This window comes from Lutibacter sp. A64, assembly GCF_022429565.1.
Classification (GTDB): Bacteria; Bacteroidota; Bacteroidia; order Flavobacteriales; family Flavobacteriaceae; genus Lutibacter.
In genome coordinates, this window is the sequence record NZ_CP092487.1 from 3,589,715 (window position 1) to 3,647,385 (window position 57,671).

Consider the following 57,671-nt stretch of genomic DNA (forward strand, 5'->3'; position numbering starts at 1 on the left):
TTGATTAACTTTTTTAGAACTAATCCCAATTTTTCTATTTCACGCAATATTAAGTCATTTCTCTGTTCCATAACAATTTTTCTATTTTGATTCTTTTCAATTTCAACAATTAATCTTACTAAATTAATTAACTTTAGCCAATTAACAATAGAGATCTCTTTTTTTAATGAATTTTAAATTAAAAAAATATTATTTTTTTTATGATTACAGGTAAAAACTATATAGGAAACGTTTTAACTGCTACTGGTAAAATATCTTTTAAAACTATTAATCCGCAAACAAATCAAGAAAATAAAGTTATATTTACAGAAGCTTCTAATGTAGAAATTGAACAGGCTGTAACATTAGCAACTGAAGCATTTGCAACGTATAGAAAAATTTCTGGGGTTGATAAAAGTGCTTTTTTAAATGAAATAACTAATCAGATTGAGCTTCTTGGGGATGAATTATTAGATATTTATTGTTTAGAGTCTGGATTGCCTAAATCTAGAGCAATAAGCGAGCGAGCACGAACTGTTTTTCAATTGCATTCTTTTGCAGATTTGGTAAAAGAAGGTTCTTGGGTTGAAGCTGTTATAGATACTGCCAATATAGAGAGAATTCCAACCCCAAAAGTGGATTTGCGTAAAATGTTAATGCCTTTAGGTCCAGTTGTTGTTTTTGGAGCAAGTAATTTCCCTTTAGCGTATTCAACCGCTGGAGGAGATACTGCAGCTGCACTTGCTGCTGGTTGCCCTGTATTGGTTAAATCGCATCCAATGCATGCTGGAACCGGAGAATTGGTAGCGTATGCAGTTATAAAAGCTGCCGAAATAACAGGAATGCCAAATGGTGTTTTTTCTAATTTAAATAGTAGTGGTGTTGAGGTTGGTAAAACTTTGGTGAAAAATGCGGCGGTTAAGGCGGTTGGTTTTACGGGTAGTGTTAATGGTGGAAGAAGTTTATATAATCTTGCCGCAAATCGCGCAGAACCAATTCCTGTTTTTGCCGAAATGGGAAGTATAAATCCGGTAGTATTATTGCCGAATGCAGTTAATAAGAAAGGTGAGTATTGGGCAAAAAAATATGCAGACTCAATTACATTAGGAGCAGGACAGTTTTGTACCAATCCAGGGTTGATTTTAGCTGTAAAAAGTGAAGATTTAACTAATTTTATTCAAACTTTAGCAGAAGAAATTGTAAAAATTGAACCTGTTTGTATGTTACATCCAAATATAATTGCTGCTTTTGAAAATAATAAAGAAAAAATGAAGCAACAAAATGGATTGAAGACTGTAGCTAGTTATAACAAAACAACTTCAAAAAACTATGGACGCCAAATTATAACAACAGTAGACGGTGCTATTTTTTTAGAAAACACCAATTTACATCAAGAAGTTTTTGGCCCTTTTTCAATGGTTGTTCAATGTGAAAGTATAGCGCAATTAGAGGCTATAATTTTAAGATTAGAAGGACAATTAACTGGTACAATTTTAGCTGAAAATGAACTTGATAATTATTCAGAAATTGTAGATGCACTTCAAAATAGGGTAGGACGTATTATTTTTAATGGCGTTTCAACGGGTGTTGAAGTTTGTAATGCAATGGTGCATGGTGGGCCTTATCCTGCTTCAACCGATAGTAGATTTACGGCAGTTGGAGTAAATTCGATTAAACGTTGGGTACGCCCGGTTTGTTTTCAAAATTGGCCAGATACATTATTACCAAACGAGTTAAAAAATGAAAATCCACTAGCCATTTCTCGTTTAGTTAATGGAAAACAAACTTCCGATAAAGTTTTACGTTAAACTGTGCTTTTTTATAATTTAAACAACGAATCTAAAATTTGTAATTTTACCATATGACAATTATTGATATTTTAATTAGGCTACGCAAAATTGTTCGTTCTGTAAACTTAGAAAGTAAGCGTGTAGAGAAAGAACAAGGTGTTAGTATTCCTCAACTTTTGTGTTTACAGTATTTGGCAGAACAAGAAGATTATAAAACAAATGCAGCCAAACTTAAGGCATTTTTAAATTTAAATGCGAGCACTATTTCGGGGATTTTACGTCGTTTAGAAAAAAAAGGATTGGTAGCAAAACTTCCAAAGGCTTCAGATAAAAGAGTTACATTAATTTCTTTAACAGCTAGTGGAATGGATTTGTTACAATCTGCTCCAATTACATTTCAACAAAAATTGAGCGAAAAGTTACAGGCGCTTCCTCCAGAAAAATTACTTACAATTATAGAAGGGATTGATTTGTTAACAGAAATAATGGAAGTAGATGAATTAGATGCTTCTCCAATAATTACATCAGAAGAATTCTCTGCAGAAAAATAAAGTTATTTTTATCAATTTTTAATGTTTCTGTGGAAACTATTAATTTATTATGTATTTTTTTATTAAAAAGTTACAAATTGCAAATTTTTTATATTAAAATATAGATTTTATTTAAAAAAATATGACTACTTATAATAGTTTCTGTAGAAACTATTTTGTATTTTAGCTGAAATTATAAAAAATAATAAAAATATATGTTGATAATTCCTGTAAAAGAAGGTGAGAATATAGATAGAGCTTTAAAACGTTATAAAAGAAAAACAAGAAATACAAAAGTATTAAATCAGTTAAGAGAGCGTAAGCAGTTTACTAAGAAGTCTGTGAAAAGAAGGATGCAAATAGAAAAAGCTGAATATAAGCAACGTTTACGAGATCAAGAGAATCAATAAAATGAGTAGTTTTAGAATATACAATAATAACTCTAAACCTTCAGAAGAAGAAAAAGAAGCAATTGTAAATTTTCTTTATACACATTTAGAGGAGTTTGGAGATGAAAAAGAGGCTATTTTAAAATGTTTAAATTTTGCAGTGAAAGATTCTGATACAGATTTGGGTGGTTTTGTTTTGGTTTTAAAAGAAGCCACTGAAACCTTAGGAATTACTATAATTAACAAAACTGGAATGGAAGATTATATTCCAGAAAATATTTTAGTTTATATAGCTGTTCATAACAATGCTAGAGGAAATGGTGTTGGTAAATTGCTAATGCAAAAAGCTATTGAAACTGCAGAAGGAGATATTGCTTTGCACGTAGAGCCCAACAATCCAGCAAAATTTTTATATGAAAAATTGGGTTTTGAGAATAAATATTTAGAAATGCGTTTAAAAAAATAGTTGAAATTATTTATAAAAACTATAGATAGCAATTTCATTATAATTTATGTGTTTTCTAAATATTTTCAGAACTTTTAACCATAACCGTAACCTCGGTTTTGGTTTTAGTGTTATATCTTCACAGTTTTTAGCGGAACATTATTTAGTTATTTGTCTATTAAAAATTAAATTATGGCTTTTGTAACACTCAACAAAAAATCATTATCTACTAATTATAAATATTTACAAAATCTTTTTAAAAAATACGATAAGGACTGGGCTCCAGTTGTAAAATTATTGTGTGGACATAAACAATTTTTAGAGTTTTTACTGTCGTTGGGTAAAGAGCAAGTTTGCGACGCGCGACTTACAAATTTAAAAACCATAAAAAGTATAAAACCAGAAGTAGAAACAATTTATATTAAACCACCGGCAAAAAGAAGTATTAAAAGTGTAATTAAATATGCCGATGTTAGTTTTAATACCGAATTTATAACTATAAAATGGCTGTCTGAAGAAGCAAAAGCACAAAATAAAGTGCATCGTATAATTATTATGATAGAACTTGGAGATTTGCGCGAAGGTGTTTTAGGAGAGCATTTGTTAGATTTTTATAAAAAAGTATTTGATTTGCCAAATATAAAAGTTGTAGGTATTGGAGCAAACTTAAATTGTTTAAGCGGTGTTATGCCAAGTAAGGATAAATTAATTCAGCTGAGTTTATACGAGCAATTGATTGAAGCTAAATTTGGTAAACGAATTGAAAACGTAACAGGAGGTTCTTCGGTAATGATTCCATTGTTGCAAAAAAAGCAAATTCCTAAAGGTGTAAATCATTTTAGAATTGGAGAAACCTTGTTTTTTGGTGTTGATTTATTTGCGAATAAAACAATTCTAAAAATGAAAAATGATGTATTTCTATTACATGCAGAAGTGATTGAAATTACAGAAAAACCCATAATTCCTTACGGAGAAATTGAAGAAAATCCTTCTGGAGAAATATTAGAAATTAATCCAGAAGACTACGGTACTACACATAAAAGAGGTATTTTAGATATTGGTTTATTAGATATTGCTACAACAGACTTTTTGGAGCCGGTAGATAAAAAAATTACCTTTATTGGGGCAAGTTCAGATATGTTGGTGGTAGATTTAAATGCTACACAAAAAAAATACAAAGTTGGAGATGTAGTTTCTTTTAAAATGAAATATATGGGAGCTTTAAGAATTATGAATTCTAGATATATTGAAAAACGATTAATCTAAGTTTTAAAATAGTTGGTATTTCTTTTGAAAAGATTAAGTAATTAAATTTAAAACTGTCGTTTTAATAATTTAGCATGCTGTTTTTCGGCATAATATTCAATTGCTATTAGTGAAATATGATAAGTTAAATTAATAAAAATTTATGTAAATTTAATTCTTATTTTTGTTACAATATTTAATTATCAAGTAAAGTTAGTTAAGAAGATTTCTATATAAAAGCTAACTTTTAAATCTTTAAACATATTTCATGAAATTATTTAAATCCGTTTTTTTATTTGTTGCTCTAAGTACTGTTTTAGTTGGATGTAGAGTAAAATTAGAGCCAGTTGTAATTTTAACATTTCAGCAAAAAATAGAAAAGTTATTTCCAAATGCTGAAGTTACAGAAATGGAAGCTAAAGACCATTTTACAAAAGCATATCAAATTGTTTTAGACCAACCATTAGATCATAAAAACATGGAAGCTGGTACATTTAAACATTATTTTTATTTATCACATGTAGATGAGTCTAAGCCTACGGTTTTTATAACTGAAGGCTATAATGCAACACCAAGAACTTATGAGTTAAGTAAAATATTTAAAGGAAATCAAGTTCAAGTTGAATATCGTTTTTACGGAAAATCTCGCCCAGATACCATTCCTTGGCAATATTTAAAAAATGATTTAGCTGTTGAAGATTATCATAAAATACTTACAAAATTAAAAAGATTATACACTGGTAAGTGGATTTCAACAGGAATTAGTAAAGGAGGAGAAACCGTATTAATTCATAAAAGTAAATATCCTTGGGATGTAGATGTTGCTGTGCCTTACGTTGCACCACTAATTAGTGGTCAGGAAGATAGTAGAACTCAAGAGCATATTAATACTATTGGAACAGAAGAGTGTCGTGCTAAAATTACTGCATTTCAACAACAAGTTTTAAAAAATAGAGATGCGGTTTTATTAGAAATTTCAAACTTTGCTACCGAAAAGAATATGAGTTTTACAGAGCTTTCTATTGAAGAAGCATTGGAATATAGTGTGCTAGAATTTCCTTTTTCATTTTGGCAGTGGGGAGGCAGTTGCCAAGAAATTCCTAATGAAACGTCATCAGCCAAAGAAATGTTTAATTATATAAATAAAATTGTTGGTATTGGTTTTTATAACGATAAAACCTATTACGATTTACTACCTTCATATTACCAACATTTAACAGAATTAGGGTATTACGGATTTGATACTACACCGGTTAAAGATTTGCTTAAAGTGGTTAAAGAACCTACAAATTTAAGGTTTGCACCCAAAAATGTTGACTTAACATACAGTCCAATATATATTAATGAAGTACGTGATTTTGTTGAAAATAAAGGGAAAAACATACTTTATATTTATGGAGAGTATGATACTTGGGGAGCTTGTGCTCCAATACCAAAACCACATGTAGATGCCTTAAAAATGGTTCTAAAAAAAGGCTCTCATACAACTAGAATTAAAGATTTTTCTACTAAAGATAAAGAATTAATCTACGAAAAACTTCAAAATTGGTTAGGTTATAGTGTTACAATTTATCCTTTAGAAGAATAAAAAGGATGTTATTTTCGTTATATAGAAATACTATTTTCTAGTAAATTAAAAAAAAGTTGCTTTATATGTTTTATTATAGGGCTGTTTAGCTTCTTTTTTTTCGATAAAACCTCAGTTTTTTAAAATAGCAGAGGTGCAATTTTTTTATTCTCTTTAAGAATAAATACTGTAGTTTTGCGATCTGGAAAAGAATTAAATGAAAATGAAAAATAAAATCTGGCTATCATCTCCACATATGGGAGGTACTGAGCAAAAATATGTTCAAGAAGCATTCGATACAAATTGGGTAGCTCCATTAGGTCCAAATGTTAATGCTTTTGAAAATAGTTTAGAGAATTATTTAGAAGAAGATTCATATGTAGCAGCTTTAAGTTCTGGAACGGCAGCAATACATTTAGCATTAATTTTGTTAGGAGTAGGTAAAGGAGATGAAGTGCTTTGCCAAAGCTTTACATTTTCAGCATCTGCAAATCCGATAGTTTACCAAGGGGCAACACCAATTTTTATAGATAGTGAATTAGAAACTTGGAATATGTGTTCAGAGCAATTAGAAGTTGCTATTTTACATAGAATTAAAAATGGAAAAAAACCAAAAGCAATTATTGCAGTTCATCTGTATGGTATGCCCTACAATGTTGAAAAAATTAGCGAATTGGGGAAAAAATATGAAATTCCAATTATAGAAGATAGTGCAGAAGCTTTAGGTAGTAAAGTAGCTAATAGAAAATGTGGAACTTTTGGAGATCTAGCAATTTTATCCTTCAATGGAAATAAAATAATAACAACTTCTGGCGGAGGTGCTTTAATTAGTAAAAGCAAACAAAATAAAGATGCTGCCATATTTTTAGCTACACAAGCTAGAGATAATGCACCACATTATCAACATACTAAAATTGGTTATAATTATAGAATGTCTAATATTGTAGCTGGTATAGGAAGAGGACAATTAGAAGTTCTAAAAGATCGTGTTGAGGCAAGAAGGTTTAACTATAATTTTTATAAATCTACTGTTAAAAATTCTGATTTTATTTTTTTAGAAGAGCCAGAAACTTATTATTCAAATAGATGGCTAACCTGTGTTTTAACGCCTTCTTTTAAAATAAGAGAAAAAATTAGACTATCTTTCGAGCAGGAAAATATTGAATCTAGACCATTGTGGAAACCAATGCATTTACAGCCAATATTTAAAAATTGTTTAAGTTTTTTAAATGGAAATTCTGAACAGTTATTTAATACAGGTTTATGCCTGCCAAGTGGTTCTAATATTACTGAAAATGAGTTGAATAGAGTTGTTGGGGTTCTAAATAATTTTTAGTATGATAAATAGTGTATTTAAACGATTATTAAAAAGAAACACGCCAAGATGGTTTGTGTTAATTATAGATATCCATATCGTACTTAATACATTTATAGTATCTTATTTAATTCGATTTAATTTTAGTTTTGATTTTGATACTTCAAAGTTTTTTTTACAACTTCCAGGAGTTGCTTTAGTATCGTTAATTAGTTTTTTAATATTTGGATCTTATAAAGGAGTTATAAGGCATACAGGTATTAGAGATTCTATTAATGTATTGTTTTCTAGTTTGTTGATTTTTGCTTTATTAATTACAGCTGTTTTAGTAAATCACGAATTTAATATTATTCCTAATGTTACCATTCCAAAATCAATTATTGCAATTCATTTTTTATTAAATGTATTTGTACTAATAACAATTAGGTTTTTATACAAAGGTATTTATACGTTATTAATTGCCGATACTTCAATAGAAAAAAGAGTTTTAATTTATGGAGCTGGTGAAGCTGGTATGTTGGTACACTCTTTATTGAAAGAAGATAAAACAAGTGGAATTAAAGTTATTGGATTTATTGATGATGATAAACATAAAGTAGGTAATAGGTTAAATGGAATGCGTATTTATGATTCCAGTAAAATTAATAGGTTATTTGTTAATAAAAAGAATATTGATGAAATTATTATTGCTATTCAAAAAATTAAACCATCAAAATTAATTGAAATAGTTGATAATGTCTCTAAATTACCAATAGAAGTTAAGATTGTACCAGCAGTACAAACTTGGATTAATGGGAATTTACAAATAAGACAAATTAAATCTGTAAAAATAGAAGATTTATTAGGTAGGGTACCTATTGAATTAAACAATCCAATATTACACAATGAATATAGTGAAAAGATAATTTTAATTACAGGAGCTGCTGGCTCTATTGGAAGTGAAATAGTGCGACAAGTAGCTACGTTTAATTTTAAAAAATTAATATTAATTGACCAGGCAGAATCTGACCTATACAATCTTCAGCAGTTTTTTATCAATAAAAATATAGCTAATATTACAGCTATTGTTGCTGATATTCAAAATAAAAAAAGAATAGCTTCTATTTTTAATAAATATAAACCTCAAATAGTTTTTCATGCGGCTGCATATAAACATGTGCCCTTTATGGAAGAAAATCCTTATGAGGCCGTAAGAACAAATGTAAATGGAAGTAAAAATATAGCAGATCTTTCGGTTGAAAATAGTGTGGAAAAATTTGTAATGATTTCTACAGATAAAGCGGTAAACCCAACAAATGTTATGGGAGCCACTAAACGTATTGCAGAAATGTATATTAATTGTTTAAATAATTATGGAACAACAAAATTTATTACAACACGTTTTGGAAATGTGTTAGGTTCAAATGGTTCGGTAATTCCATTGTTTCAATCGCAAATTAGAAATGGAGGCCCTGTAACTGTAACGCATAAGGATATTACAAGGTATTTTATGACTATTCCAGAGGCTTGTCAGTTAGTATTAGAAGCTGGATCTATGGGGAAAGGTGGTGAAATCTTTGTTTTTGATATGGGGAACTCTATCAAAATTTATGATTTAGCAATAAACATGATACGCTTATCAGGATTAAAATATCCAGATGATATAGCAATTAAAATAACAGGTTTACGTCCTGGAGAAAAAATTTATGAAGAATTATTAGCTACTTCAGAAAACACTATTGCAACTTATCACGAAAAAATTATGATTGCGCAGGTTATACCTTTAGAAACTGAAATTGTGATTCAACAAATTAAAGACTTATGCGCTATTAATAATGAAGAAAATGATGAATTAACAGTTTTAAAAATGAAAGAAATTGTTCCTGAATTTATTTCAAATAATTCAAAATATCAAGTGCTAGATAAATAACAAATATTTATTAAATATATTTGCATAAAAAGAGAATGAAAAAAAACGGCCTATTTAAATTTGGATTACTTCTTTTAATACTAATTAGTATTACTTCTTGTGTGTCCAAAAAGGATATGATTTATTTTCAGAATGATGAGGTGATTTCGAATGAGTTGCATAAAAATTATGCTCCAAAAATTCAAACAGACGATATTTTAAACATTACGGTTAGTGCACGTGAACCTGAAGCTGCAGTGGTTTATAATTTATACAAAGGAGGTGGGCAATCCTCTTCTACAGATCCAATTACTTATTTAGTAGATAATGAAGGTAATATAACTTTTCCAGAACTTGGTAAAATTAAAGTTAGTGGTCTAACAACAAATCAATTAAAAAACGATTTAATTAAACGTTTAGAGGTATTTATTACAAACCCAATTGTTACTATTAGATTAGAAAATTTTAGAGTTTCAATTTTAGGTGAAGTAAAATCTCCTGGACCGTATAATTTAGAGAACGAAAAAGTATCAATACCCGAAGCCCTTGCTATGGCTGGTGATTTAACCATTCAAGGAAAACGAAAAAATATTTTATTGTTAAGAACCAATGGAGATAAAGTAGAGAGTATTCGCTTAGATTTAACGGATAAAGCTTTGTTTAAATCGCCTTATTTTTATTTAGCTCAAAATGACATTGTTTATGTAGAGCCAAATAGAGCAAAAGTAAATTCGTCTGCAATAGGAACAACTTCTTCATTAATTTCAATAGCATCTGCATTGCTTTCATTAGTGCTAATTTTAACACGTTAATATGCAAGATAATAAAAAAAATAGCCCTATAAATTTTAATGAGGGCACCATAAATATACGTGAAGAAATTGAGAAGTATCTTTACCATTGGAAGTGGTTTGTGTTAAGCACTTTTTTAGCGCTAGGAATTGTTTATGTTTACTTAAGATACACTCCAAATCAATATGAAGCTTCAGCAACTATTTTAATAGAAGATGTTGAAAATAACGAGCTTTCTGCATTTAAAGATTTGGGTTTAGTAGGTAGTTCGCAGGCTTCTTTAGAAAATGAAATAGAACTGTTGAAATCTAGAAGCTTAATTAGAAGGGTAGCTAAAGAGTTAAAGTTAAATGTTACTTACTACACTCAAGGAAGAGTTATTGAAGCAGAATTTATTCATAAAAGAGCTCAATTCAATATTAATTTTTTAATAAGCGATTCAGTTTTTGATAACCTAAGTACAAGTTTTTCAGTTCTTATAAAATCTAAAACGCATCTTGTTTTAAAAACTAGATTGGATGAAAAAGAGTATGCTTTTGGAGAAAAAATTAGTTTGCCTTTTGGCGATATTATTATCACTCCAAAAGATGTAGATAAGTTAAGGGTAGGTGATGAAACAATTATTAAAATTATACCTTTAAAATCTGTTGTAGAAAGTTATAGAAATAGAATTCAAGTTGCTGTTGTAAAAAATTCTAGTGTTATTCGTTTAAGTTTAAGAGATCGAGTTAATGAGAAAGCTCAAGAGGTTTTAGATAATTTAATAGAACAATATAATGATGATGCAGTTACAGATAAGAGTTTAATAGCAAAAAGAACAAATGAATTTATTAATGATAGAATTTCAATTATTGATGAAGATTTATCGCTAATTGAGGCAGGTGTTGAGCAGTTTAAAACAAAAAATAGGTTAACAGATATTTCTTCGGAAGCGGGAATTGCTTTGCAGTCTAAAAATGAATTGTCTAAACAAATTATAGCTTTAAGTACGCAATTAAAATTAGTAGATTTTGTAGATGAATATATTTCAGCAAATGAAGAGCAGTTAATTCCTGCGGATTTAGGTTTAGAAAATAGTTCAATTACAGAAAGTACAAATAAGTACAATGAAGTTTTATTAGAGCGCAATAGAATTTTAAAAAGTACTAGTGAATTGCACCCAACAATTGTGAATTTAAATTTACAATTAAAACAGTTTAGAGAAAATATTTCACAGAGTTTATCTAATTTAAGGTCATCTTTAACAATTTCTTTAAACGATATAAAAAATCAAGAATATAAATTTAATTCTAAAATTGCAGCTGTACCAAAGCAAGAAAGAGAATATAGAGATATTCAAAGGCAGCAGCAAATAATAGAGTCGTTATACTTGTATTTATTACAAAAACGAGAAGAAAATGCTATTTCTTTAGCGGTTACTTTACCTAATGCAAAAATTGTTGATAAAGCGTATGGAGGTGGCTACCCAGTAGCTCCAAATCGTAGAATGTTTTATTTAGCAGCTTTATTAGCAGGCTTAGTTTTACCATTTGCTACATTGTATATACTATTTTTATTAGATAATAAAGTACATACACGTAAGGAAGTAGAAGCCTTAGTTGATATTCCTATTTTAGGAGATATACCACAATCAAAATCAGAACAAAAAGTTATTATTTCTGATAAGGATAGAGATAGCACATCAGAATCGTTTAGGTTGTTAAGAACCAACGTTAATTTTATGCTTTCTAGTGTTAAAAAAGCTTCTAAAACAATTTTTATAACATCAACATTAGCTGGTGAAGGGAAAACATTTATTGCAATAAATTTGGCTTCGGTATTAGCGCTAACAAATAAAAAAGTATTATTAATTGGTGGTGATATTAGAAAACCTAAAATTGTAGAATATTTAAAAATTAAATCTACAAAAAAAGGACTTTCACATTTTTTAATGGATAGTTCACTGCAAGTTCCAGATGTAATTGAGCAATTTAAAGAAACTAATTTTGATATTTTAGAATCTGGTATTGTTGCTCCAAATCCTTCAGAATTATTAATGAATGGTCGTTTTGATGAAATTTTAGCCTATGGTGAATCGCATTACGATTATGTTATTGTAGATACAGCACCTATAAATATTGTAACAGATACCTTGTTATTTAGTAAAAATGCAGATTTATTTATTTATGTTGTTAGAGCAAATTTTTTAGATAAGCGTCTACTAGAAATTCCTAATAAATTATATAAAGATAAACGATTGCCTAATATGGCCGCTTTAATAAACGATACCGATTTAGAAAGAGGCTATGGTTATGGATACGGCTATGGTTATGGTTATACCGAAAGAGGGTTGAAACCAAAAAAATGGTGGCAAAAAATAATGTCTTTTTAAAAAGTTTTTTTTATTTTTTTATCTAAAGTAATTTGGCGTTGTTTTCTAAAATTGGAGTTATTAATTTTAATAGTTTACCATTGTTAATAGTTTCTAAGGTGTTTAAATGACGTATATTATGCGTGTCTGTGCCTGTAAAATCTATTAAATTATCTTTTAATAAGCGTTCTGTAATTTTATTTACTTTAGAGCCATAATGTTGAGATAATGAGAGTAAGTTTAGTTGAAATAAACAGCCTAATTCTTTTAATTCATGATACTTATTGTAATTTGTATGATAAAAAATATACCTTTCAGGATGTGCTAAAATAGGTTTATAACCAGCAATTTGAATATTGAAAAGTATTTCGTTTAAGTTAATTGGTGGATTAAAATACGATAACTCAACAAGTATGTATTGGTCTTTAATAGGAAGTAGATCTTTATTGCTTAATAATTTTTCAAAATTATTATCAATCATATATTCTGCAGCAGCTCTAATATTAATGTCTTCAAGCCCATGAGATTTTAAATAATTAGTTAATTCAAAAAGTTTTTGCTGTATATCTTTAGATGTGTTATTCCAAACCCCATCCATTACGTGTGGAGTTGTAACAAAATTTTTAATACCAAAACTAGAAAGTTTTTGTATCAGTTCGGTAGAATCTTCAAAACTTTTAGAGCCATCATCAATATTTGGTAATAAATGAGAATGGATATCTATATAAGTTTTACTAAATAATGTAGTAATTGGTTGTTTATTTTTTTTAAAAAAAGATAGCATATTTTTAAAAAATTCCGGTTTTAGTTAATTTTAAAAAGCCTCCAAAATTAGTTGGTAAAAAATCTCCAAAATCTCCAGTTGTACCAACTGTTATTTCAAAAGGTATGGATTTATTAGAAATAAAAACTTCTAAATAGGGCGAAAATAATGATTTATTAAGAGGAGTAGTAAACCAGCCAGGATATTTTGTATATGTAATATTTGTTTTATACTGAATAGTTTCACTTAAATAGCCTTTAAAACCAACATTAATTGATGTGAATCTATTTTCAGCAATACCATAAGTAATGCCATTTATAGGTGTTTTTGTGGTGAAAAAAGGAGAACCAATAGTATGTCCAAAATAAGTCCAGCCACTACTATAAATAGAGTTGTTAAAATAATTATCAATTAAACCGTTTTCTGAAGTGTTTTTACCTTGATGTTTGGTGTATTGAAATTCAGTAATAAAATGAGTGATAAAACTTTTTGGATTTTTTAAATCTATAAAAAGCCCATAGAGAGCATCCGGATAGTTAGAGAATTCTCTTCCAGATCTATCTTCAAAAGGATGTGATACATAAAAACTCCAGTTGGTTTTGTCTCCTTTATAATCTAATTGAATTAAATAATTACCAACGTGATTTCCCCAAGCGTTTGATGAATTTATACTTTCATCTGTACTACCATCCCCTTGTCCGCTTATATATTTTAAATAATTTTTAAAACCTGTAGGTTGTTTTCCATACGTTTCAGATGTTCCTCCCCAAACAACATAGTGGTCTAATCCGGTTATTAAATTTAGTTTAGTACTTAGTTTAGATTTTAAATACAAGCTTTTATAATGTAAATGGGCATTGTCTACAGCTCGTTTATCATTTAAAAAATACTCAGCATAATTAGCTTTTACTTTTAACCAGTTTTTGGCAAAAGGTACGGTTAAGTAAGATCTAGTTTTAAAGTTAATTCCTGGAAAGGCTCTTGTATTAATTGAATTTATAATATTACCGTTAGAAACAGATAAGCCTTCAAATAAAATTTCTTCATTTTTACTACCAAGATCTAATTGCCAATTTTTAGTAGCAATGCTAGTATAAAGTTCGTTAATTAAAACTTCATTTTTATCAGCAATAAAACCTGTTATTGATGCTTTATAAGCAACATTAATAGTGTTGTTATTTTTAAAATCAGAAAAAATAGCGGTATTAAGTATAATATTATTGCTGTTTGGTATTGTACCAAATTTATTTGATGTTAAAAAAAAAGGAAGTGTTTCTTTACTGCTAATATTTGAATTTAGTTCTATAGCATAATTTTGAGCATGTACTTCAAAAAATATGCTAAAAAATAGGGTTAAATTCAATATAATTTTAAAGTGTTTCAATAGTTGAAAATTTAAATGAAATATAAAATCAAAGTTAATTAAATTTATATTAATGCAGTGGTAAAAGCTTGTTTTAAGAATAATAATTTGTGTTTTAAGCTTCTTTCTTTTTAAAATTTTCTGAGGTATTTTTAAGTTAGGTGTGTTATAGTTTTGTAATTATTAAAAATAAGGTATCCTATTTTTTAAATGTATAATTTATGCTATTAAATATTAAATTATCAATAAGTATTGAAATTTTTTTATAAAAAAGAATGTTTTTTTAAAATTAATGTATAGCTTTGTCGAGTATAAGAACAATTATGATAACAAATAACACATTTAACAGCTTCTATTTTTACTTTTATTTTAACAATAAAGGGTGAGGCTTTGTATGTGTTGATTAACAAAATATAAATTATAGAGTCTCGAAATTATTTCGGGATTTTTTTTTGAATAAAAATTAAAAAATGAAAGTAGCAATTCAAGGTATAAAAGGGTCTTTTCACCACATTGTGGCACAACAATATTTTGGAGAAAACATAGATTTATTAGAGTGTTTATCTTTTTCTGAGATGCCAAACCTTTTATTAGATAAAAAGGCAGATGTCTTAATTATGGCAATCGAGAATTCTATAGCTGGGGCAATATTGCCTAATTACGCTTTAATTGATGATTTTCAATTAAATATTTGTGGTGAGTTTCATTTACCAATTAATCATAATTTAATGGGATTGAAAGATCAAAATATTGAAGATATTAAAGAAGTATATTCACATCCTATGGCACTATTACAGTGTCATAATTTTTTTAAAGACTACCCGCATATAAAACTTATAGAAGATAAGGATACGGCTTCGGTAGCTAAAAGAATTGCAGAAAATAACTTAAAAGGAGTTGGAGCCATTGCAAGTACACTAGCTGCAGAAATATATAATTTAGATATTATTGCTGAAAACATTCAAACCATTAAAGAAAATGCTACACGTTTTTTTATTTTAAATAATAATAAAGATAAAAGCAGTGTTTCAGCAAACAAAGCTTCAATAAAATTTATAACAAGTAATGATACTGGTAGTTTGGCAGAAGTGCTTTCTATTTTAGCAAAACACAATTTAAATATGTCTAAAATACAATCTATGCCAGTTATAAACACCCCTTGGAAATATGCTTTTTTCGCTGATTTTATTTTTAAAAGTTATGCCGATTATTTTGATGCAATAGATGAAATTAAAGAAAAAGTAGAAATAGTAAAAATTTTAGGAGAATACACAAAAGGTAAAAGATAATGATACAAAAAGCTGATAGATTAAACGATGTAAAAGAATACTACTTCTCAAAAAAATTGAGAGAGGTAGCGGCTTTAAGAAATGAGGGGAAACCAATAATAAATATAGCAATTGGAAGCCCAGATTTAGCGCCGTCAAATAGTGTAATAGCAGCAATTCAAAACGCTGTAACGTTACCAAATGCACATCAATATCAAAGTTATCAAGGAATTCCAGAATTAAGAAGTGGAATTGCCGATTTTTATAAAGAAAACTACAATGTTACCTTAAATTCAGCTACAGAAATTCTTCCTTTAATGGGGTCAAAAGAAGGAATTATGCATATTTCTATGGCTTTTTTAAATAAAGGAGATAAGGTGTTGATACCAAACCCTGGTTATCCAACCTATGCTTCAGTTACAAATTTGGTTGAAGCTGAGCCAATTTTATACAAATTAAATGAAGCTACTAATTGGTTGCCTAATTTTAAAGAATTAGAACAACAAGATTTATCAAATGTTAAAATTATGTGGATTAATTATCCGCATATGCCAACAGGTGCTGTTGCTTCAAAAGAAGATTTTAAAGAATTGATAGCTTTTGCTAAAAAGCATCAAATTTTAATAGTAAACGATAATCCGTATAGCTTTATTTTAAATGAAAATCCGCTTAGTATTTTAGAAATAGAAGGAGCTAAAGAAGTTGCAATTGAGTTAAATTCTTTAAGTAAAACCTTTAATATGGCAGGTTGGAGAGTAGGTATGGTTGTAGGAGATGCCGAAATTATTAAAACAATATTACAAGTAAAAAGTAATATGGATTCTGGAATGTTTTTTGGAATTCAAAAAGGAGCTGTAGAAGCATTTAAATTGTCTTCAGATTGGTTTAAAGCCCAAAACGAAATTTATAAAAGAAGAAGAGCTATTGTTTGGCAAATTTTTGATGCGCTTAATTGTACTTATAATAAAAATATTGGAGGTTTGTTTGTATGGGCAAAATTACCAGAAGGTATAAAATCTGAAGATGTTACAGATGATTTACTGTATAATAAAAATGTATTTATAACCCCTGGAACTGTTTTTGGTTCTAATGGAGCTGGTTATTTAAGAGCATCATTATGTGTTTCAGAAGAGGTGCTTGAAGAAGTGTTAGATAGAATAATTACTGTAAATGTGTAACATGGAAAAATTAGTAGTTATTGGTTTAGGTTTAATAGGTGGTTCCTTAGCATTAGATTTAAAAAAGAGAGGAAATTATAAAGTCTATGGAGTTGATCAAAACCCAGAGCACATAAAAAAAGCACTAGAACTAGGTATAATTGATGAAGAAATTAGTCTTTCTGAAGTTGCAGATGCAGCTGTAGTAATTATATCAGTACCAGTTAATATTATAGCAAATATTACAAAACAAGTATTGGATATTGTATCTGATAAAACCTTGGTTTTTGATGTTGGTTCGGTAAAAAATAATATTTGTAAGGCGGTAGAAAACCATAAAAACCGTAAAAACTTTGTAGCAGCGCATCCGCTTGCAGGTACAGAATTTTCGGGGCCACAAGCAGCAATTTTAAATCTATTCGATCATAAAGTAAATATTATTTGTGAAGCTGATAAAACAGATTGGAAAATTTTAGACAAAGCAATAAGCTTATTTAAACTGTTAGATATGCGTATTAAAATGATGCAGCCAGTAGAACACGATAGGCATATTGCGTATGTTTCTCACTTGTCTCATATCAGTTCTTTTATGTTAGGGAAAACAGTATTGCAAATTGAAAAAAATGAACAGGCAATTTTTGATATGGCAAGTACAGGTTTTGCATCTACAGTGCGTTTAGCAAAAAGTAATGCTGATACTTGGGCTCCAATTTTTTTAGAAAATAAAGAAAATGTTATAAGATCTCTTGATGAGTATATTAAAAATTTGAGTGAATTTAAAACTCTAATTGAAAATGCAGATGATAATGGTTTAAGAGTAATTATGAAAGACACAAATTATATAAAATCAATTTTAAACGGAATTAAAGAAAACGACTAAATAAGAAACAAAAATAAGATGGAAATTACAAAAGAAAACAGAAAGTGGTTAGATAGCATGGGCTTAGATCATCCAATTGTTATTGCAGGACCTTGTAGTGCTGAAACTGAAGAACAAGTTTTAAAAACTGCTCATTTATTAAAAGATACAGATACAAACGTGTTTAGAGCTGGTATTTGGAAACCAAGAACAAGACCAGGTGGTTTTGAAGGTGTAGGAGGAATAGGTTTGCCATGGTTACAACGCGTTCGTGAAGAAACAGGAATGAAAATTACTACTGAAGTTGGTAATGCAAATCACGTAGAATTAGCTTTAAAAGCTGATGTGGATATTTTGTGGATTGGAGCTAGAACTACTGTAAATCCTTTTGCTGTTCAAGAAATTGCAGATGCTTTAAAAGGTGTAGATAAGCCAGTTTTAGTTAAAAACCCGGTAAATCCAGATTTAGCATTATGGTTAGGTGGTGTAGAACGTTTTCAAGCAAATGGAATTTCACAATTAGGTGTAATTCACCGTGGGTTCTCGGCATACAATACTGGTCATTACAGAAATAAACCAAAATGGCATATTGCAATTGAATTGAAAAAAGAATTCCCAGATTTACCTTTAATTTTAGATCCATCTCATATTTGTGGACGTAGAGATACTATTTTAGATGTTTCTCAAACAGCTTTAGATTTAAATTTTGATGGTTTAATGGTTGAAACACATATTGATCCAGATAATGCTTGGAGTGATGCTGCACAACAAATTACACCAGCAAGATTGGATGAAATTACTAAAGAATTAAAAATTCGTCAAAAAAGTAGTTCTAAAGAAAGTTTCCAAAGCAAATTAAATTTATACCGTAAAGAGTTAGATTTAATAGATGGTAATATTATTGATATTTTAAGTGATAGAATGGCAGTTGCTGGAGAAATTGGAAAATTAAAGCATAAAGAAAATGTAGCAATTTTACAAAGTGGAAGATGGTCAGATATTTTATCAGCTATGATAGAAACTGGAAAAAGTAAAGGTTTAAGTACAGAATTTGTAGAAGAAGTATTTAAAGCAATACATGTTGAGTCAATAAATATTCAACGTAACATAAAATAATTAATACTTAAAAAGTTTTTTTAAAGTTTAAATTTTCGTCAGTTTGAATATAATTCAGAATGGAGTTTTTTAATACTTTTTAAAAGCTTTTTTATTATAATTTAAATCCAAAACAATACTTCAATTGTACAATAAGGCGAATTCTTAATCGCTAATTATAATGGTTTTTTAATAAAAGACCTTATTTTAGATACTTTAATTTTAATACTTAAAATGTAGTATCAATTTATATATTATTACATTCTTTTATTTGTAGTTGTATAAAAGGCTTTATTTAATTAGAATTTATTAAAATTAAACCTAAATTAGATACGGCATTGCAGTAAATTACGTGTGTTAAAAAAAAATAAATTATTAATTATAATAAGCTGTCAATTATTTTAGTTTGATACAGAAATTCTGTTATTTTTGTAATTGTTATGAAACCAGTAGAACTAATAAAACAACCCATACTTCAAGAAATGGAGCTCTTTGAAAGTAAATTCAGAGAAGCTATGGTAACTAAGGTTCCGCTATTAAATAGAATTACGCATTATATAGTTAGAAGAAAAGGGAAACAAATGCGTCCTATGTTTGTTTTTTTGGTTGCTAAAATGGTTTCGGGAGGTAAATTTGATGAGAGAACTTATAGAGGTGCTTCAATTATAGAATTAATACATACCGCTACTTTAGTACATGATGATGTTGTTGATGATAGTAATAGAAGGCGTGGTTTTTTCTCTGTAAATGCACTTTGGAAAAATAAAATCGCCGTTTTAGTTGGTGATTTTTTATTATCTAAAGGTTTATTACTTTCAATAGATAATGAAGATTTTGATATTTTAAAATTAATTTCAGTTGCAGTTCGAGAAATGAGTGAAGGTGAATTACTTCAAATTGAAAAAGCTCGAAAATTAGACATTACAGAAGATATTTATTTTGAAATTATCCGTCAGAAAACAGCAACTTTAATAGCAGCTTGTTGTGGTATTGGCGCAGCCTCTGTTGGGTCGTCTAAAGAAGAAGTAGAAAAAATGAGAAGCTTTGGAGAATTTATTGGAACTGCTTTTCAAATTAAAGATGATTTATTTGATTATACCGAAGCGCATATTGGAAAACCAACAGGTATAGATATTAAAGAGCAAAAAATGACTCTACCGCTAATTTATACGCTTAATAATTGTACCGAAAAAGAAAAAAAGTGGTTGATAAATTCGGTTAAAAATCATAATAACAATAAAAAAAGAGTAAAAGAAGTTATTGCTTTTGTTAAAGAAAATGGAGGTATTGAATATACAATTTCTAAAATGAAAGAATACCAAACAAAAGCGTTAGATATTTTAAACACCTATCCAGATTCTCCATACAAAGAATCGTTGCTTATTATGATGAATTATGTTATTGAACGAAAAAAATAAAGTGAAATTCTACTCTAAATAGTTTGTTGCATATTAGATTTTTCCAAGTCTAATAATTCCTCTAAATGTTTTCTAGAATTTGAAAGTCTAGGTATTTTATGTTGACCTCCTAATTTACCTTTAAGTTTTAACCATTCGTAAAATAAACCTTCTTGTGCTATATTAATTTTTGGCATTGCTAATGTTAAATTATTATACCTCTTAGCCTCGTAATCAGAGTTTATAGATTTTAGTGTATTATCTAATATTTCTGTAAAATAGTGAATGTCTTGTGGTTGTTTTTTAAATTCAATAATCCATTCGTGTCCACCACTAGTTTTATCATTCATAAATATAGGTGCGGCAGTGTATTCAGAGATTTCAGTATCTGTTTTTAAACAAGCTTGTTTTAAAGCTTCTTCTGTATTTTCAACAATTAATTCTTCACCAAAAACATTAATAAAGTGTTTGGTGCGTCCGGTTATTCGTATTCTGTATGGGTCTAATGATGTAAATTTTACAGTATCTCCAATTAAATAGCGCCATAAACCACCATTAGTTGTAATAACTATAGCATAATTGGTGTTTAAAACTACTTCTTCAAGTGGAATTGCTTTAGAATCTTCTCCATTAAAGGCATCCATTGGAATAAATTCATAAAAAATTCCATAATCGAGCATTAGTAGCATGTCTAAAGAATTATTTACATCTTGTATTGCAAAAAAACCTTCAGAAGCATTGTAGGTCTCATAGTATTTAAATTCCTTTTTAGGAATTAGTTTTTTAAATTGTTCTCGGTATGGATTAAAATTTACACCACCGTGAAAATAAACTTCTAAGTTAGGCCAAACCTCTAAAATATTGTTTTTCCCAGTTTTTTCTAGAACTCTATTTAGCAATACCAACATCCAAGAAGGTACACCAACTAAACTTGTAATATCTTCGTTAATAGTTTCTTTAACAATGGCATTTAATTTGGTTTCCCATTCATCCATTAAAGCAGTTTCTTGTTTTGGAGCACTTCTAAAATCTGCCCAAAAAGGCATGTTTTCAATAATTATTGCTGATAAATCACCAAAATACGTATCATTATCTTCATAAACAGCGCTACTACCTCCTAAACGCAAGCCTTTACCAGTAAAAAGTTGGGCTTCTTCATTATTGTTAAAATACAGACAAAGCATATCTTTTCCAGCTTTAAAATGGCAACCTTCTAAGGCTTCATCACTTACAGGAATAAATTTGCTTTTAGCATTGGTTGTTCCACTAGATTTTGCAAACCATTTAATTTGGGTTGGCCAAAAAATATTTTGTTCACCTTTTCTAGTACGGTCTATTAAAGGTTCTATAGATTCGTATTGTTGAATAGGTACGTTATTAGTAAAATCTTTATAGGTGTCTATATTTGAGAAGTCATATTTAATTCCTACTTCAGTATTTTTAGCTTTATTTAATAATTTAAACAATAATTCGTGTTGTACATCAATAGGATATTTTAAAAACAATTCCATTTGATGTTTTCTTTTTTTTAAAAACCAAGATATTATTGAATTTACTATTTGAAATGGCATATTTTAATCAGTATATTTGGAATGTTAAATTTAATAAAAAACTTTAAATGCAATATCAAACTGTACTAAAAAAAATGAAAACTGAACTAAATGATCAAGTTCAATATTACTTAGATGTTGAAAATGATTTTTTAGTTTTAAACCAACTATTAGATAAAGAAATTGAAATTAGTTTTGAAGGGTATCAATGTTTGTGTTGCGGTAAAGAAAAGAAAATATTTAGACAAGGTTTTTGTTACGATTGTTTTTATAAAAGTGCTGCTGTTGGAGATTGGATTATGAAACCAGAATTAAGTACAGCGCATAAAGGTATTGAAGATAGAGATTTAGAGTATGAGAAAAGTGTGCAGTTACAACCACATATTGTATATTTAGCGCTATCAAGTAATGTAAAAGTTGGGGTTACTAGAAAAACTCAAATCCCAACACGTTGGATTGATCAAGGTGCATCAAAAGCAATTGAAATTGTAGAAGTACCTAATAGATATTTAGCTGGTATTACAGAAGTTGCTTTAAAAGAATATGTAGCAGATAAAACAAGCTGGCAAAAAATGTTAAAAAATGAAATTTCTGATGCCGATTTGATTGAGGAACGAGAAAAATTAAAAAAATACATTCCTAAAAAAGTAGAACCTTATTTTTTAGCTAATAATAGTAAAATTACAGAAGTTAATTATCCAGTTTTACAATATCCTAAAAAAATTAAAACCTTAAATTTAGAGAAAGCTCATGTGTACTCTGGTAAATTAAAAGGTGTAAAAGGACAGTATTTGTTGTTTGAAGATAATACTGTTTTTAATGTTAGAAATAACGAAGGTTATAAAGTAATAATAACGGTTAATTAATTTTAGAGGAGAAGAAATAATATATGATTGCATTTATACATAATTTAATTGTTAAAACCGTAAAACGTAGATTTAAAAAAAGCTCGTTTAGACAAACTAAAAGATTGTCTGAAGAGGTTAAAAGTATAGAAGTAAGCATCTCTCATAGTGTACGAGAGGTGTTTTTTATTTTAATAGGTGTTGTTTCTGCCGGTTTTGGATTAAAAGGATTTTTATTGCCAAACTCTTTTATTGATGGTGGAGCAATGGGGATATCCTTATTAATTTCAGATGTTACAGGTTATTCCCTATCGGTTTTAATTGTACTTATTAATTTGCCCTTTATAGTTTTAGGGTATTCTAACATTGGTAAACAATTTGCTTTAAAAAGTATTTTAGCAATTATAGCTTTAGCATTATCGGTTCATTTTATTCCATACCCTTTAATTACTTCAGATAAGTTGTTAATCGCTGTTTTTGGTGGTTTTTTCTTAGGTGGTGGTATTGGAATGTCTATTAGAGGTGGTGCTGTTATTGATGGGACAGAAGTTTTAGCAATATTTTTGAGTAAAAAATCTGGACTTACAATAGGTGATATAATTTTAATTTTTAACATTATAATATTTTCCTTTGGAGCCTATATTTTATCAATAGAAGTAGCCTTGTATGCAATGTTAACTTATATGGCTGCAGCAAAAACAATTGATTTTATTATTGAAGGAGTTGAAGAGTATACCGGAATTTCAATAATTTCAACTAAAAGTGAAAAAATTAGGTTAATGATAACTGAAGATCTAGGGCGTGGAGTAACCGTATATGTTGGAAAAGGTGGATTTGGAAAGCAAGAACAAGATTTAACTAATTTTGATATTATTTATACAATTGTTACACGACTTGAAATTGCCAGAATTAAAACAGAAATAGAAAAAATTGACGAGCACGCATTTATAATTATGAATAGCATAAAAGATACTAAAGGTGGAATGATAAAAAAACGACCTTTAAAATAGATATTTAATTTACTATTTGTTTTAGTTAAAAAAGTGCAATTTCCTCTCCTTGTTTTAACTGAAAGCGCTTTTTAAATAGATGCACTATAAAATATAAAAAAGGAGTATCTAAAAGTGCAATTATAATTTTAAATAGAAAACCGCTTAAAACTAAACTGCCAAAAATATTCCAAGGAAGCACATTAAAAATACACAATAAACCAACTACAGTTACTGTGTCAATTAATTGTGAAGAGAAAGTAGAAAAATTATTGCGCAACCATAAATGTTTACCATTGGTTTTTCTTTTCCAAAAGTGAAATAGGCGAATATCAATAAATTGAGCAAATAAATAGGCTAACATAGAGGCTAAAACTGCAATTGGAGACAGTCCAAATACCTTTGTAAAAGTCTGATTATCTATAGGTGAGCTTTCAATTGCAGGTGTATAATTAGCAATAAGAACAATTAACATAGAAAAAAATGAAGCAAAAATACCTGCAATTACTACTTGGTTTGCTTTTTTTCGTCCATAAATTTCTGAAATAATATCAGTAATTAAAAATGTAATAGGGTAAGGTAAAATACCTACAGAAAGTTCAAATTTAAACCAGCCAAAAGGATTCCAATAAAAAAATTTTTGAAAAATTAAGTTTGAAGCTACCAGCGCAGCAATAAACATGGAGGCTAAAATTAAATAAATTGTAAAAGCTTCAGATTTTAGTTTTTTATTCATTAGTAACAAGTTGACACGAATATAGTAATTTATTCTTATTTTTGCTTTTTGAAATGTGAATAGAAAAAATATATAAAATGAAATGAGCATGCTAAAAAGTTTGTTGCCCAACAAAATGATTAGTAGCGAACAGCATGTGATCAATAAAAAAATAAACATAAATACATGAAAGCATACATATTTCCAGGTCAAGGAGCGCAATTTACAGGAATGGGATTAGATTTATATCAAAGTTCACCTTTAGCCCAAGAACTCTTCGAAAAAGCAAACCGTATTTTAGGTTTCTCTATAACAGACATTATGTTTGAAGGTACTGCAGAAGATTTAAAACAAACAAAAGTTACCCAACCTGCAATTTTTTTGCACTCAGTGATTTTAGCTAAAACATTAGGTGATGATTTTAAACCAGAAATGGTTGCGGGTCATTCTTTAGGAGAACTTTCTGCTTTAGTTGCAAATGGGGTGCTAACTTTTGAAGACGGACTTAAATTGGTGTCTAAAAGAGCTTTAGCAATGCAAAAAGCTTGTGAAGCACAAGAATCTACTATGGCGGCTGTTTTAGGATTAGAAGATACCATTGTTGAGGAAGTTTGTGCTAGTGTAGATGGAGTAGTGGTAGCTGCTAATTATAATTGTCCTGGGCAATTGGTTATTTCAGGAGAAATTGCAGCCATAGATAAAGCTTGTGAATTGTTAACAGAAAAAGGAGCAAGACGTGCTTTAAAATTACCAGTAGGAGGTGCATTTCACTCTCCGTTAATGGCTCCGGCAAGAGAAGAGTTAGCTGAAGCAATTAAAAATACTACTTTTAGTGAACCTATTTGTCCTGTTTATCAAAATGTTGTGGCAAAAGCGGTTACAAATCCAGATGAAATTAAAGAAAATTTAATAGCGCAATTAACGGCACCTGTACGCTGGACACAATGCGTGCAAGCTATGATTGCTGATGGAGGAACAGAATTTATTGAAGTTGGACCGGGTAAAGTTTTACAAGGTTTAATGCGTAAAATAGATAGAAGTGTTTCTGCCAGTGGAGCAGGTGCTTAGTTATAAGTATTTAGTGTAGTTGCAGTATGCAGTTACAGTTATCAGTTTTGTGCAGATAAAATAAAAAGGGCTTTCAAATTATATTTGAAAGCCCTTTTTTAATAGTGTATTGTTACTAAAAAATAGTAACTATTTATTTTTCGCTATTTAAAGCTTCTTGCCATTTCCAGGCAGAAAGTAAAGCCTCATCTAGAGTTAATTCAGCTTTCCATCCAAGTTCTTCATTTGCAAAATTTGTATCGGCATAAGCGGCTGTAATGTCGCCTTCTCGTCTATCTACTAATTTATAGTTTACTTTTTTACCAGTAACTTTTTCAAAAGTATTTATAACTTCTAAAACAGAATTTCCTTTACCAGTACCTAAGTTAAAAATTTCATATTGAGCTTTGTTATTATTTTCAATAAGTCTTTTTAAAGCAACAATATGTGCTTTTGCTAAGTCAACTACATGAATGTAATCTCTAACGGCTGTACCGTCAGGTGTATCGTAATCACTTCCAAAAACGGAAAGTTCTTTACGTATTCCAGCTGCAGTTTGTACTACATAAGGAATTAAGTTTTGAGGTATTCCAATAGGTAATTCACCAATTTTTGAAGATTCGTGTGAGCCAATTGGATTAAAATAACGCAATGCAATAGCTTTTAAATCTGAAATTTTGGTAGCATCTTTTATAATTTCTTCACCAATTTGTTTTGTATTTCCGTAAGGAGATTCCGCAGGTTTTATAGGTGCATTTTCTGTAATTGGAAGTTCATCTGCTTGTCCATAAACGGTACAAGATGAACTAAAAATAAAGTTATTTAAGTTGTTAGCTTTCATTTCTTGTAAAATAGAAATTAAACTACCAAGATTGTTTTCATAATATTCTAATGGCATTTGAACACTTTCACCTACTGCTTTAGATGCTGCAAAATGAATAATTCCATCTACTTTATTATTTGCGAAAAAATCTTTAACAGCAGTTTTTTCTCTTAAATCGATATTAAAATATGTAGGTTTTGTTCCTGTAATTGAAGTTATTTTATCTAAAACTTCAATGCTTGAGTTTGATAAATTATCAATAATAAGAACTTCGAAACCTTCATTTTGTAACTCTACAACTGTGTGTGAGCCAATAAATCCTAACCCTCCAGTAACTAAAACTTTTTTCATTATTTATTTATAAAATTTAAAATTGTTGATGTTATAAAATTTAATTGTTCTTCATCTAATTCTGTGTGCATAGGCAAAGAAATAACAGTATCAATTAATTTATTTGTTACTTTAAAATCATCCTCATTATAACGTTTGTCTGTATATGCTTTTTGGCTGTGTAATGGTACAGGGTAATAAATGGCATTTGGAATTCCATTATCCAGTAGATGTTGGTGTAGTTCGTTTCTTTTACCATTTAAAATTTGTAGTGTGTATTGATGAAAAACGTGTGTTGTAAAGTTACTTTTGGCAGGTGTTATAATGTTTTCATTTCCTGCAAAAGCATTAGAGTAGTACGCAGCGGCTTTTTGTCTAGCTTCGCAATAAGCATCTAAAAGAGGTAATTTTACATTTAGAACAGCTGCTTGTACGCTATCTAGTCTAGAATTAACTCCTACAACATCGTGGTAATAACGTTTGTACATTCCGTGGTTTACAATTCCTCTAATTGTATGAGCTAAATCATCATCATTTGTAAAAATAGCACCACCATCTCCATAACATCCTAAGTTTTTAGAAGGAAAGAATGATGTTGTTCCAACGTTTCCAATAGTTCCTGCTTTTTTAGTTGTGCCATCTTTAAAGGTATAGCTAGCTCCAATTGCTTGTGCTGTATCTTCAATAACAAATAAATTATGTTCTTTTGCAACTTCTAAAACTGCATCCATATTTGCACATTGCCCAAATAAATGTACAGGAACAATAGCTTTTGTTTTTGGAGTGATTGCTTTTTTTAGTGCTTCAATATTTATATTGAAAGAGTCCTTTTCAACATCAACCAAAACAGGTGTTAAGTGTAAAAGGGCAATAACTTCAACAGTTGCTGCAAAAGTAAAATCAGCTGTAATAACCTCGTCTCCAGGTGCTAGGCCTAATCCCATCATTGCAATTTGAAGTGCGTCGGTACCATTTGCGCAAGGAATTACATGTTTTACATCTAAATATGTTTCTAAATTTTTTTGAAAAGAGTGGACTTCAGGTCCATTTATATAAGCTGCAGATTTTAAAACTTCTGAAATTTTTGAGTCTACTTGCTCTTGAATTTTAGCGTATTGACTTTGAAGGTCAACCATTTGTATTTTTTTCATGGTGAGTTTTGTATGTATTCTAACAAACAAAAATACAATAAAAGAGGTTGCTATCCAATCTAAAATACGGATACTTGCTATAACGTTTTATTCAAATAAATCTGATGATAAATACCGGTCTCCACGGTCGCAAATAATAGCAACTATAACTCCTTTTTCTATGGTTTTAGCTAATTTTAAAGCAGCTGTTACTGCTCCTCCGCTACTCATTCCTGCAAAAATTCCTTCTTCTTTTGCAAGTCTTTTTGTCATTTCTCTAGCTTCTATTTCGCTAACTTCAATAACGGTATCAACTTTTTTAGGATTAAATATTTTAGGTAAAAATTCTGGAGACCATTTTCGAATACCAGGAATTCGAGAGTTATCGGTTGGTTGTGCTCCAATAATTTGAATGGTATTATTTTTTTCTTTTAAAAAAGTTGAAGTTCCCATAATGGTTCCTGTTGTACCCATTGCCGAAACAAAATGAGTTATTTTTCCATCGGTGTCTCTCCAAATTTCTGGGCCAGTAGTTTTATAATGTGCTTTCCAATTATCTTCATTGGCAAACTGGTTAAGCATTTTATATCCTTTTTCTGTTACCATTTTTTCTGCATAGGCTCTTGAGCCTTCAATGCCAGTTTTACTAGATGTTAAGGTTACTTTTGCGCCATAAGCTTGCATAGTTTGCACTCTTTCTTTGGTTGAGTTTTCTGGCATAACCAACTCAATTTTAATTCCAAATTGTTGTGCAATCATTGCTAATGCAATACCTGTATTTCCACTTGTAGCTTCTATTAAATAATCATTTTTTTTGATGTTTCCTTCTTTTAATGCTGTAGCTATCATATTAAAAGCAGCTCTGTCTTTTACACTTCCTCCAGGGTTGTTTCCTTCTAATTTAAGATAGAGCGAAACATGTTCTTTAGTTAAAATGTTTTTGGTTTTAATTAAAGGTGTATTTCCTATAAAATCGAATAAACTTTTGGCTATCATTTGTTTTTGTTTTGTTTCAATCTAGTCTCAGCTTTGTGATAGACTAAAGAGTTTTCAGGGATTGATTCTGTTATCCAAACGTTACCTCCAATAATGCTATTTTTACCAATAACTGTTTTTCCTCCAAGAATGGTTGCATTGGCATAAATAGTTACATTTTCTTCAACTGTTGGGTGTCTTTTTACATTTTTTAATTCTTTTGAAACTTGTAAGGCACCTAAGGTTACGCCTTGGTATATTTTTACGTGATCTTTTATAAAACAAGTTTCACCAATTACGGTTCCGGTTGCGTGGTCTATAAAAAACGATTTTCCAATAGTTGCTCCTGGGTGAATATCTGTACCTGTTTTGCTATGTGCGTATTCGCTCATTAACCTTGGTATTAATGGAGTTTTAAGCAGGTGTAATTTATGGCTTAATCTATAAATAGCAATTGCGAAAAAACCAGGATATGCTAAATAAACTTCTTCAATATTATTAGATGCAGGATCGCTATTTACCAATTCTTGCGCATCTAAATTTAGATTTTCTAAAATTTCTGGAAGTTCAGATAAAAATGAGGCCCAAATATTACTACAAGCTTCAACATCAACTTTACAAGCTAATTTGTAGATTTCATCAAAATCTAATTCTAATTGTTCAATATTTTTGGCAACACACGCATTTGCATCGAATAATGTGTAAAATAAATTATCGGTAAATTTCTCTGTTTTAGTTTTTAAACTAAAGTCTAAATGAGGTCTGTTTTTACTAGAAATAATTTTACGTATGCTACGTTCTTTGTCAGTCATAGTGCTTCTTTACTTATTTGTCGAAGAATTTTTAATTGCTAACAATTAATGCTAATTAAATAATTGTAGATTGTCCTAGGTCTATATTATTTTTGTTGTAAAAAGTATTTTCATCATCTAAAATAAAATCGCTTAAAAAGTTTCCAACATTTGTTGTAGAGAAGTGATTTGTGCTATTTAAATCGGGAGTTGTTATATTTAATTCAATCGATTTTTCTACAGCAGCTCTAATTGCATCAGCTTCTTCGTGTAATTCAAAATGGTCTAGAAGCATTGCTGCAGATAAAACAGCAGCTAAAGGATTTGCAATATTTTTACCTTTAGCTTCTGGGTATGAGCCATGAACTGGTTCGAACATTGCATTGTTTGCACCTATTGAAGCGGAAGCTAGTAAGCCTATTGAGCCTGAAATTACACTAGCTTCATCAGATAGGATATCTCCAAACATATTTTCAGTTAAAATTACATCAAATTGCTTTGGGTTTAATATTAATTGCATTGCAGCATTATCAACAAGTAAAAAGTCTAAATTTACTGTAGGATAATTTTTAGAGACTTCAATTACGCGTTTTCTCCATAATCTAGATGTTTCTAGTATGTTAGATTTGTCTACTAATGTTAATTTTTTACGTCTTATTAAAGCGCTTTTAAAAGCTAAGTGAGCAATTCTATCTATTTCATCAATAGTGTATTTACAGGTGTCTGTTGCTTCGTTGCCGTTTTCGCTTAATTCTTTATCTCCAAAATATATTCCACTTGTTAATTCTCTATAAATTACAAAATCAACATCTTTTATAACATGTGCTTTTAAGTTAGATTGGTCAATTAGCGCATCATATGTAGTTAAAGGGCGAATATTAGCAAATAAACCTAAACTTTTTCTAAGCTCCAGTAAGCCTTGTTCTGGTCTTACTTGGGCATTTGGGTCGTTATCGTATTTAAGTTCTCCAATAGCACCAAATAAAATAGCATCTGCATCTGCACATGTTTTTAAAGTAGTTTCAGGCAATGGGTTTCCAGTTTCTTCTATTGCAATAGCGCCAATATTTGCATATTTATATACAAATGTGTGTTTGTATTTTTCAGCAATTGCATCTAATGTTTTTGCTGCTTGCTGTATTACTTCTGGACCAACTCCATCGCCTGGAAGCAAAGCGATATTTAATTTCATAACTATATTAATTCAGTGTTTTAAATAAAAAATTTATGTGAAATTAAGTTATTATTTTTAAAAAAACACAAAATTAATAGGATTATATTTAGAGCTATAGTTTAATGCTTGTTTTTTTAATTTTATTTAATTCCATAAGGTGATGAATATCGTTATTATTCACTTCTTTATGAAAGTCTGCAAACTTTAAAAACTGAGGATATAAATCATCTAATTCTATTTTTGTTAAGTCATAACCTATGTTTTTGGCTCTATAGGCTAAGGCAGCTCTACCGCTTCTGGCAGTTAAAACAATTGAAGATTCGGTAACACCTACATCTTCTGGATTCATAATTTCGTAAGTTTCTCTATTTTTAATTACTCCATCTTGATGAATTCCTGAACTATGGGCAAAGGCATTTTCACCTATAACAGCTTTGTTTGGTTGTACCGCCATTCCCATACTGCGTTGTACTAATAAACTAGTGTCATATAATAGTTTAGTATTTACTCCAGTGTCTAAATTTAAGTATGGATGTTGTTTCATAATCATTACAACTTCCTCTAAAGCAGTATTTCCGGCGCGTTCTCCTATTCCATTAATAGTACACTCTATTTGGCGTGCACCATTTTGTATTCCTGCAATAGCATTTGCGGTTGCTAAACCTAAATCGTTATGGCAGTGGCAAGAAATAGTTACATTGTCAATACCTTTAACATTTTCTTTTAAGTATTTTATTTTTGCACCATATTCATCTGGTAAACAGTATCCTGTAGTATCTGGAATGTTTAAAACAGTTGCACCAGCTTTAATAACTTGTTCTAACACTCTTGCTAAATATTCGTTATCTGTTCTTCCTGCATCTTCAGCATAAAATTCAACATCTTCAACAAACTTTTTAGCATATGCTGTAGCTTCAAAAGCACGTTCAATTATTTTATCTTGTGTAGAATTAAATTTGTATTTAATATGAGATTCGGAAGTACCTATTCCTGTGTGTATTCGTGGTTTTTTTGCAAATTTTAATGCTTGTGCAGCAATTTCAATATCTTTTTTGTTTGCTCTAGTTAAACCACAAACTGTAGCATCTTTTACTAATTTTGATATTTCTTCTACTGACGTAAAGTCTCCTGGGCTAGATATAGGAAATCCTGCTTCTATAACATCTACCCCTAATAAATCAAGTCGTTTAGCAATTACTAATTTTTGTTCAGTATTTAACTTGCAGCCTGGGACTTGTTCTCCATCTCTTAACGTCGTATCAAAAATTTGGACTCGATTTTTACTCATTTCTAATTTTTTTTTATCACTTTTGAATACCAAAAATATGGTTATACGTTTTTTATAATTACTATAAATATGATTGTTTACTATATTCAAACAAGTTGTATTTTTTACAAGTAATTAACAATCAATAATTTAAAAATAAATTAGTTACAATGGCTATTGATCAAAAAGATTCGCTTTTTAGTTTGGTGAAGTCGCTTTCTAAATCTGAAAAGCGACAATTTAGGTTATATGTAGGGAGATTAGGTGGAAATGCCGATGCAAATTTTATTTCTTTATTTAATTTATTAGATAAGGTAAATGCTTATGATGATAAACTAATTTTAGAAAAAACAAATATAAAAAAGCAACAAATATCAAATACAAAGGCGCATTTGTACCGACAAATATTGGTGAGTTTAAGGTTTAATCCAGTGCATCAAAATGTGCGAACTCAAATTAGAGAACAATTCGATTTTGCTACAATTTTATATAATAAAGGGCTTTATAAGCAAAGTCTTAAAATTTTAGATAAAGCTAAAGATTCTGCAATTAATAATGGAGAGAACAATTTAGCTTATGAAATTGTTGAGTTTGAAAAAATAATTGAATCACAGTATATTACTAGAAGTATGAGTAATAGAGCTGATGAACTTACAATACAGGCAAAAGAGTTAAGTCTAAAAAATATTAGAATAAGTAAATTGTCTAATTTATCATTGCAGTTGTATAGTTTAATGTTAAAAATTGGTTATGCAAAAGATAATGAGGATTCTAAAATGTTAACCGACTACTTTCAAAAAAGATTGCCAAAGTACGAATTGTCTGAGCTCAGTTTTACAGAAAAACTTTATTTATATAAGGCGTATTTGTGGCATAGTTTAATAAAACAAGATTTTGTTTCTAGTTTTAAATATGCACAAAAATGGGTAGATTTATTTGATGCAAAACCTGAAATGAAAAAACAAAATCCTGTTTTTTATTTAAAAGGGGTTAATTATTTGGCTGAAGCTTTATACCTTATTAAATATAGAAAAAAGTTTAAAAAAGTATTAGAAAAGCTAGATTTTGATATTAAAAATAATATAATTGTTTTAAATGAAAATACTAAAACACTTGCGTTTTTGTATTACAATCAGAACAAGTTAAGCTTGTATTTTTTAGAGGGTAATTTTACAGAAGGTTTAGATTTTGTTCAAAAATTATTGGTTGAAATAAAAGAGTATGAAGGTAATATAGATGCGCATCATATTATGGTGTTCTATTACAGAATTGCATGTATGTATTTTGGAGCAGGAGATAATGAAACTTGTATTTTTTATCTTGAAAAAATTATTCAAAATAAAGATTTAAAAATGCGAGAAGATTTATTGTGCTTTTCAAGGGTTTTAAATTTAGTGGCACATTATGAAGCTGGGATAGATTATAATATTGAAAAATTGATAGTTTCAACGTATAAATTTTTGTTGAAAATGAATGATTTACATAAGGTACAGCTTAAAATGATTGATTTTTTAAAGAATCTAAGTAATATTTATCCACAAGATTTAAAGAAAGAGTTTATTAAACTTCATGCAGAACTGAAAAAATATGAAGATCACCCTTTTGAAAGGCGTGCATTCTTATATTTAGATATTTTATCTTGGTTAGAAAGTAAAATAAAAAATGAGCCTGTTGAGTTAATTATTCAACAAAAAGAAAAAAAACTTTTAAAGTAAAAAAAATTGTTACATATTTGTAGCTCAATTATGGCAAACATCAATATTAATATCATTTCTATTATTGTCTCTGTGATTATTCACAAGTAGATAGGGATGTTATTATAATTAATTAATATAGAATTATTGAAGCCTTCCTAAATTTTTTAGGAAGGCTTTTTTTGTTTTAAGCAATTTGTAAGTGAAATAGGGTTTTATGTTGCTTTAGGTTTTTTTATAAAATAATCATTGTAAAACAAATTGAATTAAAGTGTTGCAATATAGTGTGTTAGGTTGAATTATTAGGTTGTGGCTATTGTAAAAAAAGTAAATGGAATAATGATAAAATAAATGACTAAAGTAAATTTGTATCTCATTATAAAGTAAATAATAAAAACGAGTTATTTTTAAATATAATTCAAAATAGATAAAGAAACTTTAAATTAAATGCAGTTAAATAAATATAGTAAAAGAGTTACTCAAGATGCTACGCAACCAGCAGCTCAAGCAATGTTATATGGAGTGGGGTTATCTGAAGATGACATGAGAAAGCCACAAATTGGTATTGCTAGTACAGGTTACGATGGTAATCCGTGTAATATGCACTTAAATGGTTTAGCTGGTAAAATTAAAGAAGCTGTTAACAACAATAATGAAGTTGGTTTAGTTTTTAATACTATTGGAGTAAGCGATGGTATTTCTATGGGAACTTCTGGAATGAACTATTCTTTGCCTTCTAGAGATGTTATTGCAGATTCTATTGAAATAGTAATGAATGCGCAAAGTTATGATGGTTTAGTTACTGTTGTAGGTTGTGATAAAAATATGCCAGGAGCAATTATGGCTATGTTGCGTTTAAACCGTCCATCTTTAATGGTGTATGGTGGAACTATTGCTTCAGGAAAATACAATGGAAAAAAATTAAATATTGTTTCTGCTTTTGAAGCTTTAGGTCAAAAAATAGCAGGAGAAATAACTGAAGAAGAATACAAAGAAATTATAAAAAATGCAATTCCAGGTGCAGGAGCTTGTGGTGGAATGTATACTGCAAATACAATGGCTTCTTCAATTGAAGCATTAGGATTTGCGCTGCCTTATAATTCTTCTATTCCTGCAGAAAATCCACATAAAGAAAATGAAATCGAGCGTATAGCAGCAGCAATTAAAAATTTATTGGAGTTAGATTTAAAACCTTTAGATATTATAACTAAAAAATCGTTAGAAAATGCGATTGCTTTGGTAAATGCTTTAGGAGGTTCTACAAATGCAGTGTTGCATTATTTAGCAATTGCACATGCTGCTGGAATTGAATTTACATTAGAAGATTTTCAGCGTATAAGTGATAAAACACCTTTAATTGCAGATTTAAAACCCAGTGGAGAATACTTAATGGAAGATATTCATGGAGTAGGTGGTACACCAGCTGTAATGAAATATTTGTTAGATGAAGGTTATCTACACGGAGATTGTATGACTGTTACAGGCAAAACATTGGCTGAAAATTTAGCAACTGTAAAACCATTGAGTTTTGAAGATAAACAACAGGTAATTCATCAAAAAGAAAAAGCATTAAAATCTTCTGGAAATCTTCAAATTTTATATGGAAATCTTGCAACAGAAGGATCTGTAGCAAAAATAAGTGGAAAAGAAGGTAATTTGTTTGAAGGAAAAGCAGTTGTTTTTAATAGCGAACAAGAAGCAAATGATGGTATTGGAGCAGGAAAAGTGTCTAGAGGCGATGTTGTTGTAATTAGATATGTTGGTCCAAAAGGTGGACCAGGAATGCCAGAAATGCTAAAACCAACTTCTATGATTATGGGAGCAGGTTTAGGAAAATCTGTCGCTTTAATTACAGACGGACGTTTTTCTGGTGGAACGCACGGGTTTGTAGTGGGACATATTACGCCAGAAGCTCAAAACGGAGGAGGAATTGGATTGGTAAAAGATGGTGATATAATTGTAATAGATGCAGTTAATAAAACTATAAACATGAAAATTTCTGACGCTGAAATGTTAAAAAGAAAAGAGCAGTGGAGAGCACCAAAATTAAAACATACAAAAGGAATATTATATAAATATGCAAAAACCGTTTCATCTGCTTCAGAGGGATGCGTAACGGATAAATTTTAAACCTATGGAAACATTGAGTAAACAGGTTCAAGAAAAAAAGAAGGCAGCAGCTGTTAAGATTACAGGTGCTGAGGCAGTTCTAAAATGTTTATTAGAAGAAGGTGCTGATTTAGCTTATGGCTATCCAGGCGGTGCCATAATGCCAGTTTATGATGAGATTTATAAATATCGTGAAAAATTTCATCACGTTTTAACACGTCATGAGCAAGGGGCAATACACGCTGCACAAGGTTTTGCACGTGTAACAGGAAAACCAGGAATTGTCTTTGCAACTTCTGGCCCAGGAGCTACAAACTTGGTAACTGGTATTGCAGATGCACAAATAGACTCTACACCATTAGTTTGTGTTACAGGGCAAGTAGCATCACATTTATTAGGGTCTGATGCATTTCAAGAAACAGATATTATTGGTATTTCTACACCAGTAACAAAATGGAATTATCAAATTACTAAGGCTTCAGAAATACCTGAAGTTATGGCTAAAGCATTTTATATAGCTAAATCTGGACGTCCAGGACCGGTATTAATTGATATTACAAAAGATGCACAGTTTGGTGAGTTAGATTTTGAATATAAAAAATGCGAAAAAATAAGAAGTTATAGAGCTATTCCTAAATTCGATATTGAAAAAATAAAAGAAGCAGCTACACTTATTAATGCAGCAAAAAAACCATTAATAGTTTGGGGACAAGGAGTTATTATTGGTGAAGCTGAACAAGAGTTTAAGAATTTTATAGAAAAAACTGATATTCCATCGGCTTCAACAGTTTTAGGACTTTCGGCTTTAGAAACAAACCATCCATTAAATGTTGGTATGGTTGGTATGCACGGAAATTATGCGCCAAATGTTTTAACTAATTCTTGTGATGTTTTAATTGCAATTGGAATGCGTTTTGATGATCGTGTTACAGGGAGTTTAAATACATATGCTAAACAAGCAAAAGTAATTCATTTTGAAATTGATCCTGCAGAAGTAGATAAAAACGTAAAAACAGATGTTGCCGTATTAGGAACTGTAAAAGAAACATTAGCAGAAATTATGCAATATGTTGAAAAATCAGATCATAAAATATGGATGCAAGAGTTTGATAAGTTACTTCAAATTGAAAAAGATGAAGTTATTAATGATCAATTAAATCCAACAAAACCTGGATTGACAATGGGTGAGGTTTTAGGTGGAATTAACAAAGAAACTAATGGCGATGCTGTAATAGTTTCAGATGTAGGTCAACATCAAATGTTTGCCTGTCGTTATGCAGATTTTATTAAAACTAGAAGTAGCGTTACTTCGGGAGGTTTAGGTACTATGGGATTCGCTTTGCCGGCTTCAATTGGTGCAAAAATTGGTGCTCCAGAACGTGAAGTTGTTGCAATTATTGGAGATGGAGGTTATCAAATGACTTGTAATGAGTTAGGTACTATTCTTCAAACAAAAGCAGCAGTTAAAATTGTAGTTTTAAACAATAGTTATTTAGGTATGGTACGCCAATGGCAAGAATTATTCTTTGACAAACGTTATGCTTCTACAGAAATGATAAGCCCAGATTTTGTAAAATTAGCTGGAGCTTACGATATTGAAGCTAAAAGAGTTTCTAAACGAGAAGATTTAGATGGAGCAATTAAAACTATGCTGGCTTCAAAAGAAGCTTATTTTTTAGAAGTTGTTATTGAGCAAGAAGATAATGTTTTTCCAATGATACCAACAGGAGCAAGTGTTTCAGATATAAGATTAAGTTAAGATGGAAGTAATAAAAAAATTAACATTTTCAGTATATACTGAAAATAACGTAGGGATATTAAATCGACTTTCCGCAATATTTTTAAAACGACATATTAATATAGAAAGTATGTCCGTTTCAAAATCGGAAATAGAACATGTACACAGATTTACCTTTGTGGTAAATATTTCTAAAGAATTAGCTAGAAAAGTTGCTGGACAATTAGAAAAACAAATTGAAGTAATTCGTGCTTTTTATCATACAGAAGATGAAATTATTTATAATGAGACTGCTTTGTTTAAAATTTCTACCAAACATTTACATGATGAGAAACTTCAAAAGAAATTTAAATTTAGAAGAGCTCATATACTTACAATAACTGAAAGTTTTTTTGTTATTGAAGCATCTGGCACAAAAGAGAATATTGATAAAATGTACAGGAAATTAAAACCTTATGGCTTGTTGCAGTTTGTTCGTTCAGGACGTATTGCAATTACACGACCAAAAATGGAAATATCGCAATTATTAAAAGAAATTAATTAAGATGAAATGCCTGTAACAGAATAAAAAAAGACCAAAGTAGAAGTAAACCTAAAATTTTGGTTTATAGAGGTGAAATTTTGGATGTTATGGGTTTAGAATTAAATAAAAAAATAAGTTAAAAGTTTAAAAGAGTTTAAGAGAAAAAAATAATCATTCAATTCTTTAATCTTTAAATAATAAATAAAAAAACAAAAAAATGGCAAATTATTTTAACACTCTTTCGTTAAGAGATAAGTTAGATCAATTAGGAAGATGTAGATTTATGGATTCTACAGAATTTAGTGAAGGTGTAGAAGCTTTAAAAGGAAAAAAAATAGTAATTATTGGTTGTGGAGCACAAGGTTTAAACCAAGGTTTAAATATGAGAGATTCTGGTTTAGATGTTTCTTATACATTAAGACCAGCTGCAATTTCAGAAAAAAGACAATCTTTTTTAAATGCATCTGAAAACAACTTTGAAGTTGGAACTTATGAAGAAATGATTCCTACGGCTGATTTGTTAATCAATTTAACGCCAGATAAACAACATACCGCTGTAGTTTCAGCAGTAATGCCTTTAATGAAAAAAGGTGCTGCATTATCTTATTCTCACGGATTTAATATTGTTGAGGAAGGTATGCAAATACGTAAAGATATTACGGTAATAATGGTTGCGCCTAAATCTCCTGGTTCTGAAGTAAGAGAAGAATTTAAAAGAGGTTTTGGAGTGCCAACTTTAATTGCTGTACATCCAGAAAATGATCCTGAAGGAAAAGGTTGGGATTATGCAAAAGCTTATGCTGTTGCTACTGGTGGACATACAGCTGGAGTGTTAGAATCTTCATTTGTTGCTGAGGTAAAATCAGATTTAATGGGTGAGCAAACGATACTTTGTGGATTATTGCAAACAGGTTCTATTTTATGTTTTGATAAAATGGTAGCTGAAGGTGTTGATGCGGGTTACGCTTCAAAACTAATTCAATATGGTTGGGAAACAATCACAGAAGCTTTAAAACATGGAGGTATTACCAATATGATGGATCGTTTATCGAATCCAGCAAAAATTGCCGCATTTAATGCTTCAGAAGAATTAAAAGATATTATGCGTCCATTATTTCAAAAACATATGGATGATATTATGAGTGGTCATTTTTCTAAAACAATGATGGAAGATTGGGCAAATGACGATGTAAACTTATTAACTTGGAGAGCAGAAACCGGAGAAACTGCTTTTGAAAAAACACCAGCTGCTGATGTAGAAATTTCTGAGCAGGAGTATTTCGACAACGGAGTATTAATGGTGGCGATGGTAAAAGCGGGTGTAGAATTAGCTTTTGAATCTATGACAGAATCTGGAATTATTGATGCTTCAGCTTATTACGAATCTTTACACGAAACACCATTAATTGCAAATACAATTGCACGTAAAAAATTATTTGAAATGAACCGTGTAATTTCTGATACTGCAGAATATGGTTGTTATTTATTTGACCATGCTTGTAAGCCTTTAATTGCAGATTATGTAAATAAAACACCAAGTAATTTTGTTGGTAAACCATTTAATGATGGTGAAACAGGAGTAGATAATAAAGAATTAATAGAAGTAAATGCTGAAATTAGAAATCATCCAGTTGAAGAAATTGGAGAGTTTTTAAGAGCATCTATGACTGCAATGATTAAAATAGTTTAAAGCTAAAATTTTGAGTGAAACTATTAAAAATAGTATTTCATTAGAAGAAATATATAAAGCTCAACAGAGCATTAGAGGAGTTGTACAAGCAACTCCTTTAGTGTTTATGAAAAATTTTTCTGAATATTATAACGCCAATATTTATTTTAAAAGAGAAGATTTACAGGTAGTCCGTTCTTATAAAATTAGAGGTGCTTATAATAAAATTCAAGGCTTATCTAAAAACGAATTACAAAATGGAATTGTTTGTGCTAGTGCAGGAAATCATGCGCAAGGTGTTGCTTTTGCTTGTAAAAAGTTGAAAGTTCAAGGAACGGTTTTTATGCCTGTAACAACACCAGCTCAAAAAATTCAACAAGTTAGTATGTTTGGAGGCAGTTTTGTAGATGTTAAATTAATTGGAGATAGTTTTGATGATAGTCAAAAAGCTGCTTCAGAATTTTGTGAGCTTCATAAAAGCACTTTTGTACATCCTTTTGATGATATAGATGTTATAGCTGGACAAGGTACCATTGGTTTAGAGATTTTAAACGATATAGATACGCAAGTTGATTATTTGTATATGCCTGTTGGCGGTGGTGGTTTAGCTTCTGGTGTTGGAAGTGTGTTTAAAACCTTAAGTCCAGCAACAAAGTTAATTGGAGTAGAGCCTAAAGGAGCACCATCTTTAACAACTTCATTAGAAAAAGGTGAGAATACCACTTTAAGTGAAATAGAAAAATTTGTTGATGGAGCTGCCGTAAAACGTATGGGAGATCTTACGTTTGAGTTTTGTAAAAACTTATTAGATGGTACAGATACAATTTGCGAAGGTTTAATTTGCGAAACAATTTTAAAGGTATATAACGAAAATGCTTTGGTTGTAGAGCCAGCAGGAGCATTGGCCATTGCGGCATTAGAAAAACAAAAAGAACAAATTAAAGGTAAAACAGTTGTTTGTATTGTAAGTGGAGGTAATAATGATATTACCCGAATGGAAGAAATGAAGGAGCGTGCCTTATTATACCAAGGTTTAAAACATTATTTTATTATACGTTTTCCGCAAAGAGCTGGTGCTTTAAAAGAATTTGTAGTTGATGTTTTAGGTCCTAATGATGATATTGCATATTTTGAATATACCAAAAAAAATAATAGAGATAAAGGACCAGCTGTGGTTGGTATAGAGCTAAAATCTAAAAACGATTTTAAACCTTTAATAGAAAGGATGGAACAAAAAGGATTTTTAAGTGAGTATTTAAATGAAAATCAACAATTGTTTCAATTTTTAGTTTAGAAGATAAGATCTTTGATAGATAAGATTGTTAATAATTAACAGTATTATAAAAATATTGTTAATTATTAAACAAATTGATGTTTGCTTTGAAATATTTATGTAAATTTGTATCAATGAAAACACAGCGTTTTAACATACTTACTACACGCCGCATTACTCGTCGCCCCTTGAGGGCATAAATTTCTATTGATTACGGTGCGTCCGTTTTCACATTTCAAACAAACATCAAAATACATTTATAAAATTTAAAAAGTAATCAATGAAAGTTGTTATTGCTAATATATCGCATATTAAATATGCGGAATTAATTTGTAAGACTATTGAAGAGTCTGCAAAAGTGAGAGGTACTGGTATAGCGCAAAGATCTCCAGAATATATCATAAAAAAAATTAGTACAGGTGATGCTGTAATTGCTACTGAAAATGATGAATTTGCAGGGTTTTGTTATATAGAAACTTGGGATAATGCTTCTTTTGTGGTGAACTCGGGTTTAATAGTACATCCAAATTTTAGAAACCAAGGTTTGGCAAAAACTATTAAAAAGAAAATACTAGAATATTCTCAAGAAAAATATCCCGGAGCTAAAGTTTTTGGTATAACTACAGGTTTAGCTGTTTTAAAAATTAATTACGAATTGGGTTATCAACCAGTAACGTTTTCTGAATTAACTACAGATGAAGGGTTTTGGAACGGGTGTAGAACTTGTAAGAATTTTGATGTTTTAACTAGAACAGAACGTAAAATGTGTTTGTGTACAGGAATGTTATACGATCCAAAAGCACAACAAAACGTAAAAAAACACAAATTCAATTTAAAAGTATTAAACAGATTAAAAAAAATTAAACAATCATTGTTTTTAAAAAAAAGTAATAAGTAAAAGTCATGGAAAAAGTTGTAGTTGCATATAGCGGAGGTTTAGACACATCATATTGTGTAAAATATTTACAAAACGAGCTTAATCTAGAAGTTCACAGTGTATTAGTAAATACTGGAGGTTTTTCTTCGGAAGAATTAAAAATTGTTGAAGCTAAAGCCTATGATATGGGTGTAAAATCACATACCAATCATAGTATTTTGGATGGTTATTATGAAAAAGCCATTAAATTTATGGTGTATGGTAATGTGTTAAAGAATAATACATACCCTTTATCGGTAAGTGCAGAGCGTGTTTTTCAAGCAATAGAAGTAGTAGAATATGCTAAAAAAATAAATGCAAAATATATTGCTCACGGAAGTACAGGAGCAGGAAACGATCAAGTGCGTTTTGATATGATTTTTCAAACTTTAGCACCAGATATTGAAATTATTAGTCCTATTAGAGATTTAAAATTATCTAGAAAAGAAGAAATTGACTATTTAAAAAAACACGGTGTAGACTACCCTTGGTCTCAAGCAAAATACTCTATAAATAAAGGTATTTGGGGTACAAGTATTGGAGGTGTAGAAACCTTAACATCGCATCAAGCTTTACCTGAAGAAGCCTACCCAAGTCAGTTAGAGAAAACAGGACCAACAGATCTAAAACTTCATTTTGAAAAAGGACAATTGGTTGGAGTAAATGGTGAAATGGACACACCGGTAAACAATATTTTAAAAGTTGAAGCTATTGCATCAAAATACGCTATTGGACGTGATATTCATGTTGGAGATACCATTGTTGGTATTAAAGGTAGAGTTGGTTTTGAAGCTGCTGCCGCAACAGTAATTATTAAGGCGCATCACTTATTAGAAAAACACGTGCTTTCTAAATGGCAACAAAACTTAAAAGAAGGTTTGGGTAGTACTTATGGTATGTTATTGCATGATGGACAATATTTTGAACCTGCTATGCGAGACATTGAAGCATATTTAGAAAACTCTCAAAAAACTGTTACTGGTGAAGTTTTTGTAACTTTAAAACCATATCATTTTAGTTTAAATGGAATTGAATCTAAACATGATTTAATGAAATCTAAATTTGGTGAATATGGAGAAACTAACAAAGCTTGGAGTGCTGAAGATGCCAAAGGATTTATTAAAATATTAGGAACAGCTAATAAAATTTATCACAGCGTAAATTCATAATTATGATTAAAGTTGGAATTGTTGGAGGAGCAGGATACACTGCAGGAGAATTAATTAGATTACTGGTTAATCACCCAAAAGTTGCTTTAGACTTTGTTTACAGTACATCAAATGCAGGAAACTATATTTGCCAAGTGCATCAAGATTTATTAGGTGCAATAGATTTAAAATTTACGGGAGAAATTAATCCAAATGTAGATGTCTTGTTTTTATGTTTAGGTCACGGAAATTCAACTGCATTTTTAGAAAATAATTCTTTTTCAGAAAACACAAAAATTATTGATTTAAGCAACGATTTTAGGTTGAATAATGATGCTGTTTTTCAAGGAAAAGAATTTGTGTATGGACTTCCAGAACTTCAAAAAGAAAAAATTAAAACAGCAAAAAATATTGCTAATCCAGGTTGTTTTGCAACATCAATTGAATTGGCATTATTACCATTAGCTAAAGCAGGTCTGTTAAATAGTTCGGTACATATTAACGCTACAACTGGAGCTACAGGTGCTGGTGTTTCACCAGGAGCAACAACACATTTTGCGTGGAGAGATAATAATTTTTCGATTTATAAAGCATTTACACATCAACATTTAGGTGAAATTGGAGAAAGTATAAAAAGCCTTCAAAATAATTTTAATAAAGACTTGTTTTTTATACCAAATAGAGGGAATTTTAGTCGTGGAATTTTTGCATCTATCTATTTAGAATTTGATGAAAGTATAGAAAAAGCATTTAATTTATTTGAAGATTTTTATAAAGATGCCGTTTTTACACATATATCTAAAACGCCAATAAATTTAAAACAAGTTGTAAATACAAATAATTGCTTTTTACATTTACAAAAACACGAAGGAATGTTGTTGATTACTTCAGAAATAGATAATCTATTAAAAGGAGCATCTGGTCAGGCAATTCAAAATATGAATTTAATGTTTGGTTTTGAAGAAACAGCAGGATTAAAATTAAAAGCAAATTCATTTTAGTTAATTGAAAGATTAAAACGAACAACAAGCAACCAATAACCAACAATAATAATTATGAAGATTGCAATTTTAGGTACAGGAAATTTAGGGTATTCAATAGCGCTTGGAATTTTATCGCAAGATAATTTTAAGTTTAAAAATTTGTATTTAACAAAGCGAAATACAGCATCTTTAGAGTCTTGGAGTAAGTTGCCAAACGTTAAAATTTCAACCGATAATAGAAAAGCAGTTTGTTTTTCAGATGTTATAATTATTGCGGTACAGCCAGCTCATTTACAGGGCGTTTTAGAAGAAATTAAAGAGGTGGTAAACCCTAAAAGACACACTATAATTTCTGTTGTAACGGGTAGGAAAATAGCAGATCTAGAAACTGTTATTGGAAATGAAGTAGCTATTGTGAGATGTATGCCGAATACCGCAATTTCAGTTAAACAATCTATGACTTGTATGAGTGCAAATTCAAAAGGTGTTAAAAATATTGAATTGGCAAAAAGTATCTTTAATTCTTTAGGTCAAACTATGTGTATTGAAGAAAATTTAATGCAAGCAGCAACTGTTATTTGTGCTAGTGGAATTGCTTTTTGGATGCGTTTAATTAGAGCTACAACACAAGGTGCAGTTCAATTAGGTTTTGACGCTAAAGAGGCTCAAGAGTTATCTATGCAAACTGCATTAGGTGCAGCTAGTTTATTAATTAAATCAGGAAATCATCCTGAAGAAGAAATTGATAAAGTAACTACTCCAAGTGGTTGTACTATTGAAGGTTTAAACGAAATGGAACATCAAGGTTTAAGCGCTTCATTAATAAGAGGTTTAGTTACTTCTTTTGAAAAAATTAATCAGATTTAAAATATATAAATTATGGAACTATTCGATGTTTATCCGTTGTATAATGTAACACCTGTAAAAGCTGAAGGCGCTTATGTTTGGGATGATAAAGGAACAAAATATTTAGATTTATATGGTGGCCATGGAGTTATTTCTGTGGGGCATTCGCACCCAAAGTATGTTTCAGCTATAAAAGAACAAATTGAGAAAATAGGATTTTATTCTAACTCAATTCAAAACCCGTTACAACAAGAACTAGCTGAAAAGTTAGGACGCATTTCTGGGTGTGATAAATACAATTTATTTTTATGTAATTCTGGAGCCGAAGCAAATGAAAATGCTTTAAAATTAGCCTCTTTTATCACTGGTAGAAGTAGGGTTGTTTCTTTTAAAAATGCTTTTCACGGACGAACATCAGCTGCTGTTGCAGCTACGGATAATTTAAATATAAATGCTCCTATAAATTTACAGCAAGAAGTAACTTTTCTTCCTTTAAATAATATTGAATTGGTGGTTCACGAGCTGGGTAAAGGAGATGTGGCTGCTGTAATTATTGAGGGAATTCAAGGTGTTGGTGGTTTAGATGAAGGAAAGAAAAAATTCTTTAAAAAAGTTAGAAAAGAGTGTAAAAAAACTAAAACCATATTAATTCTAGATGAAATTCAATCTGGTTACGGTAGAAGTGGTCAATTTTTTGCATTTCAACATCATAAAATTAAGCCAGATATTATTACTACTGCAAAAGGAATGGCAAACGGATTTCCAATTGGAGGTGTTTTAATTTCAAAAAAAATTAAAGCAAAATATGGTATGTTGGGTACTACTTTTGGAGGAAATCATTTGGCTTGTGCAGCAGCAATTTCAGTTTTAAATATTCTTGAAGAAGAACATTTAATGGATAATGTAAATGATGTTTACAACTATTTCTTAGAAGAAATTAAATCGGTTCCAAAAATTAAGAAAGTAAAAGGGAAAGGTTTAATGTTAGGTCTTGAATTTGATTTTGAAGTTGGCGAATTACGTAAAAAATTAATTTTTGATAAACATATTTTTACCGGAGGGTCTAGTAATAAAAATTTACTAAGAATATTACCTCCTTTAACAATAACAAAAGAACAAGTGGCTATTTTTATAAAAGCCTTAAAAGAAGTTTTAGTATAATGAATGCAATGCTAACAGAACAACAAAGAAATAATGTATTGCTTACAATGGCTGAATTAATTCAGCAGAAACAAGCTGAAATTTTGGCTGTTAATAAAGTTGAAGTCGATGCATATAAAGGCGGTGATTTGGCAATGTATGACCGTTTAAAAGTAGATACTGCAAAAATTGATGGAATGGTATTGTCTTTAAAGCAATTAGTAGACGATGTTGATCCATTAAATAAAGAACTTTATAATTTTACGCATACAAATGGAATGAATATAATTAATAAAACCGCACCTTTTGGTACGGTTTTAATTATTTATGAATCTAGACCAGACGTTACCGTTGAAGCTGCAGGAATTGCATTTAAATCTGGTAATAAAATTTTACTAAAAGGAGGAAAAGAATCTGCAAAGTCTAACTTAAAAATTGTAGAATTATGGCATAAAGCTTTAAAGGCTCATAATATTTCTACAGATTGGGTGGCTTATTTAAATTATAATAGAACTGAAACACAGGCTTTTTTAGAAAACCCTACTCAAAAAGTTGATTTAATTGTACCTCGTGGAGGTGAAAAATTAATTGAGTTTGTAAAACAGAATGCATCTTGCCCGGTAATTGTAAGCGGACGTGGAAATAACTTTGTTTATGTAGATGCTGAAGCAGATTTAAACATAGCTTTAAATGTTATATTTAATGCGAAAACTGCTAAAATTTCTGCGTGTAATGCTGTTGATAAAGTATTAATTCATGATGAACTAATTTCTAAATCCAATTTTGTTAAAAGTTTAATTGAAAAACTAATGACGGCAGATGTTAAAATTTTAGGTGATGCTATTATTTCAAAATATGATCACGTTAAAGAAATTAAAAGTGATGAAATTTGGTTTGAAGAGTTTTTAGATTATAAAATTGTTTTAGGAAGTATTGAAAATATAAATGAAGCCATTGCTAAAATAAATAAATATGGCGGTGGACATTCAGCTTCTATTATTACAAAAAATAATGAATCAGCTCAAATTTTTATGCAGTCTGTAGATACAGCAGCTGTTTATCAAAATGCCTCTACTCGTTTTACTGATGGAGGTCAGTTTGGTTTAGGTGGTGAATTGGCAATAAGTACAGATAAATTGCACCATAGAGGTCCAATGGGTTTACAACATTTGGTCACAAATAAATGGTTTATTTTTGGAGATGGGCAAATCAGATAAAAAAAGAATTTTATTAAAAATTGGTTCTAATGTATTAACAAAAGAAACCAATCAAATTTCGAGAGGAAAATTAGAAGATATTGCGCGTCAAATAGCTTCATTAAAAGATACATACGAATTTGTTATTGTAAGTTCTGGAGCAATTGCTGTGGCTAAACAGTTTGTAGAACTAGAAAGCAATGGAAAACCAATAAATGTAAAACAAGCTTTAGCTTCTATTGGTCAGCCACATTTAATGCGTATTTTTCATGAGAATTTTTGGGAACTTGGCTTGCTAACCTCGCAATGTTTATTGTCGTATTCAGATTTCGAAAAAAAACAATCTAGAACCAATATTAAAAATACGATTAATGTATTGCTAACCAATAATTATATACCAATTATTAATGAAAACGATACTGTTGCAACCGATGAAATAAAATTTGGAGATAATGATAAACTATCTGCATTAGCAGCTGTTTTGTTAGATGTGGATTTATTGTTAATAGCAACAAATACAAATGGTGTTTACACAAAAGAATCTATCGATGCTAAATGTGCTAAAACTATTAAAGAAGCTTCTGATGTTAAAGTCTTAAAAAAACAAATACAAAATTCAATTTCATTACATGGAACTGGAGGAATGACAACTAAAATTGATGCAGCTGAAATTGCACAACAAGCAAAAATTGAAACGTGGATTTTAAACGGATTAAACGATAACTTTATAGTAGATGCAATTGATAATGCATCCGAGTTTACTAAAATAATATTAAAATAAAATGCAAAATTACTTACATATTAACGATTTAGATAATTTACAAGAAACTGTAAAAGAGGCTGTTGAATTAAAAAAAAATGAACTAAAATTTAATTTTATTGGAAAGGATAAAACTATTTGTTTATTGTTTTTTAACAATAGTTTACGTACACGTTTAAGTACGCAAAAAGCAGCTCAAAATCTAGGGTTAAATTGTATAGTAATGAATTTTGGTAGCGAGGGCTGGCAGCTAGAGTTTGAAGATGGAACAGTAATGGATCAAGGTAAATCTGAACACGTAAAAGAGGCTGCAAAAGTTATAGCTCAATATTGTGATATAGTTGCAATTAGAGCTTTTGCTAGTTTAACAGATAAAGAAGCAGATAAAGCAGAACAAGTACTAGAAAGTTTTAGAAAATATGCTGGTATTCCAGTTGTTAATATGGAAAGTGCAACTGGACATCCTTTACAAGCTTTGGCAGATGCTATAACTATGGAAGAATTTAAGGTTTCACACAAACCAAAAGTTGTGCTTTCTTGGGCACCGCATCCAAGAGCTTTACCACATGCAGTTGCTAATTCTTTTGTAGAAATGATGCAATTACAAGATGCTGATTTTGTAATTACGCATCCAGAAGGATATGAATTAGATCCAGAAATAACTAAAAATTCTAAAATTGAATACAATCAAGAAAAAGCTTTAGAAAATGCCGATTTTGTATATGTAAAAAATTGGAGTTCATTTAAAGACTATGGTAAAGTTGTAAATAAAGATGCTAGTTGGATGATTACTGTCGATAAAATGAGTTTAACCAACAATGGAAAATTTATGCATTGTTTACCTGTTAGAAGAAATGTAATTGTTACAGATGAGGTGATCGATTCAAACAATTCAATTGTAATTCAACAAGCAAATAATAGAACCTATGCAGCTCAAATTGTAATGAAAAAAATTGTAGAAAATTTATAAGTATAAATCCATATTTTAATCGTCATTCTGAACTTGTTTCAGAATCTCATCATATAATTCATAATGAGTAATCAAAAATTAAAAATTGTAAAAATAGGAGGTAACGTTATTAATAATGAAGAAGCATTATTCTCGTTTTTAAAAGATTTTGCAACACTAGAAGGTCCTAAAATTTTAGTTCACGGAGGTGGAAAAAAAGCTACGGAAGTATCTTCGGCAATGGGATTAAAACCTCAAATGATAAATGGACGCAGAGTAACGGATGCTGCAACTGTAGAAGTTGTAACTATGGTTTACGCTGGGCTGTTAAATAAAAATATTACTGCAAAATTACAAAGCTTTGGTTGTAATGCAATGGGTTTATCAGGTGTTGATGCAAATTGTATTTTAGCGCACAAACGAATTGTAAAAGATATTGATTATGGTTTTGCGGGTGATGTTGATGCTATTAATTCAGAAATAATTAATGTACTACTTCAAAATAATGTAACGCCAGTTTTTTGTGCCATTACGCATGATAAAAATGGACAATTATTAAATACAAATGCAGATACAATAGCTTCAGAAGTAGCCATTGGAATGAGTAATCTATATAAAACCGAATTAAATTTTGTGTTTGAATTAAAAGGAGTTCTTGATAATATTGATGATAAAGATTCTGTTATTGCTGAAATTAATTCAGAAAAATATGAGCAATTAATAGCGCAAGGAATTATTGCTGACGGAATGCTTCCTAAAATGCATAATTGCTTTAATTCGCTTAAAAAAGGCGTTGATAAGGTTAAAATTGGAGATACGTCATTGGTTAAAAATGAGATTAAATTATATACAACACTAAGTTTGTAAAAATGATAGAAAAACTTACAAAAGAAGCTATAGAATTGCTTCAAAAATTAATTTCTAAACAATCGTTTTCTGGTGAAGAAAATGAAACGGCTTTATTAATAAAGCAATGGTTTTTAGATCATAATATAAAATTTGAAACTAAGGTTAATAATGTTTGGGCTACAAACAAGTATTTTGATGCTTCAAAAAAAACAATTATGTTAAACTCGCATCATGATACGGTAAAACCTAACAAAGGATATACCCGAGATCCGTTAAAACCAGAAATTGTTGATGGTAAATTGTATGGTTTGGGAAGTAATGATGCAGGTGGTTGTTTGGTTTCGTTATTGGCAACATTCACTTATTTATACAATAGAAAAGATTTAAAATATAACTTTTTAATGGTTGCTTCTGCCGAAGAAGAAAATACAGGTCCAAATAGTTTGGTAAGTATAGTGCCAATATTGCCAGAAATTGATTTCGCAATTGTAGGAGAACCCACTTTAATGAATTTGGCAATTTCAGAAAAAGGATTAATGGTTTTAAATTGTGAAGCAAAAGGAACTTCGGGACATGCAGCTCATGGAAATACAGATAATGCCATTTATAATGCTATTGAAGATATTAATTGGTTTAAAACATATCAATTTCCAAAGGTTTCTGAAACTTTAGGTGAAGTTAGAATGACGGTAACTCAAATTGAAGCGGGAAGTCAACATAATGTTATACCTTCAAGTTGTAAATTTGTTGTAGATGTGCGTGTAACCGATTGTTATACAAATCAAGAAGTGTTTGATATTGTTGCTGAAAATGTAAAATCTGAGGTATGCCCTAGATCGCAACGTTTAAACTCTTCATCAATACCAAAAGATCACGAAATTGTAAAAGCAGGAATAAAATTAGGAAGAAACACCTATGGATCGCCAACAATTTCAGACCAAGCAATTTTAACCTGTCCATCATTAAAATTAGGACCAGGTGAAAGTTTGCGCTCACATACGGCAGACGAATTTATTTATATTCGTGAAATTGAAGAAGGAATAGATTTATATATTAAAATATTAGAAGAAATAATTTAGTTGAAAGTTAAAATGTGGAAAGGTTTAAAAGTTTAAATTTATCCTTACACTATTACATCATTCAACTGTTAAACCATTAAACATACATAAAATGAAACTTTGGGATAAAGGATTTTCAACAGATAAAAAAATAGATATTTTCACCGTTGGAAACGATAGAGAATTAGATTTAATTTTAGCAAAATATGATGTGATAGGGAATTTAGCACACGCTAAAATGTTGCATAAAATAGGTTTGTTAACTTCAGAAGAAATTTCAGCTTTAGAAATTGAATTAAACGCGATTTTAAAAACTATTGAAGAAGGAAAATTTACAATTGAAGATTCTTTTGAAGATGTACACTCTAAGGTGGAGTTTTTATTAACGGAGAAATTAGGTGATACAGGAAAAAAAATACACACTGCACGCTCTAGAAACGATCAAGTTTTAGTTGATGTACATTTGTATTTAAAAGATGCGTTGAATGAAATTAACGCTGAGGTTGATGATTTATTTGATTTGTTAATATCTTTAGCAGAACAGTATAAAAACGTGCTATTGCCAGGTTATACGCATTTACAAGTAGCAATGCCTTCTTCTTTTGGAATGTGGTTTTCAGCGTATGCAGAGACGTTGATTGATGATGTTTACTTTTTAAAAGCAGCTTATAAAGTTGCCGATCAAAATCCGTTGGGTTCAGCTGCTGGTTACGGAAGTTCGTTTCCAATTGATAGGGATGAAACTACTAAATTATTAGATTTTGAAGTGTTGAAATACAATTCAGTTGCTGCTCAAATGGGACGTGGTAAGTTAGAGAAATCAGTTTCTTTTGCAATAAGTTCTGTTGCTGCTACATTGTCTAAAATGAGTATGGATATATGTTTGTATATGAGTCAGAATTTTAGTTTTATCTCATTTCCCGATGAACTAACCACCGGTTCTAGTATTATGCCTCATAAAAAAAATCCAGATGTTTTTGAATTAATTCGTGGTAAATGCAACAAATTACAAGCGTTGCCAATGGAGTTTACCTTAATTAGTAACAACCTTACAAGTGGATATCATAGAGATTTACAATTGCTAAAAGAAGGTTTAATTCCTTCATTTTCAACCTTAAAATCTTGTTTAGAAATGTTGACGTATTCATTAAAAAATATTCAGGTAAGAACAAATATTGTAGAAGAAGAGAAGTACTTGTATATGTTTAGTGTTGAGGAAGTTAATAGGTTAGTTCAAAACGGAACACCGTTTAGAGATGCTTATAAAATTATAGGAAAAAACATAGAAGAAGGTACTTTTAATCCAGATAAAACTGTAAACCATACACATAAAGGAAGTGTTGGTAATTTATGTTTAGATGAAATTGTGGCGAAGAAAAATAAGGCTTAATTTATTTAATAGGGATAGTGAAAAAGTCCTTCAAGGAGTAAAAATAATATTATTTTTGCTCCTTTTTTTATCGTCAACCTAAACTTGTTTCAGGTTCTCACAATATTTAGTTACTGTAGTGATGAGGTTCTGAAACAAGTTCAGAATGACGGAGATTAATTCGCAATTATTGGCAGCAAGCATTCCAAATAACTTCGTTTGGAGTAGGAGCAATTATTGAAATAACTTCTTTAGTCACTGGGTGCGTAAAGTTTAATTTACGAGCATGTAAATGAATGCTAGCATCTTTATTGCTTCTATCAAAACCGTATTTTAAATCGCCTTTAATTGGACTTCCAATAGCAGATAATTGACATCGTATTTGATGATGGCGTCCTGTTTCTAAATTAACTTCTAATAAATGGTAATTATCTAACGATTTTAGTAATTTGTAATGAAGTATTGCTTTTTTGCTTCCTTTTATTTCAGAGGAATACGATGTAGATTTATTGTTCTTTGGATTTTTTCTTAAAAAACCAATTAACGTGTCAATTTCTTTTTTTGGCTTGTTTTTTACAACTGCCCAATAGGTTTTATTTACAGTTTTTTCGCGTAACATTTTGTTAAAACGTTCCAATGCTTTTGAAGTTCTTGCAAAAACTATAATTCCTGTTGTTGGTCTGTCTAAACGATGCACAACACCTAAAAATACATTGCCGGGTTTGTTGTACTTTTCTTTAATGTACTCTTTAACAATTTCACTTAAAGGTGTATCTCCAGTTTTGTCTCCTTGTACAATATCACCCGATTTTTTATTGACTATTATTAGGTGATTGTCTTCAAATAATACTTCTAAATTACCTTTGGTTGAAGCCATTAGTTGTTTATTTCTAATTGATCATTAATAGAACCAATATAATCTAAAAGATCTTCTTTCCCTTCTGCTGAAGTGGCAGATGTAATAAAGTATTTAGGCATTTCTTCCCAAAGAGTTGTAGTCATTTTTTTTGAATAGTTTTTAATATTTCTATTCAATTCAGAAAGTTTTAACTTGTCAGATTTTGTGAAAATGATAGAAAAAGGTATTTCATTTTCACCTAAAAATTCCATAAATTCTAAATCAATTTTTTGAGGTTCGTGTCTACAATCAATTAAAACAAAAGTGCAAATCAACTGTTCTCTTTGTAGAAAGTAATTTTTTATAAAACTTTGAAATGTCCTTTTTACACTTTTTGAAACTTTAGCATAACCATAACCAGGTAAATCAACTAAAAACCAATTATTGTTTATTTTAAAATGGTTTATTAATTGTGTTTTTCCAGGTCTTCCAGATGTTTTTGCTAACTTATTTTGACCGGTTAGCATATTAATTAAAGAAGATTTTCCAACATTAGAACGCCCAATAAAAGCATATTCTGGCAATCTTTCTTTTGGACATTTTGATACGTCACTATTGCTAATTATAAAATTAGCTGTTTTAATTTTCATCTTTTAAAGGTTTCTGTCTGTGAGCCAATTTTTAAGAATTTTATTGAATTCATCTGGATGTTCCATCATAGGTGCATGGCCACATTTTTCTATCCAAAATAAGTCAGCATTAGGCATTAATTTTTCAAAATCTATAGCTACTTCTGGCGGTGTAACACTATCGTTTTTACCCCATATAATACAAGTAGGTATACTCATTTTTGGCAAGTCTTTTGCCATGTTATGTCTAATGGCGCTTTTGGCTATTGTTAAGGTTCTAATTACTTTATGTCTGTCATTTACAGACTCATATATTTCGTCAACTGTTTCTTTAGTAGCTATTTTTGGGTCGTAAAAAACTTCTTCAGTTTTTTTCTTTATGTATTCATAGTTTCCTCTTTTAGGATAGGTGTCACCCATAGATTTTTCATACAAACCAGAGCTTCCTGCTAATACTAGAGCGGTAACATTTTTTTGGTTTAATTTTGTGAAATATAATGCAATATGACCACCTAAAGAATTTCCTATTAAAATTGCCTTATCAATTTTTTTATAAGCCATAAAGTCTTTTAAAAATTTTGCTAAGTTTTTAACGTTAGTTTTAAGTAATGGTAAGGTGTAAATTGGTAATACAGGGATTATAACTTTATATCCTTGTTTAGAAAAATAGTTAAGCACTCCATCAAAATTGCTTAAACCTCCCATAAGCCCATGAAGAACAATTATTGGTTGTCCTTCTCCAGCCTCTACATACTTGAATTTGTTCTCTTCAATAAAATTTTTGCTCATTAATTTTAAAATTTTAAGCTTACTACAAAGGTAACTTTTTTTTCTAAAAAAATGCTTTTTTCTAAATACAGGTAATATAATTATTAATTCGCTGTTTTTCAAAAAAATAACTCAAAATAAGTGCTTGGTGGTAAAAGTTATCAACAAAGTGGGTAAAAGTGGAGAAATGTGGGAAAAAATTTATATTTTTGATTTTATACAAAATCATAATGATAAATTTAATTGGTACATATGAAGGAAAGGCTGATGCCAAAGGGCGTTTGCTGCTTTCTGCTGCTTTAAAAAAGCAATTAAGTCCAATTTTACAGGATGGTTTTGTGCTAAAACGTTCGCTGTTTCAACCGTGTTTAGAGCTTTATCCGATGAATGAATGGAATATTATGATGGCTGAAGTGAATAAATTAAATCGTTTTGTTAAAAAGAATAACGATTTTATTCGCCGTTTTACAGCGGGTGTTAAAATTGTGGAATTAGATGCTTCTGGAAGGCTGTTAATACCAAAAGATTTACAAGCCTTTGCAGGAATTTCTAAAAATGTAGTATTGTCTTCGGCGGTTAATATTATTGAAATTTGGGATAAAGACAGCTACGAATTAGCAATTAACGATGCTGCAGGTGATACTGCAGATTTGGCAGAAGAAGTAATGGGTAACATAATAGGTAGCGATGGAATATCATAGTCCAGTTTTATTAAAAGAGAGTGTTGATGGTTTAAATATTAAACCCGATGGCGTGTACGTAGATGTTACTTTTGGGGGTGGCGGACATTCAAAAGAGATTTTGAGGAGGTTGAATGAAAGTGGGAAATTGTTTGCTTTTGATCAAGATGAAGATGCACAAAGAAATAGTATTGATGATTCAAGGTTTACCTTAATACCTCAAAACTTTAGATTCATAAAAAGATATTTAAGATTTTATGGTGTAAGAAAAGTAGATGGTGTTTTGGCTGATTTAGGTGTCTCATCACATCAATTTGATGAGGCGGAACGTGGATTTTCAACTCGTTTTGATGCCGATTTAGATATGCGTATGAATCAAGCAGGACATTTGTCTGCTTTTGAAGTTGTTAACAATTACGAAGAAGATAGGTTGAGTTCTGTGTTGTTTCAATACAGCGAGTTAAGAAATGCTAAAGCTATTGCTAGAAAAATAGTTGAGGCGCGTTCTGAAAAAAAAATTAGAACAAGTTTTGAACTTAAAGAGGTGTTGAGTGAATTTGTGCCAAAATCTGTTGAGCACAAAATTTTAGCACAAATATTTCAAGGTATACGTATTGAAGTAAATCAAGAAATAGAAGTTTTAAAAGAGTTTTTATTACAAATTCCAGAGTTGTTAAACGAAGATGGAAGGTTAAGTGTAATATCTTATCATTCATTAGAAGATAGATTGGTGAAAAGGTTTATTAGAAGTGGTTTGTTTGAGGGGGAACCAGAGAAAGATATGTTTGGTAATGTAGATGTGCCAATGAAAAAAGTAGGAAAATTAATAATTCCAAGCTTTTCTGAAATAAAGAAAAATAATAGAGCTAGAAGTGCCAAATTAAGAATCGCAACAATTAAATAAATGTCAGCTATAAAATCCAGCATATTTAACCTTTTGAAAGGGGATTTTTTAGTGAATAAAGATTCCTTTAAAAATTGGCGTTTTATTTTTTTTGTAGTTGTACTTATGTTAATAATGATTGCGAGTGCACATAGTTCTGATAAAAAAGTAATGGAAATTGCAAAATTAACCAATGAAATTAAAGAGTTAAGAGCGGAATTCTTAGATAAGCGCTCAATTTCAATGGAAATGAGATTGGAGTCAACAGTAAGAAAAAAAGTAGTTGATCTTGGAATAAAGCCGAGTGAACAACCGCCTCAAGTTATAAGAGTAATCACAAAAAAATAATTAAAAATTGGCAGTAACAAAAAAAGGCATACTAAATAAATTGTACGTTGTAGTTGTTGTTATAGCGCTTCTGTTGGTGGCTATTATTGTGCGTTTAACAAACATTCAGTTTGCTGAAGGTGATAAATATAGGCATTTGTCTGAGCAGTTAACGCTAAGAAATGATACTATTTATGCAAATAGAGGTAGTGTTTTTTCTGAAGATGGAAGTTTGCTTGCAACTTCTATGTCGCAATACGAAATTAGAATGGATGCGGTTACGGTAGCTAGTGAAGTTTTTGAGAAAAATGTAAGAGGCTTATCGCAAGAACTTTCTAAAATGTTGGGGAATTCTACTTCGCATTGGGAGCGTAAAATTAGAAAAGCTAGAAATAGTAAAAATAGGTATTTATTTATTGCTAGAAAATTGGGGTATACAGAGTATATTAAAATTAAAAGTTTCCCAATTTTTAATTTAGGAATGTATAAAGGAGGTTTTATAGCAAAACAGTCTACGGTAAGGGCGCATCCTTTAGGTAAGGTAGCTGAAAGAACTATCGGTTACGACGATTATAGAGGTGCTCCGGGAATTGAAGGTGCGTATAGAAAATATTTAAAAGGTAAAAATGGCTTAAGGTTGGAGCAAAAAATTGCGAAGGGGCAATGGAAACCTATTAATGATAGAAATGAAAAAGAACCCGTAAATGGAAAAGATATTGTTACAACATTAAATGTTAATATTCAAGATATTGCGCATCATTCTTTGTTAAGGCAATTAGAACTATATGAGGCAGAGCACGGGTGTGTTGTGGTTATGGAAACCAAAACTGGAGAAATTAAAGCTATTTCTAATTTAGGAAGAAGTTCTGAAGGTAAGTATTATGAAAAACGCAACTATGCGGTTTATGAATCTCATGAACCTGGTTCGGCGTTTAAATTAATGTCTATGGTAGTGGCATTAGAAACTGGTGCAATAGATACTAGTACTGTTGTAGATACTGGAAATGGAAGGTATAGAATGCATGGAAGATATATTAACGATTCTAAAAGAGGTGGCTATGGTAAAATAACTGCAGCGCGTGCGTTAGAGGTATCTTCAAATATAGCTTTTGCTAGGTTAATAGATGAAAATTTTGGTGAGCATCCAGAGAAATTCATTAATGCATTATATAAAATGAATTTGAATGATAAATTAGGGTTGCCAATTAAAGGAGAGGGAAATCCTTTAATTCCAAATCCTGACCATGAAATATGGAGTAAAAATGCCTTGCCATCAATAGCATACGGGTATAATTTAGAGTTAACGCCATTGCAAACATTAACATTTTACAATGCAATTGCTAATAATGGTGAAATGGTGAAACCGAGATTTGTAAAAGAAATTAGATCTTGGAATAAGCATGTAGAATCTTTTGGAAAAGAGGTTATAAATGAGGCTATTTGTTCTAAAGAAACAGTTGCTAAAATTCAAGAAGTACTTAAAAACGTGGTGTCTCGTG

General features: G+C 30.0%; 53 protein-coding genes (2 of these 53 running past the window's edge). 39 read left to right on the forward strand and 14 right to left on the reverse strand.

Translation table 11 applies throughout. The annotated features are described in order from the left end of the window. On the reverse strand, positions 1-71 hold the 5' end (the start) of the coding sequence (locus MKD41_RS14540) for a hypothetical protein (RefSeq protein ID WP_240243071.1). It extends 352 nt beyond the left edge of the window; 71 of the gene's 423 nt are visible here — the first part of the coding sequence; its start codon is at positions 69-71; its stop codon lies beyond the left edge, outside the window. A gap of 129 nt (positions 72-200) precedes the next feature. Between MKD41_RS14540 and MKD41_RS14545 the strand changes: the two genes are divergently transcribed. From MKD41_RS14545 to MKD41_RS14590, 10 genes are all read left to right on the forward strand, one after another. Then, entirely contained in the window at positions 201-1,787 is a 1,587-nt protein-coding gene (locus MKD41_RS14545) for an aldehyde dehydrogenase (NADP(+)) (RefSeq protein WP_240243072.1), read from the forward strand. 53 nt (positions 1,788-1,840) lie between these two features. Then, positions 1,841-2,320: a MarR family winged helix-turn-helix transcriptional regulator gene (locus tag MKD41_RS14550; protein WP_240243073.1), complete on the forward strand. Its 480-nt coding sequence runs from the start codon at positions 1,841-1,843 to the stop codon at positions 2,318-2,320. Positions 2,321-2,514: 194 nt separating this feature from the next. Next, entirely contained in the window at positions 2,515-2,709 is a 195-nt protein-coding gene (gene rpsU, locus MKD41_RS14555) for a 30S ribosomal protein S21 (protein WP_240243074.1), read from the forward strand. A 1-nt stretch (position 2,710) separates the two neighbouring features. Continuing rightward, a complete protein-coding gene (locus MKD41_RS14560) occupies positions 2,711-3,154 on the forward strand; it encodes a GNAT family N-acetyltransferase (protein ID WP_240243075.1) in 444 nt (147 codons plus the stop codon). A gap of 171 nt (positions 3,155-3,325) precedes the next feature. After that, on the forward strand, positions 3,326-4,399 hold the full coding sequence (locus MKD41_RS14565) for an alanine racemase (RefSeq protein WP_240243076.1): 1,074 nt from the start codon (positions 3,326-3,328) through the stop codon (positions 4,397-4,399). Between the two features lie 247 nt (positions 4,400-4,646). Next, a complete protein-coding gene (locus MKD41_RS14570) occupies positions 4,647-5,966 on the forward strand; it encodes a S28 family serine protease (protein ID WP_240243077.1) in 1,320 nt (439 codons plus the stop codon). 202 nt (positions 5,967-6,168) lie between these two features. Further along, entirely contained in the window at positions 6,169-7,281 is a 1,113-nt protein-coding gene (locus MKD41_RS14575) for a DegT/DnrJ/EryC1/StrS family aminotransferase (RefSeq protein WP_240243078.1), read from the forward strand. A 1-nt stretch (position 7,282) separates the two neighbouring features. Continuing rightward, complete coding sequence (locus MKD41_RS14580; RefSeq protein ID WP_240243079.1) at positions 7,283-9,169, forward strand: polysaccharide biosynthesis protein; 1,887 nt, start codon at positions 7,283-7,285, stop codon at positions 9,167-9,169. 35 nt (positions 9,170-9,204) lie between these two features. Next, the gene (locus MKD41_RS14585) at positions 9,205-9,960 is read left to right on the forward strand and encodes a polysaccharide biosynthesis/export family protein (RefSeq protein WP_240243080.1); all 756 of its coding nucleotides are present in this window, start codon (positions 9,205-9,207) and stop codon (positions 9,958-9,960) included. 1 nt (position 9,961) lies between these two features. Next, complete coding sequence (locus MKD41_RS14590) at positions 9,962-12,310, forward strand: GumC family protein (RefSeq protein ID WP_240243081.1); 2,349 nt, start codon at positions 9,962-9,964, stop codon at positions 12,308-12,310. A gap of 22 nt (positions 12,311-12,332) precedes the next feature. Here MKD41_RS14590 and MKD41_RS14595 read toward each other — a convergent pair whose 3' ends face one another. Continuing rightward, a complete protein-coding gene (locus MKD41_RS14595; protein WP_240243082.1) occupies positions 12,333-13,073 on the reverse strand; it encodes a tyrosine-protein phosphatase in 741 nt (246 codons plus the stop codon). A gap of 4 nt (positions 13,074-13,077) precedes the next feature. Next, a complete protein-coding gene (locus tag MKD41_RS14600; RefSeq protein ID WP_240243083.1) occupies positions 13,078-14,415 on the reverse strand; it encodes a capsule assembly Wzi family protein in 1,338 nt (445 codons plus the stop codon). A gap of 470 nt (positions 14,416-14,885) precedes the next feature. Between MKD41_RS14600 and MKD41_RS14605 the strand changes: the two genes are divergently transcribed. From MKD41_RS14605 to MKD41_RS14625, 5 genes are all read left to right on the forward strand, one after another. Further along, positions 14,886-15,704: a prephenate dehydratase gene (locus MKD41_RS14605; protein WP_240243084.1), complete on the forward strand. Its 819-nt coding sequence runs from the start codon at positions 14,886-14,888 to the stop codon at positions 15,702-15,704. Next, the gene (locus MKD41_RS14610) at positions 15,704-16,861 is read left to right on the forward strand and encodes a pyridoxal phosphate-dependent aminotransferase (protein WP_240243085.1); all 1,158 of its coding nucleotides are present in this window, start codon (positions 15,704-15,706) and stop codon (positions 16,859-16,861) included. Before MKD41_RS14605 ends, MKD41_RS14610 begins: the two co-directional genes overlap by 1 nt. Before the next feature lies 1 nt (position 16,862). Beyond that, the gene (locus tag MKD41_RS14615) at positions 16,863-17,720 is read left to right on the forward strand and encodes a prephenate dehydrogenase (RefSeq protein ID WP_240243086.1); all 858 of its coding nucleotides are present in this window, start codon (positions 16,863-16,865) and stop codon (positions 17,718-17,720) included. An 18-nt stretch (positions 17,721-17,738) separates the two neighbouring features. After that, positions 17,739-18,815: a bifunctional 3-deoxy-7-phosphoheptulonate synthase/chorismate mutase type II gene (locus tag MKD41_RS14620; RefSeq protein ID WP_240243087.1), complete on the forward strand. Its 1,077-nt coding sequence runs from the start codon at positions 17,739-17,741 to the stop codon at positions 18,813-18,815. Positions 18,816-19,234: 419 nt separating this feature from the next. After that, entirely contained in the window at positions 19,235-20,212 is a 978-nt protein-coding gene (locus MKD41_RS14625) for a polyprenyl synthetase family protein (RefSeq protein WP_240243088.1), read from the forward strand. Positions 20,213-20,226: 14 nt separating this feature from the next. On the opposite strand, the gene MKD41_RS14630 is transcribed toward MKD41_RS14625, so the two are convergent. After that, entirely contained in the window at positions 20,227-21,762 is a 1,536-nt protein-coding gene (locus MKD41_RS14630; protein WP_240243089.1) for a GH3 auxin-responsive promoter family protein, read from the reverse strand. A gap of 47 nt (positions 21,763-21,809) precedes the next feature. Between MKD41_RS14630 and MKD41_RS14635 the strand changes: the two genes are divergently transcribed. Further along, positions 21,810-22,607, forward strand: coding sequence for a DUF2797 domain-containing protein (locus MKD41_RS14635; protein ID WP_240243090.1), 798 nt, complete (start codon positions 21,810-21,812; stop codon positions 22,605-22,607). 23 nt (positions 22,608-22,630) lie between these two features. Continuing rightward, complete coding sequence (locus tag MKD41_RS14640) at positions 22,631-23,596, forward strand: YitT family protein (protein WP_240228729.1); 966 nt, start codon at positions 22,631-22,633, stop codon at positions 23,594-23,596. 25 nt (positions 23,597-23,621) lie between these two features. On the opposite strand, the gene MKD41_RS14645 is transcribed toward MKD41_RS14640, so the two are convergent. Next, a complete protein-coding gene (locus MKD41_RS14645) occupies positions 23,622-24,311 on the reverse strand; it encodes a queuosine precursor transporter (RefSeq protein WP_240243091.1) in 690 nt (229 codons plus the stop codon). Between the two features lie 165 nt (positions 24,312-24,476). On the opposite strand from MKD41_RS14645, the gene fabD reads away from it, so the two are divergent. Then, a complete protein-coding gene (gene fabD, locus MKD41_RS14650) occupies positions 24,477-25,358 on the forward strand; it encodes an ACP S-malonyltransferase (RefSeq protein ID WP_240243092.1) in 882 nt (293 codons plus the stop codon). Between the two features lie 133 nt (positions 25,359-25,491). Here fabD and galE read toward each other — a convergent pair whose 3' ends face one another. The 6 genes from galE to MKD41_RS14680 all read right to left on the reverse strand — a co-directional run bounded on the left by galE (position 25,492) and on the right by MKD41_RS14680 (position 31,848). Then, positions 25,492-26,511: a UDP-glucose 4-epimerase GalE gene (gene galE / locus MKD41_RS14655; protein WP_240228717.1), complete on the reverse strand. Its 1,020-nt coding sequence runs from the start codon at positions 26,509-26,511 to the stop codon at positions 25,492-25,494. After that, complete coding sequence (locus MKD41_RS14660; RefSeq protein WP_240243093.1) at positions 26,511-27,641, reverse strand: DegT/DnrJ/EryC1/StrS family aminotransferase; 1,131 nt, start codon at positions 27,639-27,641, stop codon at positions 26,511-26,513. Before MKD41_RS14660 ends, galE begins: the two co-directional genes overlap by 1 nt. 87 nt (positions 27,642-27,728) lie before the next feature. Then, positions 27,729-28,616 (reverse strand): cysteine synthase CysM, encoded by an 888-nt coding sequence (gene cysM / locus MKD41_RS14665; protein WP_240243094.1) that lies wholly within the window; start codon positions 28,614-28,616, stop codon positions 27,729-27,731. Further along, the gene (locus MKD41_RS14670; RefSeq protein ID WP_240243095.1) at positions 28,613-29,407 is read right to left on the reverse strand and encodes a serine O-acetyltransferase; all 795 of its coding nucleotides are present in this window, start codon (positions 29,405-29,407) and stop codon (positions 28,613-28,615) included. The genes cysM and MKD41_RS14670 overlap by 4 nt, the downstream gene beginning before the upstream one ends. A gap of 55 nt (positions 29,408-29,462) precedes the next feature. Beyond that, a complete protein-coding gene (leuB, locus tag MKD41_RS14675; RefSeq protein ID WP_240243096.1) occupies positions 29,463-30,578 on the reverse strand; it encodes a 3-isopropylmalate dehydrogenase in 1,116 nt (371 codons plus the stop codon). 94 nt (positions 30,579-30,672) lie between these two features. After that, positions 30,673-31,848, reverse strand: coding sequence for a 2-isopropylmalate synthase (locus tag MKD41_RS14680; protein ID WP_240243097.1), 1,176 nt, complete (start codon positions 31,846-31,848; stop codon positions 30,673-30,675). Between the two features lie 149 nt (positions 31,849-31,997). Here MKD41_RS14680 and MKD41_RS14685 point away from each other — a divergent pair, with 149 nt between their 5' ends. The 17 genes from MKD41_RS14685 (at position 31,998) to argH (ending at position 52,068) form a co-directional block, all read left to right on the forward strand. Next, complete coding sequence (locus MKD41_RS14685) at positions 31,998-33,542, forward strand: hypothetical protein (RefSeq protein ID WP_240243098.1); 1,545 nt, start codon at positions 31,998-32,000, stop codon at positions 33,540-33,542. Positions 33,543-33,968: 426 nt separating this feature from the next. Beyond that, positions 33,969-35,651: a dihydroxy-acid dehydratase gene (ilvD, locus tag MKD41_RS14690; protein WP_240243099.1), complete on the forward strand. Its 1,683-nt coding sequence runs from the start codon at positions 33,969-33,971 to the stop codon at positions 35,649-35,651. A gap of 4 nt (positions 35,652-35,655) precedes the next feature. Further along, complete coding sequence (gene ilvB / locus MKD41_RS14695; protein WP_240243100.1) at positions 35,656-37,389, forward strand: biosynthetic-type acetolactate synthase large subunit; 1,734 nt, start codon at positions 35,656-35,658, stop codon at positions 37,387-37,389. A 1-nt stretch (position 37,390) separates the two neighbouring features. After that, the gene (ilvN, locus tag MKD41_RS14700) at positions 37,391-37,912 is read left to right on the forward strand and encodes an acetolactate synthase small subunit (protein ID WP_240243101.1); all 522 of its coding nucleotides are present in this window, start codon (positions 37,391-37,393) and stop codon (positions 37,910-37,912) included. Positions 37,913-38,108: 196 nt separating this feature from the next. Then, a complete protein-coding gene (ilvC, locus tag MKD41_RS14705; RefSeq protein ID WP_240243102.1) occupies positions 38,109-39,581 on the forward strand; it encodes a ketol-acid reductoisomerase in 1,473 nt (490 codons plus the stop codon). A 7-nt stretch (positions 39,582-39,588) separates the two neighbouring features. Further along, the gene (gene ilvA, locus MKD41_RS14710; protein ID WP_240245049.1) at positions 39,589-40,854 is read left to right on the forward strand and encodes a threonine ammonia-lyase IlvA; all 1,266 of its coding nucleotides are present in this window, start codon (positions 39,589-39,591) and stop codon (positions 40,852-40,854) included. A gap of 259 nt (positions 40,855-41,113) precedes the next feature. Then, entirely contained in the window at positions 41,114-41,731 is a 618-nt protein-coding gene (locus MKD41_RS14715; RefSeq protein WP_240243103.1) for a GNAT family N-acetyltransferase, read from the forward strand. 5 nt (positions 41,732-41,736) lie between these two features. Beyond that, positions 41,737-42,918, forward strand: a complete 1,182-nt coding sequence (locus MKD41_RS14720; protein WP_240243104.1) for an argininosuccinate synthase — start codon at positions 41,737-41,739, stop codon at positions 42,916-42,918. 2 nt (positions 42,919-42,920) lie between these two features. Continuing rightward, positions 42,921-43,898, forward strand: coding sequence for an N-acetyl-gamma-glutamyl-phosphate reductase (gene argC / locus MKD41_RS14725; RefSeq protein WP_240243105.1), 978 nt, complete (start codon positions 42,921-42,923; stop codon positions 43,896-43,898). A 54-nt stretch (positions 43,899-43,952) separates the two neighbouring features. Further along, positions 43,953-44,747 (forward strand): pyrroline-5-carboxylate reductase, encoded by a 795-nt coding sequence (proC, locus tag MKD41_RS14730; protein WP_240243106.1) that lies wholly within the window; start codon positions 43,953-43,955, stop codon positions 44,745-44,747. 12 nt (positions 44,748-44,759) lie between these two features. Continuing rightward, a complete protein-coding gene (locus MKD41_RS14735) occupies positions 44,760-45,887 on the forward strand; it encodes an aspartate aminotransferase family protein (protein ID WP_240243107.1) in 1,128 nt (375 codons plus the stop codon). Continuing rightward, entirely contained in the window at positions 45,887-47,083 is a 1,197-nt protein-coding gene (locus tag MKD41_RS14740) for a glutamate-5-semialdehyde dehydrogenase (protein ID WP_240243108.1), read from the forward strand. The genes MKD41_RS14735 and MKD41_RS14740 overlap by 1 nt, the downstream gene beginning before the upstream one ends. Beyond that, positions 47,067-47,843 (forward strand): glutamate 5-kinase, encoded by a 777-nt coding sequence (gene proB, locus MKD41_RS14745; RefSeq protein ID WP_240245050.1) that lies wholly within the window; start codon positions 47,067-47,069, stop codon positions 47,841-47,843. Before MKD41_RS14740 ends, proB begins: the two co-directional genes overlap by 17 nt. 1 nt (position 47,844) lies before the next feature. Next, positions 47,845-48,792 (forward strand): N-acetylornithine carbamoyltransferase, encoded by a 948-nt coding sequence (locus MKD41_RS14750; protein ID WP_240243109.1) that lies wholly within the window; start codon positions 47,845-47,847, stop codon positions 48,790-48,792. A 63-nt stretch (positions 48,793-48,855) separates the two neighbouring features. Continuing rightward, positions 48,856-49,638 carry an acetylglutamate kinase gene (gene argB / locus MKD41_RS14755; RefSeq protein ID WP_240243110.1) on the forward strand — a complete coding sequence of 261 codons (783 nt, stop codon included), beginning with the start codon at positions 48,856-48,858 and terminating at the stop codon, positions 49,636-49,638. Positions 49,639-49,640: 2 nt separating this feature from the next. Then, complete coding sequence (locus MKD41_RS14760) at positions 49,641-50,699, forward strand: M20 family metallo-hydrolase (protein ID WP_240243111.1); 1,059 nt, start codon at positions 49,641-49,643, stop codon at positions 50,697-50,699. A gap of 91 nt (positions 50,700-50,790) precedes the next feature. Next, entirely contained in the window at positions 50,791-52,068 is a 1,278-nt protein-coding gene (argH, locus tag MKD41_RS14765) for an argininosuccinate lyase (RefSeq protein ID WP_240243112.1), read from the forward strand. A 166-nt stretch (positions 52,069-52,234) separates the two neighbouring features. Here argH and MKD41_RS14770 read toward each other — a convergent pair whose 3' ends face one another. Genes MKD41_RS14770 through MKD41_RS14780 form a run of 3 tightly spaced genes read right to left on the reverse strand, consistent with a single transcriptional unit; the run spans position 52,235 to position 54,303 of the window. Further along, a complete protein-coding gene (locus tag MKD41_RS14770) occupies positions 52,235-52,924 on the reverse strand; it encodes an RluA family pseudouridine synthase (protein WP_240243113.1) in 690 nt (229 codons plus the stop codon). Continuing rightward, on the reverse strand, positions 52,924-53,535 hold the full coding sequence (gene yihA, locus MKD41_RS14775; protein WP_240243114.1) for a ribosome biogenesis GTP-binding protein YihA/YsxC: 612 nt from the start codon (positions 53,533-53,535) through the stop codon (positions 52,924-52,926). Before yihA ends, MKD41_RS14770 begins: the two co-directional genes overlap by 1 nt. Positions 53,536-53,538: 3 nt before the next feature. After that, entirely contained in the window at positions 53,539-54,303 is a 765-nt protein-coding gene (locus MKD41_RS14780; RefSeq protein WP_240243115.1) for an alpha/beta fold hydrolase, read from the reverse strand. 209 nt (positions 54,304-54,512) lie between these two features. Between MKD41_RS14780 and MKD41_RS14785 the strand changes: the two genes are divergently transcribed. The 4 genes in view from MKD41_RS14785 to MKD41_RS14800 are tightly spaced (at most 7 nt apart) and all read left to right on the forward strand, a layout consistent with a single transcriptional unit that may run on beyond the window. Further along, positions 54,513-54,983, forward strand: coding sequence for a division/cell wall cluster transcriptional repressor MraZ (locus tag MKD41_RS14785; protein ID WP_240243116.1), 471 nt, complete (start codon positions 54,513-54,515; stop codon positions 54,981-54,983). Beyond that, positions 54,970-55,866 (forward strand): 16S rRNA (cytosine(1402)-N(4))-methyltransferase RsmH, encoded by an 897-nt coding sequence (gene rsmH, locus MKD41_RS14790; RefSeq protein ID WP_240243117.1) that lies wholly within the window; start codon positions 54,970-54,972, stop codon positions 55,864-55,866. Before MKD41_RS14785 ends, rsmH begins: the two co-directional genes overlap by 14 nt. Further along, a complete protein-coding gene (locus MKD41_RS14795; protein WP_371824271.1) occupies positions 55,867-56,193 on the forward strand; it encodes an FtsL-like putative cell division protein in 327 nt (108 codons plus the stop codon). A 7-nt stretch (positions 56,194-56,200) separates the two neighbouring features. After that, positions 56,201-57,671 carry the 5' portion of a penicillin-binding protein gene (locus tag MKD41_RS14800; RefSeq protein ID WP_240243118.1) on the forward strand. 521 nt of this gene lie beyond the right edge of the window, so 1,471 of the gene's 1,992 nt are visible here — the first part of the coding sequence; it begins with the start codon at positions 56,201-56,203; the stop codon falls past the right edge of the window.

Bases quoted from the DNA above. Each gene is read 5' to 3' on its own strand.
- MKD41_RS14545 (WP_240243072.1), top strand. From the start codon at position 201: ATGATTACAGGTAAAAACTATATAGGAAACGTTTTAACTGCTACTGGT.
- MKD41_RS14550 (WP_240243073.1), top strand. From the start codon at position 1,841: ATGACAATTATTGATATTTTAATTAGGCTACGCAAAATTGTTCGTTCT.
- rpsU (WP_240243074.1), top strand. From the start codon at position 2,515: ATGTTGATAATTCCTGTAAAAGAAGGTGAGAATATAGATAGAGCTTTA.
- MKD41_RS14560 (WP_240243075.1), top strand. From the start codon at position 2,711: ATGAGTAGTTTTAGAATATACAATAATAACTCTAAACCTTCAGAAGAA.
- MKD41_RS14565 (WP_240243076.1), top strand. From the start codon at position 3,326: ATGGCTTTTGTAACACTCAACAAAAAATCATTATCTACTAATTATAAA.
- MKD41_RS14570 (WP_240243077.1), top strand. From the start codon at position 4,647: ATGAAATTATTTAAATCCGTTTTTTTATTTGTTGCTCTAAGTACTGTT.
- MKD41_RS14575 (WP_240243078.1), top strand. From the start codon at position 6,169: ATGAAAAATAAAATCTGGCTATCATCTCCACATATGGGAGGTACTGAG.
- MKD41_RS14580 (WP_240243079.1), top strand. From the start codon at position 7,283: ATGATAAATAGTGTATTTAAACGATTATTAAAAAGAAACACGCCAAGA.
- MKD41_RS14585 (WP_240243080.1), top strand. From the start codon at position 9,205: ATGAAAAAAAACGGCCTATTTAAATTTGGATTACTTCTTTTAATACTA.
- MKD41_RS14590 (WP_240243081.1), top strand. From the start codon at position 9,962: ATGCAAGATAATAAAAAAAATAGCCCTATAAATTTTAATGAGGGCACC.
- MKD41_RS14595 (WP_240243082.1), bottom strand. From the start codon at position 13,073: ATGCTATCTTTTTTTAAAAAAAATAAACAACCAATTACTACATTATTT.
- MKD41_RS14605 (WP_240243084.1), top strand. From the start codon at position 14,886: ATGAAAGTAGCAATTCAAGGTATAAAAGGGTCTTTTCACCACATTGTG.
- MKD41_RS14610 (WP_240243085.1), top strand. From the start codon at position 15,704: ATGATACAAAAAGCTGATAGATTAAACGATGTAAAAGAATACTACTTC.
- MKD41_RS14615 (WP_240243086.1), top strand. From the start codon at position 16,863: ATGGAAAAATTAGTAGTTATTGGTTTAGGTTTAATAGGTGGTTCCTTA.
- MKD41_RS14620 (WP_240243087.1), top strand. From the start codon at position 17,739: ATGGAAATTACAAAAGAAAACAGAAAGTGGTTAGATAGCATGGGCTTA.
- MKD41_RS14625 (WP_240243088.1), top strand. From the start codon at position 19,235: ATGAAACCAGTAGAACTAATAAAACAACCCATACTTCAAGAAATGGAG.
- MKD41_RS14630 (WP_240243089.1), bottom strand. From the start codon at position 21,762: ATGCCATTTCAAATAGTAAATTCAATAATATCTTGGTTTTTAAAAAAA.
- MKD41_RS14635 (WP_240243090.1), top strand. From the start codon at position 21,810: ATGCAATATCAAACTGTACTAAAAAAAATGAAAACTGAACTAAATGAT.
- MKD41_RS14640 (WP_240228729.1), top strand. From the start codon at position 22,631: ATGATTGCATTTATACATAATTTAATTGTTAAAACCGTAAAACGTAGA.
- MKD41_RS14645 (WP_240243091.1), bottom strand. From the start codon at position 24,311: ATGAATAAAAAACTAAAATCTGAAGCTTTTACAATTTATTTAATTTTA.
- fabD (WP_240243092.1), top strand. From the start codon at position 24,477: ATGAAAGCATACATATTTCCAGGTCAAGGAGCGCAATTTACAGGAATG.
- galE (WP_240228717.1), bottom strand. From the start codon at position 26,511: ATGAAAAAAGTTTTAGTTACTGGAGGGTTAGGATTTATTGGCTCACAC.
- MKD41_RS14660 (WP_240243093.1), bottom strand. From the start codon at position 27,641: ATGAAAAAAATACAAATGGTTGACCTTCAAAGTCAATACGCTAAAATT.
- cysM (WP_240243094.1), bottom strand. From the start codon at position 28,616: ATGATAGCCAAAAGTTTATTCGATTTTATAGGAAATACACCTTTAATT.
- MKD41_RS14670 (WP_240243095.1), bottom strand. From the start codon at position 29,407: ATGACTGACAAAGAACGTAGCATACGTAAAATTATTTCTAGTAAAAAC.
- leuB (WP_240243096.1), bottom strand. From the start codon at position 30,578: ATGAAATTAAATATCGCTTTGCTTCCAGGCGATGGAGTTGGTCCAGAA.
- MKD41_RS14680 (WP_240243097.1), bottom strand. From the start codon at position 31,848: ATGAGTAAAAATCGAGTCCAAATTTTTGATACGACGTTAAGAGATGGA.
- MKD41_RS14685 (WP_240243098.1), top strand. From the start codon at position 31,998: ATGGCTATTGATCAAAAAGATTCGCTTTTTAGTTTGGTGAAGTCGCTT.
- ilvD (WP_240243099.1), top strand. From the start codon at position 33,969: ATGCAGTTAAATAAATATAGTAAAAGAGTTACTCAAGATGCTACGCAA.
- ilvB (WP_240243100.1), top strand. From the start codon at position 35,656: ATGGAAACATTGAGTAAACAGGTTCAAGAAAAAAAGAAGGCAGCAGCT.
- ilvN (WP_240243101.1), top strand. From the start codon at position 37,391: ATGGAAGTAATAAAAAAATTAACATTTTCAGTATATACTGAAAATAAC.
- ilvC (WP_240243102.1), top strand. From the start codon at position 38,109: ATGGCAAATTATTTTAACACTCTTTCGTTAAGAGATAAGTTAGATCAA.
- MKD41_RS14715 (WP_240243103.1), top strand. From the start codon at position 41,114: ATGAAAGTTGTTATTGCTAATATATCGCATATTAAATATGCGGAATTA.
- MKD41_RS14720 (WP_240243104.1), top strand. From the start codon at position 41,737: ATGGAAAAAGTTGTAGTTGCATATAGCGGAGGTTTAGACACATCATAT.
- argC (WP_240243105.1), top strand. From the start codon at position 42,921: ATGATTAAAGTTGGAATTGTTGGAGGAGCAGGATACACTGCAGGAGAA.
- proC (WP_240243106.1), top strand. From the start codon at position 43,953: ATGAAGATTGCAATTTTAGGTACAGGAAATTTAGGGTATTCAATAGCG.
- MKD41_RS14735 (WP_240243107.1), top strand. From the start codon at position 44,760: ATGGAACTATTCGATGTTTATCCGTTGTATAATGTAACACCTGTAAAA.
- MKD41_RS14740 (WP_240243108.1), top strand. From the start codon at position 45,887: ATGAATGCAATGCTAACAGAACAACAAAGAAATAATGTATTGCTTACA.
- proB (WP_240245050.1), top strand. From the start codon at position 47,067: ATGGGCAAATCAGATAAAAAAAGAATTTTATTAAAAATTGGTTCTAAT.
- MKD41_RS14750 (WP_240243109.1), top strand. From the start codon at position 47,845: ATGCAAAATTACTTACATATTAACGATTTAGATAATTTACAAGAAACT.
- argB (WP_240243110.1), top strand. From the start codon at position 48,856: ATGAGTAATCAAAAATTAAAAATTGTAAAAATAGGAGGTAACGTTATT.
- MKD41_RS14760 (WP_240243111.1), top strand. From the start codon at position 49,641: ATGATAGAAAAACTTACAAAAGAAGCTATAGAATTGCTTCAAAAATTA.
- argH (WP_240243112.1), top strand. From the start codon at position 50,791: ATGAAACTTTGGGATAAAGGATTTTCAACAGATAAAAAAATAGATATT.
- MKD41_RS14770 (WP_240243113.1), bottom strand. From the start codon at position 52,924: ATGGCTTCAACCAAAGGTAATTTAGAAGTATTATTTGAAGACAATCAC.
- yihA (WP_240243114.1), bottom strand. From the start codon at position 53,535: ATGAAAATTAAAACAGCTAATTTTATAATTAGCAATAGTGACGTATCA.
- MKD41_RS14780 (WP_240243115.1), bottom strand. From the start codon at position 54,303: ATGAGCAAAAATTTTATTGAAGAGAACAAATTCAAGTATGTAGAGGCT.
- MKD41_RS14785 (WP_240243116.1), top strand. From the start codon at position 54,513: ATGATAAATTTAATTGGTACATATGAAGGAAAGGCTGATGCCAAAGGG.
- rsmH (WP_240243117.1), top strand. From the start codon at position 54,970: ATGGAATATCATAGTCCAGTTTTATTAAAAGAGAGTGTTGATGGTTTA.
- MKD41_RS14795 (WP_371824271.1), top strand. From the start codon at position 55,867: ATGTCAGCTATAAAATCCAGCATATTTAACCTTTTGAAAGGGGATTTT.